Source organism: Maritimibacter alkaliphilus HTCC2654, assembly GCF_000152805.1.
Lineage (GTDB): Bacteria > Pseudomonadota > Alphaproteobacteria > Rhodobacterales > Rhodobacteraceae > Maritimibacter > Maritimibacter alkaliphilus.
Window position 1 is genome coordinate 1543064 of record NZ_CH902578.1, and the last position, 53791, is coordinate 1596854.

Annotated in this window: 61 protein-coding genes, 1 other RNA gene and 1 pseudogene (2 of these 63 cut by a window edge); 34 read left to right on the forward strand and 29 right to left on the reverse strand. The window is 65.9% G+C overall.

Annotated elements, in window-relative coordinates; genetic code table 11:
- From RB2654_RS08500 to RB2654_RS08520, 5 genes are all read right to left on the reverse strand, one after another.
- Positions 1–144, reverse strand: partial view of an aminotransferase class V-fold PLP-dependent enzyme gene (locus RB2654_RS08500; protein WP_187432386.1) — the 5' portion only. The gene continues 981 nt to the left of window position 1, outside the view; the window shows 144 of its 1125 coding nt (coding positions 1–144); its start codon is at positions 142–144; the stop codon falls past the left edge of the window.
- Between the two features lie 64 nt (positions 145–208).
- The gene (locus RB2654_RS22355; RefSeq protein WP_008330472.1) at positions 209–1078 is read right to left on the reverse strand and encodes an extensin-like domain-containing protein; all 870 of its coding nucleotides are present in this window, start codon (positions 1076–1078) and stop codon (positions 209–211) included.
- A 20-nt stretch (positions 1079–1098) separates the two neighbouring features.
- The gene (locus RB2654_RS08510; protein ID WP_008330473.1) at positions 1099–2025 is read right to left on the reverse strand and encodes a prephenate/arogenate dehydrogenase family protein; all 927 of its coding nucleotides are present in this window, start codon (positions 2023–2025) and stop codon (positions 1099–1101) included.
- Positions 2015–3112 (reverse strand): histidinol-phosphate transaminase, encoded by a 1098-nt coding sequence (hisC, locus tag RB2654_RS08515; RefSeq protein WP_040885572.1) that lies wholly within the window; start codon positions 3110–3112, stop codon positions 2015–2017. Before hisC ends, RB2654_RS08510 begins: the two co-directional genes overlap by 11 nt.
- Positions 3113–3220: 108 nt before the next feature.
- Positions 3221–3598 carry a rhodanese-like domain-containing protein gene (locus tag RB2654_RS08520; RefSeq protein ID WP_008330477.1) on the reverse strand — a complete coding sequence of 126 codons (378 nt, stop codon included), beginning with the start codon at positions 3596–3598 and terminating at the stop codon, positions 3221–3223.
- 112 nt (positions 3599–3710) lie between these two features.
- On the opposite strand from RB2654_RS08520, the gene RB2654_RS08525 reads away from it, so the two are divergent.
- Positions 3711–4034: a YnfA family protein gene (locus RB2654_RS08525; protein WP_008330478.1), complete on the forward strand. Its 324-nt coding sequence runs from the start codon at positions 3711–3713 to the stop codon at positions 4032–4034.
- Between the two features lie 21 nt (positions 4035–4055).
- On the opposite strand, the gene RB2654_RS08530 is transcribed toward RB2654_RS08525, so the two are convergent.
- Positions 4056–5480, reverse strand: coding sequence for a homospermidine synthase (locus RB2654_RS08530; protein ID WP_008330479.1), 1425 nt, complete (start codon positions 5478–5480; stop codon positions 4056–4058).
- Between the two features lie 147 nt (positions 5481–5627).
- A complete protein-coding gene (rpsD, locus tag RB2654_RS08535) occupies positions 5628–6248 on the reverse strand; it encodes a 30S ribosomal protein S4 (RefSeq protein WP_008330480.1) in 621 nt (206 codons plus the stop codon).
- Between the two features lie 474 nt (positions 6249–6722).
- On the opposite strand from rpsD, the gene rsgA reads away from it, so the two are divergent.
- Positions 6723–7799, forward strand: a complete 1077-nt coding sequence (gene rsgA, locus RB2654_RS08540) for a ribosome small subunit-dependent GTPase A (protein ID WP_008330481.1) — start codon at positions 6723–6725, stop codon at positions 7797–7799.
- Between the two features lies 1 nt (position 7800).
- On the opposite strand, the gene RB2654_RS08545 is transcribed toward rsgA, so the two are convergent.
- Both RB2654_RS08545 and RB2654_RS08550 read right to left on the reverse strand, forming a co-directional pair.
- Positions 7801–8730: a Hint domain-containing protein gene (locus RB2654_RS08545; RefSeq protein WP_008330482.1), complete on the reverse strand. Its 930-nt coding sequence runs from the start codon at positions 8728–8730 to the stop codon at positions 7801–7803.
- Between the two features lie 258 nt (positions 8731–8988).
- On the reverse strand, positions 8989–9915 hold the full coding sequence (locus RB2654_RS08550) for a lipid A-modifier LpxR family protein (RefSeq protein ID WP_008330483.1): 927 nt from the start codon (positions 9913–9915) through the stop codon (positions 8989–8991).
- Positions 9916–10075: 160 nt separating this feature from the next.
- Here RB2654_RS08550 and RB2654_RS08555 point away from each other — a divergent pair, with 160 nt between their 5' ends.
- From RB2654_RS08555 to RB2654_RS08590, 8 genes are all read left to right on the forward strand, one after another.
- Complete coding sequence (locus RB2654_RS08555) at positions 10076–10957, forward strand: LysR family transcriptional regulator (protein WP_008330484.1); 882 nt, start codon at positions 10076–10078, stop codon at positions 10955–10957.
- An 84-nt stretch (positions 10958–11041) separates the two neighbouring features.
- The gene (locus RB2654_RS08560; protein WP_008330485.1) at positions 11042–11524 is read left to right on the forward strand and encodes a formate dehydrogenase subunit gamma; all 483 of its coding nucleotides are present in this window, start codon (positions 11042–11044) and stop codon (positions 11522–11524) included.
- The gene (locus RB2654_RS08565; RefSeq protein ID WP_008330486.1) at positions 11521–13020 is read left to right on the forward strand and encodes a formate dehydrogenase beta subunit; all 1500 of its coding nucleotides are present in this window, start codon (positions 11521–11523) and stop codon (positions 13018–13020) included. The genes RB2654_RS08560 and RB2654_RS08565 overlap by 4 nt, the downstream gene beginning before the upstream one ends.
- Before the next feature lie 94 nt (positions 13021–13114).
- Positions 13115–13321, forward strand: a complete 207-nt coding sequence (locus tag RB2654_RS08570) for a DUF4287 domain-containing protein (RefSeq protein ID WP_008330487.1) — start codon at positions 13115–13117, stop codon at positions 13319–13321.
- 4 nt (positions 13322–13325) lie between these two features.
- The gene (gene fdhF / locus RB2654_RS08575; RefSeq protein ID WP_008330488.1) at positions 13326–16241 is read left to right on the forward strand and encodes a formate dehydrogenase subunit alpha; all 2916 of its coding nucleotides are present in this window, start codon (positions 13326–13328) and stop codon (positions 16239–16241) included.
- A gap of 2 nt (positions 16242–16243) precedes the next feature.
- On the forward strand, positions 16244–17059 hold the full coding sequence (fdhD, locus tag RB2654_RS08580) for a formate dehydrogenase accessory sulfurtransferase FdhD (protein WP_008330489.1): 816 nt from the start codon (positions 16244–16246) through the stop codon (positions 17057–17059).
- On the forward strand, positions 17049–17267 hold the full coding sequence (locus RB2654_RS08585) for a formate dehydrogenase subunit delta (protein WP_008330490.1): 219 nt from the start codon (positions 17049–17051) through the stop codon (positions 17265–17267). Before fdhD ends, RB2654_RS08585 begins: the two co-directional genes overlap by 11 nt.
- 54 nt (positions 17268–17321) lie before the next feature.
- Positions 17322–18209 carry an alpha/beta hydrolase gene (locus RB2654_RS08590; protein WP_008330491.1) on the forward strand — a complete coding sequence of 296 codons (888 nt, stop codon included), beginning with the start codon at positions 17322–17324 and terminating at the stop codon, positions 18207–18209.
- A 3-nt stretch (positions 18210–18212) separates the two neighbouring features.
- Here the strand turns inward: RB2654_RS08590 and RB2654_RS08595 are convergent, their stop codons facing one another.
- The gene (locus RB2654_RS08595; RefSeq protein ID WP_008330492.1) at positions 18213–18647 is read right to left on the reverse strand and encodes an RrF2 family transcriptional regulator; all 435 of its coding nucleotides are present in this window, start codon (positions 18645–18647) and stop codon (positions 18213–18215) included.
- Positions 18648–18753: 106 nt separating this feature from the next.
- On the opposite strand from RB2654_RS08595, the gene RB2654_RS08600 reads away from it, so the two are divergent.
- From RB2654_RS08600 to RB2654_RS08610, 3 genes are all read left to right on the forward strand, one after another.
- Positions 18754–19386 (forward strand): SAM-dependent methyltransferase, encoded by a 633-nt coding sequence (locus RB2654_RS08600; RefSeq protein WP_008330493.1) that lies wholly within the window; start codon positions 18754–18756, stop codon positions 19384–19386.
- A gap of 105 nt (positions 19387–19491) precedes the next feature.
- A complete protein-coding gene (locus RB2654_RS08605; RefSeq protein ID WP_008330494.1) occupies positions 19492–19992 on the forward strand; it encodes a fasciclin domain-containing protein in 501 nt (166 codons plus the stop codon).
- Between the two features lie 196 nt (positions 19993–20188).
- Positions 20189–20572: an ester cyclase gene (locus RB2654_RS08610; RefSeq protein ID WP_008330495.1), complete on the forward strand. Its 384-nt coding sequence runs from the start codon at positions 20189–20191 to the stop codon at positions 20570–20572.
- A 337-nt stretch (positions 20573–20909) separates the two neighbouring features.
- On the opposite strand, the gene RB2654_RS08615 is transcribed toward RB2654_RS08610, so the two are convergent.
- Positions 20910–21773, reverse strand: coding sequence for an asparaginase domain-containing protein (locus RB2654_RS08615; RefSeq protein WP_008330496.1), 864 nt, complete (start codon positions 21771–21773; stop codon positions 20910–20912).
- Positions 21774–21877: 104 nt separating this feature from the next.
- Between RB2654_RS08615 and RB2654_RS08620 the strand changes: the two genes are divergently transcribed.
- The 5 genes from RB2654_RS08620 (at position 21878) to RB2654_RS08640 (ending at position 28447) form a co-directional block, all read left to right on the forward strand.
- Entirely contained in the window at positions 21878–22966 is a 1089-nt protein-coding gene (locus RB2654_RS08620; RefSeq protein WP_008330497.1) for an AI-2E family transporter, read from the forward strand.
- Between the two features lies 1 nt (position 22967).
- A complete protein-coding gene (locus tag RB2654_RS08625) occupies positions 22968–23651 on the forward strand; it encodes a P-loop NTPase family protein (RefSeq protein ID WP_008330498.1) in 684 nt (227 codons plus the stop codon).
- Positions 23652–23690: 39 nt separating this feature from the next.
- Positions 23691–25877, forward strand: coding sequence for an RNA degradosome polyphosphate kinase (locus tag RB2654_RS08630; RefSeq protein ID WP_008330499.1), 2187 nt, complete (start codon positions 23691–23693; stop codon positions 25875–25877).
- A gap of 97 nt (positions 25878–25974) precedes the next feature.
- The gene (locus tag RB2654_RS08635; protein WP_148912471.1) at positions 25975–26805 is read left to right on the forward strand and encodes a hypothetical protein; all 831 of its coding nucleotides are present in this window, start codon (positions 25975–25977) and stop codon (positions 26803–26805) included.
- Positions 26806–26911: 106 nt separating this feature from the next.
- Positions 26912–28447: a Ppx/GppA family phosphatase gene (locus tag RB2654_RS08640; protein WP_008330501.1), complete on the forward strand. Its 1536-nt coding sequence runs from the start codon at positions 26912–26914 to the stop codon at positions 28445–28447.
- A gap of 6 nt (positions 28448–28453) precedes the next feature.
- Here RB2654_RS08640 and RB2654_RS08645 read toward each other — a convergent pair whose 3' ends face one another.
- The 7 genes from RB2654_RS08645 to RB2654_RS08675 form a co-directional block, all read right to left on the reverse strand.
- The gene (locus RB2654_RS08645) at positions 28454–28753 is read right to left on the reverse strand and encodes a hypothetical protein (RefSeq protein ID WP_008330502.1); all 300 of its coding nucleotides are present in this window, start codon (positions 28751–28753) and stop codon (positions 28454–28456) included.
- 39 nt (positions 28754–28792) lie between these two features.
- A complete protein-coding gene (locus tag RB2654_RS08650; RefSeq protein ID WP_008330503.1) occupies positions 28793–29824 on the reverse strand; it encodes an endonuclease/exonuclease/phosphatase family protein in 1032 nt (343 codons plus the stop codon).
- On the reverse strand, positions 29824–30504 hold the full coding sequence (locus tag RB2654_RS08655; RefSeq protein ID WP_008330504.1) for a molecular chaperone DjiA: 681 nt from the start codon (positions 30502–30504) through the stop codon (positions 29824–29826). The genes RB2654_RS08650 and RB2654_RS08655 overlap by 1 nt, the downstream gene beginning before the upstream one ends.
- Positions 30505–30547: 43 nt before the next feature.
- A complete protein-coding gene (locus RB2654_RS08660; protein ID WP_008330505.1) occupies positions 30548–31165 on the reverse strand; it encodes a VOC family protein in 618 nt (205 codons plus the stop codon).
- A 78-nt stretch (positions 31166–31243) separates the two neighbouring features.
- Positions 31244–32578, reverse strand: coding sequence for an 8-oxoguanine deaminase (locus RB2654_RS08665; protein WP_008330506.1), 1335 nt, complete (start codon positions 32576–32578; stop codon positions 31244–31246).
- A complete protein-coding gene (hisN, locus tag RB2654_RS08670; protein ID WP_040884617.1) occupies positions 32578–33378 on the reverse strand; it encodes a histidinol-phosphatase in 801 nt (266 codons plus the stop codon). The genes RB2654_RS08665 and hisN overlap by 1 nt, the downstream gene beginning before the upstream one ends.
- A gap of 63 nt (positions 33379–33441) precedes the next feature.
- A complete protein-coding gene (locus tag RB2654_RS08675) occupies positions 33442–33810 on the reverse strand; it encodes a helix-turn-helix domain-containing protein (protein WP_040884619.1) in 369 nt (122 codons plus the stop codon).
- A 384-nt stretch (positions 33811–34194) separates the two neighbouring features.
- Between RB2654_RS08675 and RB2654_RS08680 the strand changes: the two genes are divergently transcribed.
- Positions 34195–35163, forward strand: a complete 969-nt coding sequence (locus RB2654_RS08680; RefSeq protein ID WP_040884621.1) for an NADPH:quinone oxidoreductase family protein — start codon at positions 34195–34197, stop codon at positions 35161–35163.
- Here the strand turns inward: RB2654_RS08680 and RB2654_RS08685 are convergent.
- A complete protein-coding gene (locus tag RB2654_RS08685) occupies positions 35100–36017 on the reverse strand; it encodes a LysR family transcriptional regulator (RefSeq protein WP_008330510.1) in 918 nt (305 codons plus the stop codon). The genes RB2654_RS08680 and RB2654_RS08685 overlap by 64 nt on opposite strands.
- Before the next feature lie 122 nt (positions 36018–36139).
- On the opposite strand from RB2654_RS08685, the gene RB2654_RS08690 reads away from it, so the two are divergent.
- The 3 genes from RB2654_RS08690 (at position 36140) to RB2654_RS24020 (ending at position 37506) form a co-directional block, all read left to right on the forward strand.
- Entirely contained in the window at positions 36140–36352 is a 213-nt protein-coding gene (locus RB2654_RS08690) for a DUF1127 domain-containing protein (protein ID WP_040884623.1), read from the forward strand.
- Between the two features lie 134 nt (positions 36353–36486).
- The gene (locus RB2654_RS08695) at positions 36487–37224 is read left to right on the forward strand and encodes a Bax inhibitor-1/YccA family protein (protein ID WP_008330530.1); all 738 of its coding nucleotides are present in this window, start codon (positions 36487–36489) and stop codon (positions 37222–37224) included.
- A 159-nt stretch (positions 37225–37383) separates the two neighbouring features.
- Positions 37384–37506: a hypothetical protein gene (locus RB2654_RS24020; RefSeq protein ID WP_008330532.1), complete on the forward strand. Its 123-nt coding sequence runs from the start codon at positions 37384–37386 to the stop codon at positions 37504–37506.
- A 55-nt stretch (positions 37507–37561) separates the two neighbouring features.
- Here the strand turns inward: RB2654_RS24020 and RB2654_RS08700 are convergent, their stop codons facing one another.
- From RB2654_RS08700 to RB2654_RS08730, 8 genes are all read right to left on the reverse strand, one after another.
- On the reverse strand, positions 37562–38113 hold the full coding sequence (locus tag RB2654_RS08700) for a GNAT family N-acetyltransferase (RefSeq protein WP_008330534.1): 552 nt from the start codon (positions 38111–38113) through the stop codon (positions 37562–37564).
- 119 nt (positions 38114–38232) lie between these two features.
- Entirely contained in the window at positions 38233–38400 is a 168-nt protein-coding gene (gene rpmG / locus RB2654_RS08705; protein WP_008330537.1) for a 50S ribosomal protein L33, read from the reverse strand.
- Between the two features lie 386 nt (positions 38401–38786).
- An RNA gene (gene rnpB, locus RB2654_RS22670) (RNase P RNA component class A) lies at positions 38787–39190 on the reverse strand.
- Between the two features lie 11 nt (positions 39191–39201).
- Entirely contained in the window at positions 39202–39807 is a 606-nt protein-coding gene (locus RB2654_RS08710) for an N-acetylmuramoyl-L-alanine amidase (RefSeq protein ID WP_008330539.1), read from the reverse strand.
- A gap of 82 nt (positions 39808–39889) precedes the next feature.
- The gene (locus tag RB2654_RS08715) at positions 39890–40663 is read right to left on the reverse strand and encodes a RodZ family helix-turn-helix domain-containing protein (RefSeq protein WP_008330540.1); all 774 of its coding nucleotides are present in this window, start codon (positions 40661–40663) and stop codon (positions 39890–39892) included.
- Between the two features lie 33 nt (positions 40664–40696).
- Positions 40697–42181, reverse strand: coding sequence for an Asp-tRNA(Asn)/Glu-tRNA(Gln) amidotransferase subunit GatA (gatA, locus tag RB2654_RS08720; RefSeq protein WP_008330542.1), 1485 nt, complete (start codon positions 42179–42181; stop codon positions 40697–40699).
- A complete protein-coding gene (gatC, locus tag RB2654_RS08725; RefSeq protein WP_008330544.1) occupies positions 42181–42468 on the reverse strand; it encodes an Asp-tRNA(Asn)/Glu-tRNA(Gln) amidotransferase subunit GatC in 288 nt (95 codons plus the stop codon). Before gatC ends, gatA begins: the two co-directional genes overlap by 1 nt.
- A 28-nt stretch (positions 42469–42496) precedes the next feature.
- Complete coding sequence (locus RB2654_RS08730; RefSeq protein WP_008330545.1) at positions 42497–43156, reverse strand: ceramidase domain-containing protein; 660 nt, start codon at positions 43154–43156, stop codon at positions 42497–42499.
- Positions 43157–43202: 46 nt separating this feature from the next.
- Between RB2654_RS08730 and RB2654_RS08735 the strand changes: the two genes are divergently transcribed.
- Positions 43203–43895, forward strand: coding sequence for a metal-dependent hydrolase (locus RB2654_RS08735; protein WP_008330547.1), 693 nt, complete (start codon positions 43203–43205; stop codon positions 43893–43895).
- Between the two features lie 90 nt (positions 43896–43985).
- Here RB2654_RS08735 and RB2654_RS08740 read toward each other — a convergent pair whose 3' ends face one another.
- Positions 43986–44438 (reverse strand): nucleoside deaminase, encoded by a 453-nt coding sequence (locus RB2654_RS08740; RefSeq protein WP_008330549.1) that lies wholly within the window; start codon positions 44436–44438, stop codon positions 43986–43988.
- 62 nt (positions 44439–44500) lie between these two features.
- On the opposite strand from RB2654_RS08740, the gene RB2654_RS08745 reads away from it, so the two are divergent.
- From RB2654_RS08745 to RB2654_RS08770, 6 genes are all read left to right on the forward strand, one after another.
- Complete coding sequence (locus RB2654_RS08745; RefSeq protein WP_040885577.1) at positions 44501–45301, forward strand: pseudouridine synthase; 801 nt, start codon at positions 44501–44503, stop codon at positions 45299–45301.
- Between the two features lie 141 nt (positions 45302–45442).
- Positions 45443–45643, forward strand: coding sequence for a hypothetical protein (locus tag RB2654_RS23825; RefSeq protein WP_040884625.1), 201 nt, complete (start codon positions 45443–45445; stop codon positions 45641–45643).
- Positions 45643–46524 carry a 5-bromo-4-chloroindolyl phosphate hydrolysis family protein gene (locus tag RB2654_RS08755; RefSeq protein WP_008330557.1) on the forward strand — a complete coding sequence of 294 codons (882 nt, stop codon included), beginning with the start codon at positions 45643–45645 and terminating at the stop codon, positions 46522–46524. Before RB2654_RS23825 ends, RB2654_RS08755 begins: the two co-directional genes overlap by 1 nt.
- 15 nt (positions 46525–46539) lie before the next feature.
- Positions 46540–47730: a toxic anion resistance protein gene (locus RB2654_RS08760; protein WP_008330560.1), complete on the forward strand. Its 1191-nt coding sequence runs from the start codon at positions 46540–46542 to the stop codon at positions 47728–47730.
- Positions 47727–48671 (forward strand): DUF2927 domain-containing protein, encoded by a 945-nt coding sequence (locus tag RB2654_RS08765; protein ID WP_008330562.1) that lies wholly within the window; start codon positions 47727–47729, stop codon positions 48669–48671. The genes RB2654_RS08760 and RB2654_RS08765 overlap by 4 nt, the downstream gene beginning before the upstream one ends.
- A gap of 12 nt (positions 48672–48683) precedes the next feature.
- Positions 48684–49802 (forward strand): SPFH domain-containing protein, encoded by a 1119-nt coding sequence (locus tag RB2654_RS08770; RefSeq protein WP_008330564.1) that lies wholly within the window; start codon positions 48684–48686, stop codon positions 49800–49802.
- 31 nt (positions 49803–49833) lie between these two features.
- Here RB2654_RS08770 and RB2654_RS08775 read toward each other — a convergent pair whose 3' ends face one another.
- Positions 49834–50409, reverse strand: coding sequence for a hypothetical protein (locus RB2654_RS08775; RefSeq protein WP_008330566.1), 576 nt, complete (start codon positions 50407–50409; stop codon positions 49834–49836).
- A gap of 169 nt (positions 50410–50578) precedes the next feature.
- Here RB2654_RS08775 and RB2654_RS08780 point away from each other — a divergent pair, with 169 nt between their 5' ends.
- The 5 genes and pseudogenes from RB2654_RS08780 to dtd all read left to right on the forward strand — a co-directional run.
- Positions 50579–50944 carry a hypothetical protein gene (locus RB2654_RS08780; protein WP_008330567.1) on the forward strand — a complete coding sequence of 122 codons (366 nt, stop codon included), beginning with the start codon at positions 50579–50581 and terminating at the stop codon, positions 50942–50944.
- Positions 50934–52055 (forward strand): TFIIB-type zinc finger domain-containing protein, encoded by a 1122-nt coding sequence (locus tag RB2654_RS08785; protein ID WP_008330569.1) that lies wholly within the window; start codon positions 50934–50936, stop codon positions 52053–52055. Before RB2654_RS08780 ends, RB2654_RS08785 begins: the two co-directional genes overlap by 11 nt.
- 34 nt (positions 52056–52089) lie before the next feature.
- Positions 52090–52761 carry a nitroreductase gene (locus RB2654_RS08790; RefSeq protein ID WP_008330570.1) on the forward strand — a complete coding sequence of 224 codons (672 nt, stop codon included), beginning with the start codon at positions 52090–52092 and terminating at the stop codon, positions 52759–52761.
- A 62-nt stretch (positions 52762–52823) separates the two neighbouring features.
- Positions 52824–53724, forward strand: a pseudogene (locus RB2654_RS08795) (carbohydrate kinase family protein).
- Positions 53721–53791: the start of a D-aminoacyl-tRNA deacylase gene (gene dtd / locus RB2654_RS08800; RefSeq protein WP_008330575.1), read on the forward strand. The gene runs 367 nt beyond the window's last position; the window shows 71 of its 438 coding nt (coding positions 1–71); it begins with the start codon at positions 53721–53723; its stop codon lies off the right edge, out of view. Before RB2654_RS08795 ends, dtd begins: the two are co-directional and overlap by 4 nt.

A 53791-nucleotide genomic window follows, 5' to 3' on the forward strand; every position in this document is an offset into this window, starting at 1 on the left:
GGCGTTGTAGACCTCGCACAGCCCCGTCGAGATGTCGCGCATCACCTGCTGGAAAGCCGCGGACATGTGGTTGAGCGAGCGGTCGGTGAAGACCACGGAAAATTCGAGCAGACCGTCGGGGTCGATATCGTTGCGCAGCGCCATCTGTGCCTCCGTCATATGTGTCGGGGGTGAGATACCGCGTTTCACGGGGCACATGCGAGCGGTTTTACCGGCAGTAGGAGCCGGAGCGATACCGCGCGGTGTCGAAATGGAAGTGGTTCTGGTGGAAACGGTCGGATTTCGGGCCGAGCACGGTGCCGAAGGGGCCACAGGCGACGCGGTGCAACTGCTTCATCAAGTCGCCGTGCTGGCTGTGGTTCCAGTGGTCGAGGACGGTGAGTTTGACCCCGTTGGCGAGGGTGAAGCCGCCGACGTCGACGGCATGACCCTTGCCGTGTTCGCTGATCTTCGCGCCGCGCTGGTTGTTCCGGCTGCGGCAGGCGTAGCTCGCCATGATGTTCACCTCGCGCACACCGCCGCCCAGATTCTTGGTCAGCGGCACGAGCGCCTGACCGACCCAGGCGTTGAAGACCACGGCGGTCTGGCAATCGACCGTGATCGGGGTCGAGAGCGCGACGCCGGAGACCGAGGTGACCTTGACCGGCTCCTCGATCCCGCAGCCGTTGACGCGACCGGGGATCGACTGAAGCTTGACGCCCTTGATCTCGGGGCGTCCGCAGACCGACCCGGCGGCCGAGGTGACGGCGCGGGCGTGATCGCCGGATTGGGCCATGCCGGTGCGCTGAACGGTGTTGCGCCGAACGAGGTTGTCGGGGCGGCGCGGCGGGATCAGCGATTGGGCGACGGCGAGGCGGGTGTAGCTTTGCGACTGGGCCGCGGTCATCTGCTGAACGCGGGTGTTCTGGCCGGGGCGCGCGCGGGGCTTGAACACCTCGTTCACGAAATTCGCGATCGGGTCGTTCGGGGTCTGCGCCGGGGTCGGCGTGGCCGTGCCGGGGCGCGGTGGCGGCAGGGGCGAGCGCGTGGGGGCTTCGGCGGCGAGGCTGGTCGCGAAGAGCGCGGCGGTGAGCGCCACGGTTATCCCCCCGCCCCACCTCATGTCGTCGGTTCGCGTCCGAAGTTGGGGGCGGCGGTGTCCTGACCGGCCTCGATGATGCCGCGCCGGATCGCCCGCGTATGCGTGAAATAGTCGAACAGAAGCTCGCCATCCCCGGTGCGGATCGCCCGTTGCAGCGCGAAAAGCTCTTCCGTGAAGCGGCCGAGGATTTCCAGCGTCGCCTCTTTGTTGCTCAGAAACACGTCGCGCCACATGGTCGGGTCCGATGCCGCGATCCGGGTGAAGTCGCGAAAACCGGCGGCGGAATACTTGATGACCTCGCTGTCGGTCACGCGGCGCAGATCGTCGGCCACGCCCACCATCGTATAGGCGATGAGGTGCGGGGTGTGGCTGGTCACGGCAAGGACGAGGTCGTGGTGATCGGCGTCCATCTCTTCCGTGTTGGCGCCCATGCCGCGCCAGAGGGCGTCGAGCCGCGCCACCGCATCCCGGTCCGACCCTTCGGCGGGCACGATCAGCGTGAAGCGGTTGTCGAAGAGCGACGCGAAGCCCGAGCGTGGCCCGGAATGTTCGGTGCCCGCCAGCGGGTGAGCCGGGACGAAATGCACGCCTTCGGGAATGTACGGGCCGACGGCCTCGATCACCGCGCCCTTGACCGAACCGACGTCGGTCACCGTGGCGCCGGGGGCCAGATGCGGCGCGATCTCTTCCGCGACCGCGCCCATCGCGCCGACCGGCACGGCGAGGACGATCAGATCGGCCCCCGCGACCGCTTCGGCGGCGGTGTCGACGACGCGGTCCACAAGGCCGATCTCGCGCGCCACGTCGCGGGTTTCGGCAGATCGCGCCGTTCCGACGATCTCGCCCACCAGACCGCCCCGCCGCATGGCATGGGCCATCGACCCGGCGATCAGGCCAAGGCCGATCAGCGCGACCCGGTCATAGATCGGCGCGTCAGCCGGCATCGGCCACGCTCCCTTTGAACTCGCCGATCAGATGCGCGACACGGCGGCAGGACGGCTCGTCCCCCACGGTGATGCGAAGGCAATGGGGCAGTTTGTATCCCGCCACCTTGCGCACGATGATTCCGTTCGCTTTCAGATAGTTGTCGACCGCGTCGGCCTCTTTCTCATCGGTGAACCGCGCCAGCACGAAATTCGCGCAGGAGGTGTCCGAGGGCACGCCATGTTCCGCCAGTGCCTCGGCCATCCAGGCCCGCAGGCGGGCGTTTTCGGCGCGGCATTTGTCCACATGCGCGCGGTCGCGCACGGCGGCTTCGGCCACCGCAAGCTGGGTCGAGGACAGGTTGAAGGGGCCGCGGATGCGGTTCAGCACGTCGATGACCTCTTTCTGGGCATAACCCCAGCCGATGCGCAGGCCGCCCAGCCCGTAGATCTTCGAAAAGGTGCGCGTCATCACCACGTTCGGGTGACGTTCGACCAGCGAGGCACCGCCATCGAAACCCTCGACATATTCGGCATAGGCCCCGTCGAGCACCAGCACCACGTTGCCGGGCAGTTCACGCGCAAGACGGGCGAGTTCCTTTTGCCCGACCATCGTGCCGGTCGGGTTCGCGGGGTTCGCGATGAACACGATCCGGGTCTTGGCGGTCACCGCGCGCAGGATCTGGTCCACGTCCACCACGCGCTCGCGCTCGGGCACCTCGACAGGCTTCGCCCCCGCCGCGCGGGCCGAAATCTTGTACATCGAAAAGCCGTGCTCGGTGTAGATCACCTCGTCGCGCGGACCCGCATAGGCCTGACAGAGGAAGGTGATGATCTCGTCCGAGCCGACGCCGCAGATGATCCGCTCGGGGTCGAGTCCATGCACCTCGCCGATGGCGAAACGCAGGCTGGCGTGGTCCGTGTTCGGATAGCGGTGGAGGTAGTGACCCGAACGCCCATAGGCTTCGATGGCTTTCTCGGACGGACCCAGCGGGTTCTCGTTCGACGAAAGCTTCACGACGTTGTCGACGCCATCGACTTTGGACGCGCCGCTTTCGTAAAGCTTGATGTCCATGATGCCGGGCTGCGGCTTGGGTGTCTTGGTCATTTCCATCCCCGGGGTTGAGGCCCCTGTCTTAGCGACCATCCGGGCGCGGGGCCAGACTATTCGGGGGGGCGGCGGGCCAGACGACCCGCCGACTGTGCGCTTGGAGCCTCAGGAGGTCTTCACCTGCGGCGCGCCCGTGGACATATCGGTCCCGAGATAGGGCTGGCCTGCCTGTTTCCAGTTGGCGAACCCACCTTCGAGATGCGCGATCTTCTCGAATTTCTTGCTCAGACAGATTTCGGCGGCCTTGCGCGAGCGCATACCGGAGCCGCAATACAGCACGACATGCTTGCCAAGGCCCGCAGGCAGCGCCTTTTTCGAGATATGGCTCATGGGCGCGAGAAGCGCGTCCTCGATGCTTTCGAACATGTATTCGGCCGGGGTGCGCACGTCGATCAGCACGATGGTCTCGTCCGCAAGTCCCTGCGCCACCTCCTGCGGGGTCCATGTTTCCAGCGTCTTGCCATTCACGTCTTCGGTTTTCATCGGGTTTCTCCTGTGATCTGTTTCACGGCACCTAAGCACGCGGGCGCCGCCGGAAAAGACCCAATCAGTTTTTTGAATGTTTTAGGACGCCTCACCGGATCGGGACAAAGACATGACACTTGCCGTTTATCTTGCCGCTGCCCTCGCCGAAATCGCCGGATGCTTCGCGATCTGGGCCTGGGCACGGTCCGGGGCGCCGGTCTGGTGGCTGGCGCCGGGCATCCTGTCGCTGGCCCTCTTCGCTTGGCTCCTGACCCTGTCGCCCGCTGGTTTCGCCGGGCGGGCCTATGCGGCCTATGGCGGGGTCTACATCCTCGCCTCGCTGGGCTGGCTGTGGCTCGTCGAACGTCAGGCCCCGGATCGGTGGGATGTCCTTGGTGCCGCCCTATGCCTCGTCGGTGCGGGCGTCATCCTGTTCGCGCCGCGCGGGGCCTGAGCCCCGGCACCGCGCGCACGCTCAGGCGCCCATCCGTTCCAGCACGTTTGCAAACGCCCAAGGTTCGCTTTCGACAAGTTCTTCGGGGAAATGGCTCTGCCGATCGGTCAGCGGAGTCCAATCCGTGTAATGCGCCTCGACCGGGCCGAGATAGGGCATCTGCACCTCAAGGCACCGGCGATGGTCCATCTCGTCGGTCTCGACGATCCCCGCCTCGGGGTTCTCGAGCGCCCAGACCATCCCCGCGAGCACGGCGGAGGAAACCTGAAGCCCGGTCGCGTTCTGCTTGGGGGCAAGCCCCTTGGTCTCTTCGTTGGACAGGCGCGAGCCGAACCACATGGCGTTCTTGGCGTGCCCGTAGAGCAGCACGCCCAGCTCGTCGATCCCGCCCGGCTCGATCTCGTCCACGTCGAGAATGTGATGCACGTCCTGCACCTGACCCGAGCCGAACATCTCGTGCAGCGACAGCACGGCGTCGTCGCAGGGGTGGTACGCATAGTGGACGGTGGGGCGGAACTCCGGGTCGTCGCCCGCGCCCACGGTGTAATAATCCGCGATCGACACGGCCTCGTTATGGGTGACGAGAAAGCCGAACTGCGGGCCGGGGGTGGGGCACCATGTGCGGATGCGGGTGTTCGCGCCGGGCTGTTCCAGCCAGATCGCGGATTTGCACCCGGTCTTCTGGCGGTGTCCGTTCGGGGGGAACCACGGCTCGAACGTGCCCCAGCCCAGTTCGGCGGGCTGGAACCCTTCCGCGATAAAGCCCTCGACCGACCATGTGTTGACGAAATGGCCCGGCTGGCGCGGCTCGGTGCGCACCTGCGTGTCGCGCTCGGCGATATGCACGCCCTTGACGCCAAGCGTCTGCATCAGCGCCGCCCATTCGCCGCGCGACTTGGGGTCGGCTTCTGCCCCGAGGTCTTCGGCCAGACGCAGAAGCGCGGCTTTGACGAACCAGCTCACCATGCCGGGGTTCGCCCCGCAGCAGGACACGGCGGTCGTCCCGCCGGGATTGGCCGCCTTTTCGTCCCGCACCTTCTGGCGTAGGGCATAGTTGGTGCGCGCCGCGTTATCCTCGGTATCGAAGTAGAAGCCCGCCCACGGCTCGACCACGGTGTCGATGTAGAGCACGCCATGTTCGCGGCAGAACTTCATCAGGTCGAGCGACGAGGTATCGACCGACAGGTTCACCACGAACCCCTTGCCGTCCTCGAACAGCCCGCCCAGCACGTCCTTGTAATTGTCCGGCGTCAGCGTTTCCGCGACATGGGCATAGCCCGTCTCCCGCGCCGCCGCCCCGTTCGCCTCTCCCGGTTCGATGATCGTGAGCTTCGATGTGTCGAAGTCGAAATGACGCTCGATCAGGGGCAAGGTTCCCTGCCCGATGGAGCCGAAACCGATCATGATGACGGGGCCGTCGATGCGGGCGTAGATGGGGTGGGACATGGGCACTCCTTCGATCACGGGTTGGTCCCCCGTATGGCAAATGCGGGCCGCGGGGGGAAGGGCCGGACCCGATGACGCACAGGACCAGCCGCCACGAAAAAGGGCCGCCCCAACCGGGCGGCCCTTTCGCATTCGGGTCGGCTCAGATCAGTTCTGAGCGTAGAATTCGATGACGAGGTTCGGTTCCATCATGACCGGGTACGGCACGTCCGAGAGGCCCGGAGTGCGCACGAAGGTCGCCTTCATCTTGGAGTGGTCGACTTCGAGGTAGTCGGGCACGTCACGCTCGGGCAGCTGCGAGGCTTCCAGAACGATGGCGAGCTGCTTGGACTTCTCGCGGACCTCGATCACGTCGCCTTCCTTCACGCGGTAGGACGGGATGTTGACGCGCTGGCCGTTCACCATCACATGCGCGTGGTTCACGAACTGGCGGGCGGCGAAGATGGTCGGCACGAACTTGGCGCGGTAGACGACGGCGTCGAGGCGGCGCTCGAGCAGGCCGATCAGGTTCTCACCGGTGTCGCCCTTCAGACGCTCGGCTTCCGCGAAGATGCGGCGGAACTGCTTTTCGGTCATGTCGCCATAGTAGCCCTTGAGCTTCTGCTTGGCGCGAAGCTGAAGGCCGAAGTCGGACATTTTGCCCTTGCGGCGCTGGCCGTGCTGGCCGGGGCCGTATTCGCGGCGGTTCACCGGGGATTTCGGACGGCCCCAGATGTTTTCGCCCATGCGGCGGTCGATCTTGTACTTGGCAGACGTGCGTTTGGTCACGGCTGATCTCCTTTATAGGTGGCATTTCGACCTGATCCGAAAACCGGTTCCCACTTTTCGGGTCGAAATCGCGAAGCGGTTTCAACCGTGGGGCGCGGTGGCCGGGGGCCTCGTGCCGTTGTAAAGGGCGTTGTCCTCTCCCCGGACTGGGCCTTGCGGGTCCAGCGATCCGGGTTGACAGGTTTCCCCTTGCGGGGTCCACCAACACCAATGAAATACGGCCCCCGAAAGGGCCGAATGGCGGGCTTATAGCCGTGTTTGGGCAGGAGTCAACGCCTTCGCGCCACGCTTTACCTTTTGCGCGGATCGGCTATCCTCACCCCGGATACGATGGAGCTTTGATGATTTGATCCGGCAGGGAGGCAAAGGGCCTCCCGGTGCACAGACCGCCGAAGATCAAGCCGCCGGTGATCGGTGGCCCGGTGGGGGTGCGCGAAACCTTCCCTTCTTTTCGTATCGAAAGACCCCAAGACAATGACACGGGACTATTCAAAGTTCTCTCTCGGTGGCGCCCCTGCGCCCCGCCCTGCCCTGTCGCCGCTTCAGGCGCTGGGCTGGCAGCCGTTCTTTTCCGCACAGATCGACGCCGATGACATGCAGGCGCATCCGCCCGTCCGCGTCACCGCCGTTCATCGCAGCGGGCTTGCCGTGCGCGGCGACGGGATCGAGGCCGTTCTACCCCCCGATGCCGAGGTGACGGTGGGCGACTGGCTGCTCTATGACGCCGAACGACCGGGGGCGAGCCGGCTTCTGGACCGTAAGAGCCTGATCCAGCGCCGCGCGGCGGGGCATGAGGTGCGCCAGCAGTTGATCGCCGCCAACATCGAAACGGCCTTCATCGTCACCTCGTGCAATGCCGACTTCAACGTCGCGCGGCTGGAACGGTATCTGGCCCTCGCCTTCGAGGCCGGGATCGACCCGGTGATCCTGCTCACCAAAGCCGACATGGCCGAGGATGTGGCGGATTACGTCGATCAGGCCACCGCCATTTCCGACCGCGTGCCGGTGGTGGCGCTGGATGCACGGGGCGATGCGCCGCGCAAAAAGCTCGCCCCCTGGACCAAGCCGGGGCGCACCGTCGCCTTTCTGGGGTCGTCGGGCGTGGGCAAATCCACCCTGACCAACGCGCTGGCGGGCGGCGATCTGATCGAGACGCAGGGCATCCGCGAAGACGACGCGAAGGGGCGCCACACTACCACGCACCGGGAACTGCACGTCATCGCGGGCGGCCCGGTGGTGCTGGACACGCCGGGCATGCGGGAAATCCAGCTTTCGGACGCGGCCGACGGGATCGCGGCGGTCTTTGCGGATATCGAGGCGCTGACGACCCGCTGCCGGTTCCGCGATTGCGCGCATGAGACCGAGCCGGGCTGCGCGGTGAAAGCCGCCATCGAGGCGGGCGACCTCGATCCCGACAGGCTCACCCGCTGGCGCAAGCTCGCCGCCGAGGAACTGCACAACAGCGAAAGCATCGCCGAACGGCGGGCACGGGAGAAAGGCTTCGCCCGGCACGTGAAGCGCGTGGTGAACGAAAAGCCGAACCGCCGCTAGGTCAGACCCCGGCGCCCATGATCGCCGCCTCGGCCTGCGAAAGAAGACGCCGCGCCGGGGCGGAATAGCCCTCGGGCCGCGTTTCAAGCGACGGGATCGCACCGAACAGGCGCTCGCGCTGAACCTGCTCGACCGCCTCCAGCGCCTCGCCCTCGGGCAGGAAACTTTCGGTCTCGAGCCCGTTGGCAAAGACGACTTCATGGTTCGCGAGAAGCAGGTGGATATAGGTCACCTGCGTCACCGTGTGATCGCGCGTCACCATCCGGTCGTCGATCAGGTCGCGGGCCGCCACCAGCACCTCGTTCGTGCCAAACAGCGCCTGCGCCTTGCGGCCCTTGAGAAGCATACGGTGGGCGGGCGACACCATCAGGTCGCCGTCCGGGCGGTCGACGCCCAGCGCACCCCGGCGCACGCGGATCGGGCGGAATTCCGGCATGGCGTAAAGCCGCGCGCCGGAGATACGCTTTTCACCGACCCAAAGCACCTCCTGCAACCCGTTGTCCTTGGTCTGGATGCGGGCGCCTTCGCGAATGTCCTCGACCGCCACGTCGCCCTCGCCGGTGCGGATGCGGGTGCCGGGGGTGAAACAGATGACGCCGGTCGGCTGGTCGGTCAACCGGTTCGTCTCGGCCGCCTCCATCGTCGCCTGCACGACCCAAAGATCGCAGTCCGACGGCGGAAGCCCATCCAGAAACATCAGAAGCGTCTCATGGGCCGACGCGCCATCGACCAGCATCACCGGCCAACTCTCGAACCCGTCCGTGACCACGAAGCCCAGATCGAAGAGCGTGTCGTCCTTGGGCGTCTCCGCTTCGGGAACGTCACAGGAATTCAGAAACCGACGCACCTTGCGCGCCGCCCGTTTACGTAGGTCCGCCTCTCTCCCACCGAGGTCCAGCCGGATGACGTCCTGCGGTCCATCGACCCGCATCGCCCGTCCGCTCCACCGCCAGCTTGCCCCAACGCCCAGCGCGTCTCGCGGTGCCTGTGCGAGACCGTCTACTTCCGTCTGAGACCAGGAGATGACGAACGAGCCCAATATGCCCGTTCTCATGCCTGTATGCCTGCCTTCTGCTCATGTGCCACGGTCTCTGAACGAACCGTTTGTTACACATGCGCCGGGATAGCACGGATGCCGGGAATTGTTAACTATTTTGTGCAATCCCGATCTGCGCCAGCCTGTCGCGCCTTAAAACTTGAGGCGGATTTGCACGGATCCAACAAATTGCCCCTCGGGCTGGGCGGTGAATTCCGGCGACAGATAGGTCAGCCCATAGAACACGCTGCCCACCTCGCCATCGACCAGAAGGCCGCCGCGCACCCGCGCGCGCGCAGGCGTGAGCGTATAGGCGGGGTCGGGCAGCAGGGCGGATGAGAACACCCGCGCCAGATCGGCGCCGAACAGGAAGGACACGCCGGGTTCGTTCACGTCCTTCAGGATCTGATAGGGCTGGCCGCTCACGTAATCGCGGGCGATCACCCCGCTTCTGTAGCCGGGGCCGACCAGCAGATCGAAACCGACGCGGGCATAGGCCTCGAGCCCCACATGCGCTTCGGCGAAGGGGCGGAACGTCATCTCGTCCCCGATGGCGATGGCATAGGCCGCTTCGGCGTGACCCATCGGGCGCACGGCGTTGCCGATCTGCCCGGCGAGGACAGCGGGCGCCAGACGGTCGAAGCCCGCGACACTGTGGAACCGGTCCTGTAGCGCCAGAACCTGCGTCGACGGGCCGACCGCCTCGGCCCCGGCGCCGAGCCCGAAATCCCATCCGCCCCGCGCGAAATGCGTGAACAGACCGGCCCGCAACGCCCCCGCCGCGCGACGGTCGCCGGGCGCAGGCGTCAGAGTGTTGGCGGGCGTCACGATCTGGGTGCCCAGCCGAACCTCGATCAGGTCACCGAACGCATAAGGCAGCTCCCGCGTGCCCTCGGGCCCGAACAGAAAGGATGTCGAGGTCGAAAAGCTCTGCCAGCGGTCCTGAAAATCACCCGTGCCGTCGTTCGTGGTGATGTTCGCCCAGCCCAGATAGGTCCACGACCGATCCTGCGCCGAAACGGCGCTGGCGGCGAGGGACAGGATGAGCGCGGCCAGAAGGCGCGCGGGCGATACAGACATACGTTTCTCTCCCAGCCCCCAAGCCGGACTTGCACCATAGCGGCGGATCATGATTCGTCCCTATCCTTATCTACGCAGCCGGACGCGCGACAGATCAGGAAACCCGCACCCGATAGCCAATGCCTATGGATATCGCCCAGTTCCATGCTACTTTTCCAACATGCTGAACAAGCTCGAAATGTTCATCGCGCTCGCCAAGGAGCAGCATTTCGGACGTGCCGCCGACAGTCTGGGCATTACGCAGCCCACGTTGTCGGCAGGGATCAAGCAACTCGAAGCCGAACTGGGCGTGAAGCTGGTGCAGCGCGGGTCACGTTATGGCGGCCTGACACCCGAAGGCGCGCGCGCGCTCGACTGGGCGCGCCAGATCGTCGGGGATGCGCGGCGGCTGCGCGACGAGATGCGGTTCTCGCGCGAAGGGCTGACCGGACACCTGCGCCTCGCCGTGATTCCCACCGCGCTCACCTGGGCCTCGCGCCTGTCGGCCCGGTTCTCGGCGGCGCATCCCAACGTGACCTTCACCATCCTGTCACGCACCTCGATCCAGATCCTGAACATGCTCGAAAACCTCGAGGCGGACGTGGGCCTGAGCTACCTCGACAACGAACCCCTGGGCCGGGTGCAGGTGCAGGAGCTTTACCGCGAGGATTACGCGCTGGTCTGCGCGCCGGACGATCCGGCAGCGGGGCGCACGGACATCGGGTGGACCGACATCGGCACGCGGACGCTGTGCCTGCTCACCCCCGACATGCAGAACCGCCGGATCATCAACCGCGCCTTCATGGAGGCCGGGCAGACCCCCAACGTGCGCATGGAATCGAACTCCACCGTGGTGCTGGTCAGCCATGTCGAACAGGGTGGCTGGTCCACTGTCCTGCCGGGCGACATGGCCGCCTCGCTGTCGCTGGGCCGCGACGTGGCCGTCGTTCCGATCCGGTCCGACCGTCCGGGGCCGAGCGTCGGATTGGTCGCCCCCTATCAGGAACCGCAGACCCCGGTGCTTCAGGCCCTGCTGGACGAGGCGCGGGCGCTGTCCGATTGATAGAAAATCCCTATCGACCGACGGAACTGCGATATTGATTCACCGCGCATTCGGTGAGATGGCTTCGCCAACTTCGGAGGACCAATGCAAGCCAACTCGCCAGCATCCGCGCCCGATCTCGGTGCGATTCAAGAGGTCATCGAGGCCTATACCCATCTCGAAGGGCCGCTCCTGCCGATCCTGCACGCGATGATGGAGGCTTTCGATCACGTCCCCGAGGATGCGGTGCAGCCCATCGCTGACGCACTGAACATCGGGCGGGCCGAGGTGCATGGTGTCATCAGCTTCTACCACGATTTCCGCACCCTGCCCGCAGGCAGGCATATCGTGAAAATCTGCCGGGCCGAGGCCTGTCAGGCGCTGGGCGCGAACGGGTTGGCGGACGCGGTCCTGACCCGTCTGGGCACCTCATGGCATGGCACCACGCCCAACGGCGCGGTGACGATCGAGCCGGTCTATTGCCTTGGCCTGTGCGCCAACGGCCCCGCCGCGATGATCGGTGACAAGGTCGTGGGCGCGCTGGACGAAGCCAAGCTGGAACGCGTGATTTCGGAGGCGGGCGCATGAAGATCTATCTGTCACAGGATGCGGTCGCCCGCGCACTGGGCGCCGACGAGGTCGCCGCCGAACTCGCCCGACATGACGTGGAATTGATCCGCGTCGGCTCGCGCGGGATGACATGGCTGGAACCGCTGGCCGAGGTCGAGATCGACGGGGTGCGCCATGCCTTCGGGCCGGTCACGGTTTCGGACGTGCCCGCGCTGCTGGCCGGCACGCTGGACGGCCACGGCCCGACCGAGGAGATCCCGTTCTTCGCGAACCAGACCCGCCTCACCTTCCAGCGCTGCGGCGTGATCGACCCACTCGATCTGGACGCCTACCGGGCGCACGGCGGATTGACGGGTCTTGAACGCGCGCTGGATATGGACGGTCTGGGCGTGGTCGAGGAAGCCAAGGCCAGCGGTCTGCGCGGTCGCGGCGGCGCGGGCTTCCCGACGGGGATCAAGTGGGAGACGGTGGCGAAAGCCGAAGCCGATCAGAAATACATCGTTTGCAACGCCGACGAAGGCGACAGCGGCACCTTCGCCGACCGGATGATCATGGAGGGCGACCCCTTCTCGCTCATCGAAGGCATGGCCATCGCCGGGGTCGGGGTGGGCGCGACCAAGGGCTATGTCTATTTGCGCTCGGAATATCCCGACGCGATCCGGGTGATGAAGGCCGCAGTCGAGGTCGCCCGCGCGAACGGCCTGCTCGGCGCGAGCCTGTTGGGCAAAGGCCCGGCCTTCGACATGGAAATCCGGGTCGGTGCCGGGGCTTACGTCTGCGGCGAAGAGACCTCGCTTTTGAACAGCCTCGAAGGCAAGCGCGGTGTCGTGCGGGCGAAGCCGCCGCTCCCCGCGCTCGAAGGGTTTCTGGGCAAGCCCACGGTCGTGAACAACGTCATCTCGCTCGCCACCATTCCGGTGATCTTCGAGAAGGGCGCGGCGCATTACGCGAATTTCGGTCTGGGCCGGTCGAAAGGAACCATCCCGCTCCAGATCGCGGGGAACGTAAAATACGGCGGGCTTTACGAGATCGCCTTTGGTCTTCCGCTAGGCGAGATCGTGAACGACATCGCGGGCGGCACCCGCTCGGGCCAGCCTGTGAAGGCGGTGCAGGTCGGCGGGCCGCTGGGGGCCTACTTCGCGCCGCACCAGTTCGACACGCCCTTCGGCTATGAAGAATTCGACGGCGCCGGAGGCCTCATCGGTCACGCGGGCCTCACGGTGTTCGACGACACCGCCGACATGCTCGGCATGGCGCGCTTCGCGATGGAGTTCTGCGCGGTGGAAAGCTGCGGCAAATGCACGCCCTGCCGGATCGGCGCGGTGCGCGGGGTCGAAACCATCGACCGGATCGCGGCGGGCGACATGGCGGCGAAGGAACTGCTGACAGACCTGTGCGAGACCATGACCGACGGATCGCTCTGCGCCTTGGGCGGGTTTACCCCCTACCCCGTGATGTCCGCGATGACGCTGTTTCCCGAGGATTTCGCGGGTGCGCGCGAGGCGGCGGAATGATCCGGTTTCGTCTGCTGACGCAGCCGACCCGCGCGGGGGCGCTGCCCCCGCACCCCCGGGATATTTTCGGACCGGAAAGACGGGAGCGCGGCGCATGAGCGAGACCGTGAAGGGGCCCGCGTCCTACTTTCCGTCGATCGAAAAGACATACGGCCAGCCGATCGGGCATTGGCTGGGGATGGTCGCCGAAAAGGGCGACATGAAACATATGGAGATCGTGAACTGGCTGAAGGCCGAGCACGGTCTGGGGCACGGGCATGCGAACGCCATCGTCGCCTATGCGCTTGCGAAGAAAGGATGAGACCATGAAGGACTTCATCATTCCGTGGAACGACGCCGACATGGGCACGCCCGCCAAGACCGGCGCGCCCGTCACGCTGACCATCGACGGGGCCGCCGTGACGGTGCCCGAGGGGACGAGCGTGATGCGCGCCGCCTATGAAGCCGGGATCACCGTGCCGAAGCTGTGCGCGACAGACAGTGTGGAGGCGTTCGGGTCGTGCCGGCTCTGCGTGGTCGAGATCGAGGGGCGGCGCGGAACGCCTGCGAGTTGCACGACACCGGTGGCCGAGGGGATGGTGGTGCACACCCAATCCTCCAAGGTTCAGAAGATCCGCAAGGGGGTGATGGAGCTTTACATCTCGGACCACCCGCTCGACTGCCTGACCTGTTCGGCGAACGGCGATTGCGAGTTGCAGGATATGGCGGGTGCCGTGGGTCTGCGCGATGTGCGCTATGAGCCGGGCGACAACCATTTCGACCCCACCGGGACCGGGGCGCTGTCGATGGCCGATGCCAAGCGGCGCGAGGGGGACGGGAATTTCCGCTATATTCCGAAGGACGAGTCCAACCCCTATTTCACCTATGACCCGGCCAAATGCATCGTCTGCTCGCGCTGCGTGCGGGCCTGCGAAGAGGTGCAGGGCACCTTCGCGCTGACCATCGAGGGTCGTGGTTTCGACAGCCGTGTGTCGGCGGGCGGCGCGATGGATGACTTCCTGTCGTCGGACTGCGTATCCTGCGGCGCCTGCGTGCAGGCCTGCCCGACCGCGACCTTGCAGGAGAAATCGGTGGCCGAACTGGGCACGCCGACGCGGTCGGTGGTCACGACCTGCGCCTATTGCGGGGTCGGGTGTTCGTTCAAGGCCGAGCTCAACGGCGATCAGCTTGTCCGGATGGTGCCTTACAAGAACGGCAAGGCGAACCGGGGGCATAGCTGCGTGAAGGGGCGTTTCGCCTATGGCTATACCGAGCACAAGGACCGCATCCTGAGCCCGATGATCCGCGAGTCGATCGACGAACCGTGGCAGGAAGTGTCGTGGGAGGAGGCCATCGGTTTCGCCGCGAAACGTCTGAAATCGTTACAGAAAACTTACGGGCGGCGTTCGGTGGGGGTCATCACTTCTTCACGGTGCACGAACGAAGAGACCTATCTGGTTCAAAAGCTCGCCCGTGGCGTGTTCATGAACAACAACACCGACACCTGCGCGCGGGTCTGCCACTCGCCCACCGGCTATGGCCTGGGCCAGACCTTCGGGACGAGCGCCGGGACGCAGGATTTCGACTCGGTCGAACATACCGACGTGGTGATCGTGATCGGGGCCAACCCGACCGACGGGCACCCGGTCTTCGCCAGCCGCCTGAAGAAGCGTCTGCGTCAGGGCGCCAAGCTGATCGTCATCGACCCGCGTCGCATCGACCTTGTGAAATCCGCGCATATCAAGGCGGCGCATCACCTGCCGCTCAGGCCCGGCACCAACGTGGCCGTGGTCACGGCGCTGGCCCATGTGATCGTCACCGAGGGCCTGATGGACGAGGCGTTCATCCGCGAGCGCTGCGACTGGAACGAGTTCCTTGAATATGCGGAATTCGTGAGCGCGGAGCGGCATTCGCCCGAAGCCACCGAGATGCTGACCGGCGTTCCGGCCGAAACGCTGCGCGAAGCGGCCCGCACATTCGCCCGTGGCGGCAATGGCGCGATCTACTACGGCCTTGGTGTGACCGAGCACAGTCAGGGGTCCACGACCGTCATGGGGATCGCGAACCTCGCCATGCTCACGGGCAACATCGGGCGCCCCGGTGTGGGCGTGAACCCGCTGCGTGGTCAGAACAACGTGCAGGGGTCGTGCGACATGGGGTCGTTCCCGCACGAGCTTCCGGGGTATCGGCATGTGAAGCTGCCCGAGGTGCGCGAAACCTTCGAGGCCGCCTGGGGCGTGACCATCGACCCGGAGCCGGGTCTGCGCATCCCCAACATGCTGGACGCCGCCGTGGATGGCACCTTCAAGGGGCTTTACTGTCAGGGTGAGGACATCCTGCAATCGGACCCCGACACGAAACACGTCGCCGCCGGTCTGGCCGCGATGGAATGCGTGATCGTCCATGACCTGTTCCTCAACGAGACGGCGAACTACGCGCATGTGTTCCTGCCGGGTTCGTCCTTCCTCGAGAAGGACGGCACCTTCACCAATGCCGAGCGGCGCATCAACATGGTGCGCCGTGTGATGGCGCCCAAGGCGGGGTATGCCGACTGGGAGGTCACGCAGCTTCTGGCGCAGGCGATGGGCGCGGATTGGGATTACGCCCATCCGCGTGAGATCATGGCCGAGATCGCGTCGACGACGCCCAGCTTCGCCGGCGTGACCTATGAGCGGATCAACGAGCTGGGGTCGATCCAGTGGCCCTGCAACGACAGCGCGCCCGAGGGCACGCCGCTGATGCATGTCGGCGGCTTCGTGCGCGGCAAGGGGCGGCTGATGGTCACGGAATACGTCGCGACGGACGAAAAGACCGGGCCGCGCTTCCCACTGCTTCTGACCACCGGGCGTATCCTGAGCCAATACAACGTGGGCGCGCAGACGCGGCGCACGGCGAATTCGACCTGGCATGAGGAGGACGTGCTGGAGATCCATCCGCATGACGCCGAGGTGCGTGGCGTGAAGGAGGGCGATTTCGTCAAGCTCGCCAGCCGCTCCGGGGAGACGACGCTGCGCGCGACGCTGACCGACCGGGTGTCGACCGGCGTGGTCTATACCACGTTCCACCACCCCGACACGCAGGCCAACGTCATCACCACCGATTTCTCGGATTGGGCCACGAACTGCCCGGAATACAAGGTGACGGCGGTGCAGGTCAGCCCGTCCAACGGGCCGACCGACTGGCAGGAGCGGTATAACGAGCAGGCCGAGCAATCGCGGCGCATTCTGCCCGCAGCGGAGTGACCATGGGGGGCGCGGCGAAATCCCGTCCGGGTCTTGCGGTCTCGTCCACCGGGGCGCGGACCGTGACCCGGACCCTGCCGGAGGAAACGCCCGTGGCGATGACTTTCGACGGGACGACGCTGGCCGTCATGATGGCCTCGCCCGCCGATCTTGAGGATTTCGCGGTGGGGTTCGCTCTGACTGAGCGCGTGATCGAACGGCCCGGCGATATCGAGGAGTTGGAGGTTCTGACCTTCGATCGGGGCATCGAAGCGCGGATGCTTCTGCGCGACGACCGGTCCGAGCAGTTGCGTAGTCGTCAGCGAGCCTTGATGGGGCCGGTGGGCTGCGGGCTGTGCGGCATCGACTCGCTGGAGGGGGCGCTGCCGCCCCTGCCCGCCGTGGATGCGGACCCGCGTTTTGCGCGCGACGAGGTGGCGCGGGCCACGGATGACCTGCGTCGCTATCAGCCGCTGCACGATCTGACGCGGGCGGTCCATGCCGCGGGCTTCATGGTCCCCGGCCAGGGCATCGTCATGGCGCGGGAGGATGTGGGGCGGCACAATGCGCTCGACAAACTCATCGGCGCGCTGGCGCGGGCGGGGATCGACCCGGCCACGGGGGCGATGGTGCTGACCAGCCGCATCTCGGTCGAGATGGTGCAGAAGACCGCCCAAGCCGGGTGTGCCGTCATCGTCGCGGCCTCGGCCCCGACCGCGCACGCCCTGCGTCTGGCCGATGACGCGCAGATCACCCTTGCCGCCTTTGCGCGCGGCGAGAGCTTCGACCTTTATTCCCATCCGCACCGGATCACAGCGGGAGCCACCCATGTCGCCTGAGAAAATGGTCACCATGGCCAACCAGATCGCCACATTCTTCAAGACCCAGCCGGGCGACGACCAGCTCGATCGGTTCGCGGCCCATATCAACGATTTCTGGGAACCCCGGATGCGGCGCCAATTGCTCGACCATATCGCGGCGGGCGGTGCCGGGCTGGAGCCGCTGGTGATCGAGGCGGCCGGTCGGATTTCCGAGCCGGTGGAGTGACACCGGCTTGCGCCGGGACGCCGCGCGCGGTTTGATCGGCGCGGGAGGCGGCGCATGAGCGGGTTTCATCCGGATTTCGGCAATGTGGATCGGCTGACGAAACAGGCGGTGCGGCCCGGCACGTTGCGCGTCTATCGTCTGTTGCTGGCGCTCGGCGGCTGGCTTGTCGGGCGGCGGGTCGAACAGGCCGTGTCGTCGCGCGGGCGGCGGATCTGGGTCTACCGGCCCGAGGGCGACGGGCCGCACCCTGCCCTTCTGTGGCTGCATGGCGGCGGGCTGATCTTCGGCAACCCGGTGACCGAGCACGATTTCGCGCGGCAGGTCGCGGCGGAGATCGGGGCGGTGGTCGCGCTTCCGACCTATGGCTTCGCGCCGGAGCGGCCCTACCCGGCCGGGATCGAAGATGCCTATGCCGCGTTGGAGTGGCTGGCCGCCGCGCCGGGGGTCGATCCGGCCCGGATCGCCGTGGGCGGCGACAGCGCGGGCGGCGGGCTGGCCGCGGCCCTTGCGATCTTGGCGCGGGATCGGGGCGGGCCTGCGGTCCGCTTTCAGATGCTCCACGAACCGATGCTGGACGAGGCGACGCGGACACGGCCCGCACCGGACCCCGAGACGATGCGCATGTGGAACCCCGCGATCAACACATGGGCCTGGGACGGATATCTGCGCAACGTGGACGGCCCGGTGCCCGCCACCGCGTCGCCCTCGCGGCTCGCGGACCCGGCGGGGCTGCCGCCTGCGTGGATCGGGGTGGGCACGCGGGATCTGTTTCACGCCGAGGTGCGGGACTATGCCGGGCGGCTCGCCGCCGCCGGGATTCCCGTCGATTTTCACGAGGTCGAGGGCGCGTTCCATGGCTTCGCGGCGGTGCGCAAGGATGCGCCGGTGTCCAAGGACTATGTGGCGCGGATGAAAGCCGCGCTGGCGGCCGCGCTGAACTGAACCTCAGGACGGGAAGCGAAAGTCGGGCGGCCCCGCCTCGTCCCTGAGGTCGGCGACCGTCACCCGCTCCAACTCCTTGCGAAACCGCCGCCGCGCACCGTCGAGGGCCTTGCCGAGCGCGGTGTTGGCCGCCTGCTCCAGTCGGCAGCCGGGCGCGTCCTGCGCCTGTCCCAGTGCGAAGAGCGACGGCTCGCCCAGCGCGTCGTAGATGGTCAGCATGGTAATCTGGTCGAGCGGGCGCGCCAGTGTCCAGCCGCCGCCGTGCCCCTTGACCGATCCGACGATGCCCGCGTCGCGCAGACCGCCCATCGTGCGGCGCACCACCGTGGCGTTCGTGTTCAGCATCCGGCCGATCTCGTCCGAGGTGGCCGGACCGTCGTGCCGTTCGAGGTGAAGGAGCGCGTGGAGCACGCGGGACAGGCGGTTGTCGGTTCGCATGGCACCACCTTACCGCGCCCGCTTTCGCAACAAAAGAGGTTGCGTGATATTGACGGGACGGATTTCACGTTACATATGAAGTCACGAGAAGCGAAAAGGAGCCGACATGACCGAGACGCAAGACCTGAGAACCTTCTGGGAAGATCGCTATGGCGCGATGACCGACCCGACGAACGGCAAGCCTTCGGGGGTGCTGGAACGGCTCGCCACCGGGCGGGTGCCCGGCCGCGCGCTCGACATCGGCTGCGCGCGGGGCGACGATGCGCTTTGGCTGGCGGCGACGGGCTGGACCGTCACCGGCGTCGACGTGTCCCAGACCGCGCTGGACATCGCGGCGGACCGCGCGAGGACAGCCGGGCTTGCCGACCGCATCACGTTCGAGCGTCACACGCTGCCCGAGACGTTTCCCGACGGCAGCTTCGATCTAGTCTCGGCGCTGTTCTTCCAAAGCCCGATGGCCTTCGACCGGGCGCGGGTGCTGGAACTGGCGGCGCGGGCGACCGCACCGGGCGGGCTGCTTGTCATCGCCGCGCACAACACCGCGCCCAGATGGCGGATGGCCGATCACGACCATCGGCCCGCCTTTCCGACCCCCGAGGAGGACCGCGCCGCGACGGCCAAAAGCGGCCACGTCTGGCGCGAAATCGAGGTCGGCCTGTCGGCCCGCGAGGTCACCGGACCGGACGGCGAGACCGACACCGTGAAGGACAGCCATGTCATTCTGGAGCGCGTGTCCTGACAGGTTCATCACGTCCGGTGACAGAGCCGTGACTGCCATGATCCCGCCGTTCTGACGGGCCGTAAGCCTCGCATAGACGACAGACAAACATGGAGGTTACCTGTCATGAAGACCCTCGCCACTGCTGCAGCCCTTGCCGTTCTAACCGCTGGTGCGGCCAATGCCGACACCATCGCCGCGATCGCATCGGGCAATGACGACTTTTCGACCCTCGTGGCCGCGGCCGATGCCGCCGGTCTGGTCGAAACGCTCGCCAGCGACGGGCCGTTCACCGTGTTCGCCCCGACCAACGCCGCCTTCGACGCGCTGCCGGACGGCACCGTCGAAAGCCTGCTGGAGCCGGACATGAAGGACGATCTGACCAACATCCTGCTCTACCATGTCGTGCCCGCCGAAGTGATGTCGGGCGACATCGCGATGGGCACCACGGCGGTCGAGACCGTGGCCGGTGCGACGCTGTGCGTGACCGCTTCGGACAGCGGCGTGACCCTGACCGACGGCATGGGCAACACCGCCACGGTGGTGAGCGCGGACATCGACGCCGACAACGGTGTGATCCACGTCATCGACACGGTCATCATGCCGGGCGAAGGCGCGTCCTGCTGACGAGAACTGGGACTCGAAAACTTTTTTCCTGCACGAGGGAACCAACTTTGCCCCCCGTGCGTAGTGTAGATGTCCCATGACTGTCCCAGCCGGGGCACCCTAACCCCGGCGTCGGAGCGGATCTCCCCCGAGATCCGCTCCTTTTTCTTGGGCGGGTCCGGTTTCCTTCCGCGCAACCGCGCGCCACAGTCGGGCCATGACCGAGACCACCGAACCGCTTTATCGTGGCTATATCGATTGCCTGAACACCCGCGACTGGGCACGGCTCGGCGCGTTCATCGACAGGGATGTGGATTACAACGGCACCCGGATCGGGCTTGAGGGCTATCGCGCCATGCTGGAGCGGGATGTGGCGGCGATCCCCGATCTGCGGTTCGTGATCGCGCTTCTGGTCTGCGATGCGCGCAAGGTGGCGGCGCGGCTTGTCTTCGACGTCACGCCCACTGGTCTTTTGTTCGATCTGCCCGTGAACGGCAGGCGCGTGCGGTTCACGGAGAACGTGTTTTACGAGGTCGAGGCGGGGAAAATCCGCCGCGTCTGGTCGCTGATCGACACCGACGCCATCGCGGCGCAGCTTTGACGACCGGCGGATTTCGGCCGTTTTCGGCGGGGCGGCGGACAGATGGGCCGGAGGACGGGAACCAATGGCGGGGTCCGTGCGTCGTGGATATGTCCCATGACTGTCCCAGCCGGGGCACCCTAACCCCGGCACCGGAGCGGATCTCACCCGAGATCCGCTCCTTTTTTTCTGGGCCGTATCGGGGTTTCGTCCGGGCGGTGAGCGGAATTTCGGGAATCCGAACGGGCACCGGGAACCATTCCGGGTTTCGCGCGTCTGATAAACAGTCCCATGACTGTCCCAGCCGGGGTCCCCGCCCCGGCATTGGAGCGGGCCTCTTCCCAGAGGTCCGCTCCTTTTAGCTTCGCCCGCCAGCCAGCCAGAGTTTCACGAGCGCCGCCTCGGGCGTTTCGCGTCCGCCGTTTTCGACACCGGCGGCCCAGAGCGCGGCGCCGGCTGCGTAGTGGCCGGGGGCCAGTCCGCCGCCCTCGCACTGGCTGACGGCGCGGATGCGTTTGCCTTGGGAGACGGCACCTGCGAGGGCCGCGTGAACCTCGGCGTCATGCATCACGGTGCCCGCGCCGAAGACGCGCAGGACCGCGCCATCCAGCGCCGCCAGCGCGCCCGAAAGCGCGGAAGCCGGAAGGCCGGGCGTCAGGGCGAGCACCGCCAGCCTGCGGTCCGGGTCGAAGCGGCGGGTTTCGGGCGGCCCCACCGGATCCTGTGGCACCGACCGGAAGGCATCGTCGCCGCGCGTGTCGTGTTTGATGAGCCCGCCCGCCTCCATGATCTTCTGCGCGAAGGCGCATTTCACGCCGGTCCAGCCGGGGGCGATGAGCGTGGCCACGGCGAGCGTCAGGTTGGCGCGCGCGCCCTCGCCCGCGCCGAGGGGCGCCATCGCCCCGCACAGGATCACGCGCACGTCGCGACCGGCAAGCGCCTGAGCCAGCGCCGCCCCGGTGAAGGACATGGTGTCGGTGCCGTGGGTGACGAGGATCGAGGCGCCGGGGTGGGCGTCGATCAGGTCGAGCATCCGGTTCCAGTCGTCGGGGCCGACGTCGGCACTGTCCAGAAGCGGGTCGAACAGGTGGGTGGTGAGCCGCGCGCCGGTGGGCATCAGCGCCTCGACCGCGCGTTCGACGCGGCCGCGTTCCGGCACCAGCCCGTCGGGCGACGGCACCATGCCGATGGTCCCGCCTGTGTGTATGAGCACGATCTCCATACCGTCACATAGCCTTGGCGGCGGGCGGGCGGCAAGCCGACCTCGGTGCTTGATCCTCAGGGCCAAACCCGCCAAGACTGTGGCCAACGAACAAGGGACCACACATGGCATTGCCGGTCGGCACGCAATTTCGGTACTGGGCCATCGCCGCGGTGGTCTTTTTCGTGCTGCTCTGGTTCCTGGGCGACGTCATCATGCCGTTCCTGATCGGCGGGGCGATCGCGTATTTCCTCGACCCGGTGGCGGACAAGCTGGAGGCCTGGGGGTTCAAGCGGATCTGGGCGACGATCACGATCTCGATCCTCGCCCTGATCGTCTTCGTGATCCTGATCCTGCTGATCGTGCCGTCGTTGGTCAATCAGGCCGGGCAGCTCATCAACCTCGCCCCGCAGATCGCGCAGAACCTGCGCGACTTTCTGATCGAGCGGTTCCCCGACGTGGTGGATCAGGACAGCGTGCTGCGCCAGTCGCTCGACCAGATCGGCAAGACCATTCAGGACCGGGGCGCCGAGCTTGTGGATGCCGTGCTGTCGTCGGCGATGGGGATCGTGAACATCGCGCTTCTGTTCGTGATCGTGCCGGTCGTGACCTTCTATCTGCTGTGGGACTGGGACCGGATGGTCGCGGCCATCGACGACCTGCTGCCGCGCGACCATGCGCCGGTGATCCGCGATCTCGCGAGCCAGATCGACCGGACGCTGGCGGGGTTCATACGGGGGCAAGGCACCGTCTGCCTGATCCTCGGCACCTTCTACGCGGTCGCCCTGATGCTCGCCGGGCTTCAGTTCGGCCTGATCGTGGGGGCGGTCGCGGGGGCGCTGACCTTCATCCCCTACATCGGCGCACTGGTGGGCGGGGCACTGGCCATCGGGCTCGCCCTGTTTCAATTCTGGGGCGAGTGGTGGCACATCGCCATCGTCGCGGGCATCTTCATGGTCGGCCAGTTCTTCGAGGGCAACATCCTGACCCCGAACCTCGTCGGCACCTCGGTCGGGCTGCACCCGGTCTGGCTGATCTTCGCGCTCTCCGCCTTCGGCACGGTCTTCGGTTTCGTGGGCATGCTGGTCGCCGTGCCCGTGGCCGCGGCCCTTGGCGTGGTCACCCGCTATCTGATCCAGCGCTACAAGGAGGGGCGGCTCTACAAGGGCCTGTCCGAAGGGGCGCTGCTGCCGGAAGATCAGGACGACGCCTGACATGGCCCACCAGTTGACGTTCGACCTGCCCGTGCGGACTTCGCGGGACCGCGGGGATTTCTTCATCGCCGACTCCAATGCCGTGGCGCTGGCCGCCGTCGAGCGGTGGAAGGACTGGCCCTCTGCGAAAATGGTGCTGACCGGGCCGGACGGCTCGGGCAAGAGCCATCTGGTCGAGGTCTGGGCGACCCTGACCGGGGCCGAGATCGTGCCCGCCGGAACGCTCGCCACGCTGGACACGGCCGCACTCGCCGGGCGCTCGGTCGCGGTCGAGGACGCCGACCGCGTCGCGGGCCAGCCGGAGGCCGAAGCGGCGCTGTTCCACCTCCACAACCTCGTGCTGGCCGAGGGCGGATCGCTGCTTTTGACCTCGCGCGCGGCGCCGACACGCTGGGGGCTGGACCTGCCCGACCTTGCCAGCCGGATGGAGGGGACAAGCATGGTGGCGCTCGAAACCCCCGACGAGGCGCTCATTTCGGCGGTTCTGGTCAAGCTGTTCGACGACCGCCAGATCGCCGTCTCGCCCAATCTGGTCGCCTATCTGGCCCCGCGCCTGCCCCGATCCCTTGCCGCTGCCCGAGATTTCGTCGCCCGGCTCGACGATGTGGCGCTGGCGGAAAAACGCGACGTGACGCGGGCACTGGCCGCCCGTCTGCTGGACAAGGATGCGGGCGCGGGCGCATAACGTCACAGAAAGGTTACGAAAGTGCCCGATACCGCGCATATGACAGACCAACCGATCTTGGCCGACTTTCTGGAGTCGGACTTCCCCGAACCCGTGACGATGGACCCGGTCGACATCGACGGCCCGAAACGCTTTTTCAACCGGGAACTGAGCTGGCTCGGCTTCAACTGGCGCGTGCTGGAAGAGGCCGAGAACCTGCGGGTTCCGCTGCTCGAACGCCTGCGGTTCCTGTCGATTTCCGCCTCGAACCTCGACGAGTTCTACACCGTGCGGGTCGCGGGTCTGCGCGAACTGGCCAACACCGGGCACACGACACCGGGCGCCGACGGGCTGCCGCCTGCCGAACAACTCGTGCTCATCAACGCGGATGCGCGCAACCTGATGGCACGCCAGCAGGAGGTGTTCGAGACGATCGCGTCGGAAATGGCGTCGACCGGGATGCACATCTGCACGCGCGACGCGCTGGACGAAGACGATTTCGCCTTTCTCGACGACGTGTTCCTGCGGCAGGTGTTTCCGGTGCTGTCGCCGCTGGCCATCGACCCGGCGCACCCGTTCCCGTTCATCCCGAACCTAGGCTTCGCGCTGGCGCTGCAACTCGAACGCAAGGGCGACAAGCGCAAGCTTCAGGCGCTCTTGCCGATCCCGCACCAGATCGACCGCTTCATCCGCTTGCCCAACCGCGACGGCGCGCTCCGGTTCCTGCCGCTCGAAGACCTGCTGCTTTTGCATCTGACGAGCCTGTTTCCCGGCTACGCGGCCAAGGGGCACTGTGCCTTCCGCGTGCTGCGCGACAGCGATCTGGAGGTCGAGGAAGAGGCCGAAGACCTGGTTCGCGAATTCGAGACGGCGCTGAAACGCCGCCGCCGGGGCGAGGTCGTTCGGATGAAGATCTCGGCCGATGCGCCGTCGGAGCTTCTGACGCTCATCAAGCGGGAACTGCATGTCACCGATGACGAGGTCGTCGAGGTCGACGGGCTGATCGGCATTTCGGACCTGTCCGAACTGGTGGTCGACGACCGGCCCGACCTGCTGTGGCCGTCGTTCACGCCGCGCATCCCCGAACGGGTGCAGGATCACGACGGCGATATGTTCGCGGCGATCCGGCAGAAGGACATGCTGCTGCATCACCCCTACGAGACGTTCGACACCGTGGTGCGGTTTCTGAACCAAGCCGCGCTCGACCCGAATGTGGTGGCGATCAAGCAGACGCTTTACCGCACCAGCCGCGACAGCCCGATCGTGTCGGCGCTGTGCGAGGCGGCGGAAAACGGCAAATCGGTCACCGCGCTTGTCGAACTCAAGGCCCGGTTCGACGAGGCCGCCAACATCCGCCAGTCGCGCAGGCTGGAGCGTGCGGGCGCGCATGTCGTCTACGGCTTCATGAACTACAAGACCCATGCCAAGATTTCGGCCGTGGTGCGGCGCGAGGGCAGCGATCTGGTCACCTACACGCATTATGGCACCGGGAACTATCACCCGATCACCGCGCGCATCTATACCGACCTGAGCCTTTTCACCTGTGACGAGGCGCTGGGGCGCGATGCGACGCGGGTGTTCAACTACCTGTCGGGCTATGCCCAGCCCGAAAAGCTGGAAAAACTCGCCATCTCGCCCCTGACGCTCAAAGCCAAGCTGATCGAGTTGATCGAGGCCGAGGCGGACCATGCCGAAGCCGGGCGTCCGGCGGAAATCTGGGCCAAGATGAACTCGCTCGTCGAAGAGGACGTGATAGACGCGCTTTATGCGGCGAGCCGGAAGGGCGTGAAGATCAGCCTCGTCATCCGGGGCATCTGCGGTCTGCGCCCCGGCATCAAGGGGCTGTCCGAGAATATCCGGGTGAAATCCATCGTGGGCCGGTTCCTCGAACACAGCCGGATCGTCTGCTACGGCAATGGCCACGGCCTGCCCTCGAAGAAGGCAAGGGTGTTCATGTCCTCCGCCGACTGGATGGGCCGCAACCTGAACCGCCGCGTGGAAACGCTGGTCGAGACGACGAACCCCACGGTGAAGGCGCAGATCGTCAGTCAGATCATGGCGGCCAACATGCACGACGTGGCGCAAAGCTGGGTGATGCAGCCGGACGGCAGCTTCGCGCGGGCCGACCTTGCCGGCAACGAAACCCCGTTCAACTGTCACCGCTTCTTCATGGAATACCCGTCGCTGTCGGGTCGCGGATCGGCGGGGGCGTCGGACGTGCCGGAACTGGCCCACAGCCACGACTGAGATCACGTCGGGCCGCTCGTCAAATGGCCCGTTGCGACCCCCAAGACCCTTTTCTATGGTGGGCGCCGGCCCCGTGCGGCACGATTTGGAGCGCCAGATGTTTCTTCACGAGGATTTCCTTTACGTCGATCTGAACAAGACAGGCACGGTGGCCGTCGAAAAGGCGCTTGGGACGCTCGGGTTCAAGCCGCAGAAATACAAACACCACGGCAAGCCGACCAAGGCCGATGTGCAGTCGCGCAAGGTCTTCGCGACGATCCGCGATCCGTGGTCGTTCTATCTTTCGCTCTGGGCTTATGGCGTGACGCACGCCACCTTGTCGGGGCCCTACACGCGGTTGACCAAGTTCAACCCGCTCGGCGGGCGGGGCGGGTCGATCAACCGGAGCGCCGCCGCACTGTCGATCCCGACCTATCTTGCGCAAAGCCTGTCCTACGACTGGAAGACCGCGCACGACAGGCTCTATGGCGCGATGGAGGTCGAGAGGTTCCGAAACTGGCTTCTTATCATTCTGGACCCGAAGCGGGCGACCTTCATCTCGGGCGTGTTCAGCCAAAGCGGGATGGTCCGCCATTCCGGCCTGCTGACCTATCGCTACTGCAAACTTCTGTGTTTCGATTCCGCCACCCTGCATTCGCGTAAGCTCGCCACGCTGGACGCGCTCAAGGCTTGGGAAGAGGAACAGTGCTACGTCGATCATTTCGTGCAGACCGCCAACCTGATGCCCGATCTGGTCGACACGCTGGCGCGGATCGGTGCGATCGGGGACGCCGAGGCCGCGCTGACGCAGGTCGGCGCGACCCGGAGCAATTCGACGCTGTCGAGCGAAAGCAAGCTTGCCACCTATTACACCCCGGAGCTTGTGGCCGCGGTGGCCGAGCGCGAGCGTTTCCTCATCGACAAGTTCCACTATCCCGCTCCAATGTGACCGGGCGACCGGAACCCCGATGGACCCGGGTCGTTCAGGTCAGAGAGGGGTTGCGGCGAGCGGACCCCTGAGGCCATAACCGGACAGAGCCACACGGGAGCGTGAGATGGACGGCAGCGAAGAACGGAACTGGGGCCCCTTCGGACGCCCGCTGTTCGAGGATGCAGCCGCCCGCAGCCTGAGCCGTGTGGGCGTGGTCGACATCGGGTCGAACTCGGTCCGGCTGGTTGTGTTCGACGGGGCCGCGCGTTCGCCTGCCTATTTCTACAACGAAAAGATCATGTGCGGGCTTGGGGCCGGCATCAACCAGACCGGGCGGCTGAACCCCGAAGGCCGGGTGCGCGCGCTGAAAGCGATCCTCAGGTTTCAGTTGCTGGCCAAGGGCATGAACCTGCCGCCGTTGACCGCCGTGGCCACCGCCGCCGTGCGCGACGCCGAGGACGGGCCGGACTTTCGCGAGGAACTGCTGCGCGAAACCGGGCTGCACATCCACGTCATCGACGGGCGCGAAGAGGCGCGGTTGTCGGCGCAGGGCGTTCTGCTCGGCTGGCCGGATGCGAACGGGCTGATGTGCGACATCGGGGGGTCGTCGATGGAGCTTGCCGTGATCGAAAACGGCGAGGTCGGGCGGCGGGTGTCGTCGGGCCTTGGCCCGCTCAAGCTCGAGGGCATGAAGGGCGGCAAGAAGGCCATGCGCCAGCACATCAACGACGTGCTGGCCGAACTCGCCGAAGAAATCGGGACGGGCCACAAGCGGCTCTACCTCGTCGGCGGCTCGTGGCGGGCGATTGCGCGGCTCGATATGTATCGGCGCGACTATCCGCTGACGGTTCTGCACGAATACCGCATGGCGCCCAAGACGCTGGCCACCACGCTCAAATGGATCGGCAAGGTCGATCTGGACGAGGTGCGCAGCCACACCGGCACGTCATCCACCCGCATGGCGCTGGTGCCGACGGCGTCGGAGGTGCTCAAACGGCTGGTGACGACCTTCCGCCCCAAGGAAATCGCGGTGTCGTCCTATGGCATTCGCGAGGGGCTGCTTTACGAACAGATGCCCGACCGGCTGCGCCAGCGCGACCCGCTGATCGAAGCCTGCCGGTTCTCCGAGAAAAAAGACGCGCGGATGCCGGGTTTCGGCAAATCGCTTTATGCCTTCATCCGCCCGCTGGTCGCGCATGAGCCGGACGCGCGGCGGCGGCTGGTCAAGGCGGCCTGCCTGCTTCACGACGTGACATGGCGCGCGCACCCGGATTACCGGCACGAGGTGTGCTTCGACAACGTCACCCGCGCCAACCTTGGCGGGCTGACCCATCAGGAGCGCGTGTTCCTCGGCCTCGCACTCTTGCACCGTTACAAGAACAGCCGCGAGGATTGCCGGTTCGAAGAAACGTTTTCGATCCTCACCGAGCGCGACATTCAGCGCGCCGAAACCATCGGCAAGGCCATGCGGTTCGGCGCGATGTTCGCGGTGAACGAGCCGCACAAGGTGGCCTCGCTCAACCTGCGCCCGAAGCGCAAGGAGTTGCACCTGACGATCAAGTCCGAGGCGGCCGGGTTGTTCGGAGAGGTCGCGGAAGCGCGGTTCCAGAGCCTCGCGCTGTCGCTTGGCGCGAACCCGTTCGTCACGATCAAGGATTGAGGCGGATCAGAGCGGCGTGCCTTCGGGTTCTTCCGGCTCGGGCGTCTTGCGGCGGATGATGATATCGCCGTTGGGCAGCTTTTCGGGCGCTTCGTAGTTGCGCAGATCCCCAAGCTCTTCCATGAACTCGCGCCACTCTTCGGCCAGCGGCTCCATCTCTTTCGACAGGCCGTCGAGCAGAAGCTTGAAGGCCTCCGACATCATCTCGGCCCCTTCACGAAGCTCGCGGTTTTCCGTGTCGTCCTGAGCGGCGACCGGGGCGGCCGCGACAAGCGCGGCGAGGACGAGGGGCGTGATCCGTTTCATGCCCAAGGATATGGGCGCGGCACGCCCGCCTGCCAAGGGTCACAGGTCGATGTCGATCGAAACCGGGAAGTGGTCGGAGGCGGTCAGAAGGGCTTCGCGCAATTCGATCGTGCGGTAGCACACCGGGTCGTCGAACGGGTGCCAGATGCGCCAGTCGGGCTTCGAGGCCAGCAGGTCGGGCGACACCATGATATAGTCGAGCAACGCCTGAAGGTAGCGTTTTTCCGAGTGAATCCAGAACCTTGCTGTGACAGGCATCGCGCCCACACGGCGCGACACGGCAAGGCGGGCGTGGGGGTCGTAAAGCTCGGTCTGCCCGGCTTCGCCCAACACGATCTCGATCCCCGAACGGCCGAAGAGCTTTTCGTATTCGTCCAGCCCCGGACCGTCGTTGAAATCGCCCATCACGATCAGGCTGTCGCCCGCGTCGAGGTGGTCGTTCACCCGCTGGCGCAGCCAGATGCACTGGGCCATCTGCTTGCGCCGGTTCTCGATGGCGAGGCGCATGACCTCGTCCGGGGCGGAGGCACCGTGCGGGGCCTTGGATTTGGCATGGACGCCGATCAGGCGCAGCACGCGCCCGTTTTCGCGGTTCGTCAGCGCGACTTCGAGCGGCGGCTTGGACCAGCGGATCAGGTCGGGGGTCGCGTCGATGTCGAGGTCGAAACGAAACACGCCGTCGAACCGGGGGGCATCGCGCGTGCCCTTCTTGCCGGTCTCGTCGCCCTGCGGATCATGGCGGGCCTCGAACACGTCGGGATTGTAGAGCAGCGCGATTTCCTGCTGCGTGGCGTTGCGGAAGCCCAACAGCGCCTTGCGCGCCCGCAGGCCATAGGCATGGGCGAAGGTTTCCAGCGCGCGCACGGTCGAGCGGGTGCGGTTGTCGTCCGGGGCTTCGATAATCATCACCGCATCCGCATCCATCGCGGTGAAGACGATGCCGAGCGCGGTCAGCTGATCGGCCCGCGTCACATCATGGCGCCCAGACCAGCCGCTATCCTCCAACATCCCGCCCGCATCGTCGAACAACCCGTCGAACCATTCGACGTTATAGGTCGCGATGCGGACCATCAGGCGCGGCCCGCGTTGATTTCTTCCCAGGCGCGGTTGACCGCGATCAATTGCTTTTCCGCCAGCTTCAGCGCCTCTTCCGGCACGCCGCGCGCGATCAGCTGGTCGGGGTGCGAGGCCCGGACCTCGGCGCGCCATGCCTTGCGGATTTCGGGCAAGGGCGTGTCGGGGGTGACGCCCAGCACCTCATACGGATCGGGGGCGGCGTCGGGCACGAAGCGGGCGCGCAGGGATTTGAACCGTCGCTCGTCGATGCCGAAGATGCCCGCCACCTGTTCGAGAAACGCGTCTTCGTTCGGGTGATACTGACCGTCGGCCATGGCGATGTGGAACAGCCCCTCCATCAGGTCGCACAGTGCCGGATCGGCACGCCCGAACATGCCCGCGATCCGTTCCGCGTATTGTTCGAACCCCGCCACGTCCTGCCGGGCGAGGTTGAAGACGCGCGCCGCGTTCGTCTCTTCCTCCGGCGGGATCGTGAACACCTCGCGAAAAGCCGATACTTCGTTCCGGGTCACGAGGCCGTCCGCCTTGGCCATCTTGGCCCCGAGCGCGATGACGGCAATGGCGAAGCCGGCCGAGCGTTCCGGTGGGGTGCGCAGGCGCGAGAACACCTCCGACAGGCTTTCGCCGGAGGTGAGGGCCGAGAGCGCGTCGGTGATGCGGGTCCAAAGCGACATGGGGGCAGTTAATCAGAGATAACACCGGCAAGACAGGCGAAACTCAGGTCAGAACGACCTCGTTTTCGCCTGTGCGGATACGGGCCGCCATGCCCACCGGACCTTCGACCACCTCGACGCGGGTATCGTCCAGAAACGGCGCGAGGGCGGCGCGCAGGGCCGCTGCGTCGGGATGGGACAGGGTGAGCGCGACAAGGCGCGCGCCACCGTCGGGAATGGCCGGGGCGGGATGCGGGCTGTCCCACTGGATCAGGCTGGGAAACATCCCGTCGAAGGGGAGTTTTCCGTCCGCCGGGATCGCCATGCGCCAGGAATAGGGGCCACGCGCCAGCGCGGTCCCCTCGCCCGTGCCCTTGGGCGCCATGGCCAGACCTTCAGCCAGATTGTCGACCCGCATGACCCAGTTGGTCAGACGCGGAGGCCCGGTGCGGTTGTCGAGATCGAAGAACCTAGGCCGACCGGGCGAGGTCGCGTCGGGGTTCGCGGCGATCACCTCGAGATAGTCGGCGGGGCCGAGCGAGAGCAGGCGGTTGTGCGTGCCCATCGAGGCATGGTCGCCGCCGCCGTCCATGGGCTGACCCAGCGTCCGCTCCACATGGTCCACACCGCTGGCCAACGTGGTCGTCGTGACCACGAGGTGATCCAAAGTCGCGTAGCTCATCCCGTTCCCCTTGCGCGCGCACTATGGCACGATGGCAAGGGAAACCAAAATGTTATCTGCGGAAACTAACTTTACCGGCTACCGCGCCAACGCGGTGGCGAGCCGGTTCTGCGTCTCGATCACGCGGGGCAGATCGATGGTCGTGACATACCCGTCGCGCACCACCTGACGCCCCTCGACGAACAGGTGTTTCACCCGTGTCGGCCCGGCGAGGAGGAGCGCCGCCGGATCCCAGCTTCCGGCGGATTCCACGCCCGAAACGTCCCAGACCGCGATGTCGGCGCGCTTGCCGACCGCGATCTGCCCGCAGTCGTCCCGTCCCAGCACCTCGGCCCCGCCCCGTGTCGCGATCCAGAGGGCTTCGCGTGCCGACATCTTGTCGGCCCCTTGCGCGACCCGTTGCAGGAGCATCGCCTGCCGCGCCTCGGCCACGAGGTTTCCGGCGTCGTTGGAGGCCGATCCGTCGACGCCCAGACCCACGTGAACGCCCGCGTCGCGCATCGCACGCACCGGCGCGATGCCCGAGCCGAGGCGGCAGTTGGAACAGGGGCAATGGGCAACGCCGGTCCGGCTGCGGGCGAACAGGTCGATCTCGGCCCCGTCCAGTTTCACGCAATGGGCGTGCCAGACGTCGTCCCCGGTCCAGCCCAGATCCTCGGCATACTGCCCCGGACGGCAGCCGAACATCTCTTCGGAATAAGCGATGTCCTCGTCGTTTTCGGCCAGATGAGTGTGCAGCATCACGCCCTTGTCGCGGGCAAGGAGGGCCGCGTCGCGCATCAGCTCCCGGCTCACCGAAAAGGGCGAACAGGGCGCGACGCCGACGCGGATCATCGACCCTTCGGAGGCGTCGTGATGCGCGTCGATCACGCGGATGCAGTCGTTCAGGATATCCTCTTCGCGCTCGACCACGCTGTCGGGCGGCAACCCGCCTGCGCTTTCCCCGATGGACATGGAGCCGCGCGTGGGGTGGAACCGCATCCCGATCTCGCGCGCCGCGTCGATCGTGTCGTCAAGACGCGCGCCGTTCGGGAAGAGGTAGAGGTGATCCGAGGTCAGCGTGCAGCCCGACAGCGCGAGTTCGGCAAGTCCCGTGAGGGCCGAAATCCGCATCTCGTCGGGCCCGAACCGTGCCCAGATCGGGTAGAGCGTCTTGAGCCAGCCGAAGAGCAGCGCGTCCTGCCCGCCCGGCACGGCACGGGTCAGGGTCTGGTAGAGGTGGTGGTGCGTGTTCACGAGACCGGGGGTGACGAGGCAGCCCCTCGCGTCCACCACTTCGCCCATCGGGTCGAGGTCGGGACCGACCGCGGCGATCATCCCGTCGGTGATGCGAATGTCGCAATCGGTCAATTCGGACTGGCCATCGTCCATGGTCAGAACGGTGGTGATGTTGCGGATCGTCAAGTCCGCCATCAATCGGTATCCGACAGGATCGCAAGGGCGGCGGCATGGATCGCGGGGTTCGCGGCGGCAAGGGCGCGGCCGCCTTCGTGAGCCGGCCCGCCTTTCCAGTCGGTGACGATCCCGCCTGCGGCACGGACCACGGCGATGGGTGCCTGAATGTCGTAGGCGTTCAGCCCCGCTTCGACCACGAGGTCGATGTGTCCGGCGGCCAGCAGCGCATAAGCATAGCAATCGGCCCCGTAGCGGGTGAGTTTGCAATGGCTAGCGAGCCGGTGGAACCCGGTGCGCTCGGCCTTGTTGCCGACCTCGGGAAACGTGGTGAAAATCGTCGCCTCTTCCAGACCCTCGGTGGCACGGGTGGAAAGCGGGCGGGTGCCCAGCGGTCCGGTCATCTCGCCCAGACCGAAGCCGCCGACGAACCGTTCGCCGATGTAAGGCTGGTCGATGATGCCGAGGTCCGGCCCCCCCGCGCCGCCGACGGCAATCAGAACGCCCCATGTCGGAGAGCCGGAAATGAAGGCGCGCGTGCCGTCGATGGGGTCGAGAACCCATGTCAGACCGCTGGTGCCGGGTTGGCGCCCGAATTCTTCGCCATGAATGCCGTCGTCGGGACGCCGATCCGCCAGCACCGCCCGCATCGCGGTTTCGGCGGCCCGGTCGGCTTCCGTCACCGGGTCGAACCCGTCGTCCAGCTTGTTGTCGGAGACCAGCGCGGTGCTGCGAAACCACGGCAGGATGGCGGCCCGCGCGGCATCCGCCATCGCGTGAGCCGTGGCAATCAGATCGGATTGTTCTTCGGAAAAAGTCACGGCACCCGCACCGAAAGGTTCACCCTTCGGCGGTAGAACGTCACCCCAAGCGCGTCAAGGCTTTCAGGCCGCGTCGGACAGCACGCGCGCGAGTTCGAACAGCCGACGCCGCTGGTTTTCGGGGATCGCGTAATAGCTGCGCACGAGTTCGAGCGCCTCTTTGTCGGCAAGGATGTCGTCGGGCAAGGCATGTTCCGCCTCCCGCTCGGCCCCGCCTTCCAGACCCTCGAAAAAGAAGCTCACCGGCACCGAAAGCGCGTCCGAGATATCCCAGAGTCGGGACGCGGACACACGGTTCATGCCGGTCTCATACTTCTGGATCTGCTGGAACTTGATCCCGACCTTTTCGGCAAGCTGTTGCTGCGTCATACCGACCATCCAGCGGCGATGACGTATTCTCTTTCCCACATGGACATCCACTGGATGCTTCATCGATGACGTCTCCCAACAAACACGCTCCGCAACCCCATTAGAAAGCTACAGTTTCCATTCAACCACAACCTGTCTTTTTGGCCACACCCGAGGATGCCTAAAAACTGGTTTTATTCCAGATACTTAAAGAAATTTCAGCTCGTCACGTGCTAACCCTATGGTTAACCCTTTACCCTCAATTTTTCGCCTTATACGTGTATTGCAAATTGCAAACACCGGCTTAAGTCGCTTTTGGAACCCGTCGTCGACCGATTCCCTCTCAAAAACCATCCCCGTTCCGGCCGCCAACACAGGCCCCGACAACTCGTCATGCGATATCACGCAGCGTCGCCCTCGCCTTGCAAAGCAGCCGCCGTTAGCGTGAGCGACAAACAGGAGGGCGGCATGCGCGCGTATCAAGTTGTATCTTACGACAAAAACCCTGAGTTAGTGGAAACAAATTCGCCAACTCCCGTAAATGGCGAAATCTTGCTTGAGATTTCAGCCTGTGGGTTGAACTTCGGCGACCTGTTGATGGCCAAGGGGCAGTATCAGGAGAAACCCGACCTTCCCTTCACTCTGGGCATGGAGGTGGCCGGCACCATCCGCGAGGTCGGTGAAGGGGTCGAGGGATTCGAGCCGGGGATGCGTGTGCTTGTGGGCGGCGGGTCCGGCGGGCTTGCGGACTTCGGCACCTTCCCGGCGACCAAGGCGATCCGCATCCCCGATTCGATGTCCTTCACCGATGCGGCGGCGTTTCAGGTGGCCTATGGCACATCGCATGTCGGGCTGGACTACCGCGCGCGGTTGCAGCCGGGCGAGAACCTTCTGGTGCTCGGCGCGGCCGGCGGCGTCGGCATGACGGCCATCGAGATCGGCAAGCTCATGGGTGCCAAGGTCATCGCCTGCGCCCGCGGCAAGGAAAAGCTCGAGGTCTGCAAGAGCGCCGGGGCCGACGTGCTGATCGACAGCGAAACCGACGATCTGCGCGAGGCGGTCAAGGCCGCCGGGGGCGCCGATGTGATTTATGACCCGGTCGGGGGCGATCAGTTCCGCGCCGCCATGCGGGCCACGAACCCCGAGGCGCGGATTCTGGTCGTCGGCTTCGCCTCGGGCGACATTCCGCAGATCCCGGCCAATCACCTGTTGGTCAAGAACCTCAACATCATGGGGTATTACTGGGGTGGCTATAACCGCTTCAAACCCGAGGTGCTGACGAACAGCATGGCGACGCTCATCCGCTGGTATGACGAGGGCAAGCTGAAGCCGCACGTCGGGGCCACCCTGCCGCTCGAACAGGCGGGGGACGCCTATGAGCTCATGCGTTCGCGCAAGTCCACCGGCAAGGTCGTCGTCACCACGGGTCGCGGCTGAGCCATCGTCGAATAGGCCTGCCGGAGCATGTGCAGAAGCGCCTGATGCGCCTCGCCCCGGCAGCTTTCGGCGACATAGAGATTGACGTTGTTGATCGGCAGGTCGGGCAGCGCGCCGCCGTGGTCGATGGGCTCGAGCGGGTCCATCTGAGTGCCCGCGAGCCGGGCATGAACGGCGAGGTCGGCCACCACGCTTGCGTCGATGGTGCGGCTCATCTCGCTCGTCACCGCCATTTCCCAAGGGATGCCCGCAGCGTCCAGGGCCGATTGCACGCCGGCGCGGAATTTGCACCGCTCTTCGAAGGCGAGGCGCAGGGGGCGCTGTTTCCACGCCCGGCCACCGGGGGCCCCGACCCATGTGAGCGGCAGGTGGCACAGCGTTTCGCCGTTGCCCTCGCCACGCTCCTCGGTCGTCAGGATGACATCGCAGGCCCCGCGCACGAATTCCTGCTTCAGCGCCCGCGTGAAGGACGAGATGAGCGTGACCTTCATCCGGGGAAACTCGGCATGGAAGCGTTGCAGCACCGGCGGTAGGGCGGGCATCACGATGTCATGGGGCACCCCCAGCGTGATCTCGCCCTCGAGCGCGTTGTCGGTGAGCTTGCCCCAGACCTGATCGTTCAGTTCCAGCATCCGGCGGGCATATGAAAGCAGCTGCTCCCCCTCGCCCGTCAGTTCGATGGATCGCCCGGACCGGTCGAACAGCGGCTGACCGATCGACTCCTCCAACCGCTTGAGCTGCATCGACACGGCGGATTGGCTGAGATGCAGGAGCCCGGCGGCGCGGGTCACGCCGCCCACGTCGGCCACGGTGACGAAGGCGCGCAGCGCGGTGAGGTCGAGGTTTCGGGCCATATCACGATCCTTGATGGATACCGTCAAAATCATTCGCTTCCATAATTCACGAAAGCGGTGCAGATATCAAGCATCGTAATGAAACGACCAGAAAGCATTACATTTCGAGAAGGAAACACGCCATGTCCATCGCCCGCCGCCGTATCGGCTTTGCCCCCCTGCGCAGGGTTTCGATCCTAAATGTCCTCTTCGCCATGCACGCGACGCGCCGCCAGCGCCGGGCACTGGGCAAGCTCGACTCGCATCTGCTGGACGACATCGGCGTGACGCACAAACAGGCGTGGTCGGAAACAAACCGGCCGTTCTGGGAGCTTCCGTCCCGCCACCACTGGTAACTTCACCGACTTGTCAGCCCGGGGGTCGATTTGACCCCCGGAAATGCTTGAAAACCTTGCCATGCTTGCCAATATTCATCTGGAGTTCGGGTTTACGTCGCCCGACTGGGATTTTGGTTTCATGGAGGCAGCTAATGGCTGAACAAAGAACGGTCCGCGCCGGTGTTGGTGCCCGCGCGGCACAGATCGACGAGGGCCTTCGCGCCCATATGAACAAGATCTACGGGCTGATGTCCGTGGGTCTTCTGGTCACCGCAGGGGTGGCATGGGCGTTCGGCACGGCTGAACCGCTTCAGGCGCTGCTGCGCGACCCGGTGACGCTGTCGCCGAACATCCTCGGCTGGATCGTGATGTTCCTGCCGTTGGTCATGGTCTTCGCCTTCGGCGCCGCGATCAACCGGCTGTCGGCGGCCGGCGCACAGCTGTTCTTCTACGTCTTCGCCGCCGTCATGGGCATGTCGATCTCGTGGATCTTCATGGCCTTCACGGGGGTCTCGATCGCGCAGACCTTCCTCATCACGGCGATCGCCTTCGCGGGCCTGTCGCTTTGGGGCTACACCACGAAGAAGGACATCTCCGGCTGGGGGTCGTTCCTTATCATGGGTCTGATCGGCCTGATCCTGGCCTCGATCGTGAACATCTTCCTGGGCTCGCCCGCGATCCACTTCGCGATCTCGGCGCTCGGTGTGCTGATCTTCGCGGGTCTCACGGCCTATGACACCCAGAAGCTGAAGAACGACTACATCCAGCACGCCCATGCGATGGACAGCGAATGGCTGGCGAAGTCGGCGATCATGGGGGCGCTGAACCTCTACCTCGACTTCATCAACCTGTTCATGTTCCTGCTCCAGTTCCTCGGCAATCGCGAGTAACCGCAGGCGGAGAACACCCCGAAGGGCCGGTCCAAGCGACCGGCCCTTTTTGCATGGATTGGCATCAATCGACGTGATGACACCCTTTTGGCGACCAATTCCCGCCACATTTACCAACTACGCAACCCTGAGGGGCAACTTGGTAAACGAGGGATTACTATGACCACCATCACTCTTGTCGGCGTCGGCGCATTCTTTTCCGGCGTCGCGCTCATGTATCTTGTCATGAGCCGCACCGCGAACAAACGCCGTCTGGAAGAGATGCAGGGCTCGGAAGCCTGATCTCACCCGGACACGAACGAAAGGCCGCGCGGACCCCGCGCGGCCTTTCGCCGTTCTACAACACCCGGCGCATCTGAACCGCCGGAAAGCTGAGACCCGGTCCCAGCGCCAGATCGACCTCGCCCTGGTCGCTGAACCCCATGCGCGCGTAAAAGCCCCGCGCGGTGAGGGTCGACAGGCAGGAAAGCACCCGGACGCCCGCGTCACGGGCGTCTTCGATCACCGTCTCCAGAAGGATGGCCCCGACCCCTGACCCCGCGTGATCGGGATGCACCGCGACATGGCGCACATGGCCCCAGTCGAGCGGCGCGGCCCCGCCCGCCGGTCCGCGCCAGGTCCAGCCCCCTGCCCCGATCAAATCGCCGCCCCCGGTCTCGGCCACCAGATACCCCGGCGCCATCAGCAGGTCCGGCTGCGCCCGGCCGATCTTGGGAACCGCCTGCGCCAACACGGACGGCCGGTAATCGGGGGCGAGCAGGACGCGGTAGCTTTCGGTCAGAAGCCGCGTGAGCGCGGCCTCGTCGTCCGGCTGCGCCCGGCGCAGCGTGAAGGGGGGAAGCGTCGGGGAATGGCGTTGCCCCGCTTCGGGTTCGCAATGGTGGATCATCCTGTCGGTCCTCTCGTTCGTGTCGTTGGAACGGGGTCCGGGCGGATGTCGTCTGCACAAAGAAAAACCGCGCGTCCCCGGTGGGTCGCGCGGCTTTTACGTCTTGGCTCAAGAAGGGCTTACTTGATCTTGCCTTCTTTGTACTCGACGTGCTTGCGCGCGACCGGATCGTATTTGCGTACGGTCATCTTCTCGGTCATCGTGCGTGCGTTCTTCTTGGTCACATAGAAGTGGCCCGTGTCCGCGGTCGAGTTCAGGCGGATCTTGATCGTCGTCGGTTTCGCCATGTTTCCAGCTCCTCATCGGTCGCAGCAAAGCCGCCCGGGTAAATCCTTGAAGCCCGCCTTCTATAGAAACGCGGGCCTGAGTCAACCACCCTTCCACCACTTTTCGCACCCCGCACCCGCGAGTCTTCTGTGGGTCAAGGATCGCGCCAGCGACCACGGCCCTGGCCGTGGCTCGTCCTTGACCCGCAGACGACTCGCACCATGCTTGAACAGGCGCTCTGAGGGGGCAGTCCTGCCCCTCAGACGCCTCCCCAGCAAAGGCCGCAGGGATCACGCCACGACCGACGCGCGGCAAGGGCGGCCACCGCGGCGTCCCGGCGCAGCCGGGGCGGCGCACATCCTGTGCGGGCGTGCGCCCGCGCCTTTCGATCGCGGAAAACGTGGATATGCGCGGACGGCCTGTAAGCCGGATTCTGTGACGCCGGGTCGCCCCGGTGCCGACGATCATTCCTCTAGGCGATCCGTTACCGAACCGCTCGAGCTGCCAACCCGGACCTCCGGGCCAAGGCGGCCCTGCCCTCGCGGGGCGCGAGGTCCCTATTCGGCATTGCTCCCGGTGGGGCTTGCCGTGCCGGTCCGGTTGCCCGTCCCGCGGTGGGCTCTTACCCCACCGTTTCAGCCTTACCCGGGGTTCATCGCGTCAGCGATTGACCCGGGCGGTTTGTTCTCTGTGGCGCTTTCCCTCGGGTTGCCCCGGCCGGGCGTTACCCGGCACCGTTGCCTTGTGGAGTCCGGACTTTCCTCCCGCAGCGGAGTTGCCCCCGCCACCGGCGACCGTCCGGCCATCCGCGCGAGGGTCATCTAGGCGGCGGGCGCGCCCCGGTCAACGGGGAAGCGGTCGGCCAGATCGCGAATGATGGCCATGTCGCGCCCGTCGAACGGCCCCCGCGCCCAGGGCCGAAAGCGTTGGCGCATCGCGTCCAGCACCGCACCGAAGCCCTCGCCCACCGGATATCCGAAGATCCGGGCCGCGCCGAGAAACGCCTCTTCGCGGGGCTGCGCCCCCTCATCGTTCGGGTCGGGCCAGACCGCCTGCCCTTCGCGTGCGAGACGACGCCAGTCGAACCGGCGGCCTGGATCGGATTTGCGCAGGGGCGCGAAATCGGAATGGCCGATCACGCCGTGGAGCGGGATGGACCAGCGGCCCCGGATGTCGGAAATCAACGTGGTGAGCGCCGCCATCTGCGGTTCGGTGAACGGAACGAGGCCGGAATTGTCCAATTCGATGCCGATGGAGCGCGAGTTCACGTCACCGCGCCCGCCCCAGTCGCCCTGACCCGCGTGCCATGCGCGTCGGTCTTCCTCGACCATCTGCCACAGCGCCCCGTCCTGCGCGATGAGGTAGTGGCACGATACCTCGTGCTCCGGGCTGCACAGCCGGTCCAACGCGGCCTCGGCGCTGGCCATGGCGGTGTAATGGATGACGATGAGTTCGGGGACCAGCCCGTCGCGGCGATCCCCGAAATTGGGCGATGGACGCCAGATCGCGTTACTGCGGGGTATCGCCCAGCGTCTCCCGGTCGGTGTATTCGGTCACGACTTCGGGCGCACCCTGACGGGCGGCGCGGAACGGGGCCGGATCCCAGTAACAGGCGAAGCCGTCGCCATCGGGGTCGAGCCCCTGCGGATCGCGGTTCGGGCCACCGGCGTTCAGGAACGCCTCCTGCGCCAGATCGCTGTGGGAATATTTGGCGCAGTTCCGCTCGAACCGGGCCTGCGCGTTGAAGCCCGAACGGCTGTAAAGCTGCTGGCCGCGTGCATTGTTCGTCGCGAGGGCGAACTTCACGACCGATGCGCCGTTGCCGCCTTCGCGCTGCGGCACCTCGGTGGGATGGATCACCACGTATTGCGCGCGGTTCTCGGCCAGACGCTCGGCGTCGGACTGGATCGATTCCCGTTCCGACACGGCCTGAAAGTTGTTCTCGTCCGAGATCACGGCCGTGTTCGCCACGGCCCCGTCTTCGACCGCCGCGCCGGAGGTGACGGGCGGCACCGTGGCGGTGCCCGCATTCACCGTCGCACTGGACGACATCGCGCTGAGGGGCGCGCCTGTAGTGGTCGTCGTCGTCGCCGGGCCGCTCAGGCCCAGAACCTGCGAGGTTTCCGCCGCGATTGCCGCGCCTTCGCTGTCGATCGGCTGGCTCGACACCGTGGCCGCGCCGGGGAGCGTCGCCTCGTTCGCGCTCTGCGCCCCGCTGTCGGGGATCGGTCCGGCGCAGGCGGCCAGTGCCAGAACGGATGTAAGGAGTGCGGCGTTACGCATGTTTTCAGGGTCTCCGGAGGGATTTCCGGCCGTTTACCACCATTTTTCCGGCTTGGAAACAAAACCGGCCGCGCCTTCGAGGGCGTAGGCGACATTCAGCAGGTCACCCTCTTCCCACGGACGCCCGATGAGTTGCAGCCCAAGCGGAAGCCCTTGTTTGTCGAGCCCGGCGGGAACCGAGATGCCCGGCAGTCCGGCAAGGTTCACGGTGACGGTGAACACGTCTTGCAGATACATTTCGACCGGATCGGCCTCGGACATCTCACCCAGACCGAAGGCCGGACCGGGGGTCGCGGGGGTCAGGATCGCGTCGACGCCCTGATCGAACGCCTCGTCGAAGTCGCGCTTGATGAGCGCACGCACGCGGCGGGCGCGGTTGTAATAGGCGTCGTAGAAGCCTGCCGACAGCACGTAGGTGCCGACCATGACGCGGCGCTGCACCTCATGCCCGAAGCCCTCGGCGCGGGTCTTTTCGTACATGTCGACGATGCCTTCGCCCTTGGCGAGCGATGCACGGTGGCCGTAGCGCACGCCGTCATAGCGGGCGAGGTTCGAGGACGCCTCGGCGGGCGCGATCACGTAATAGGCTGGCAGCGCGTATTTCGTGTGGGGGAGCGAGATGTCGATGATCCGGGCGCCGGCGTCCTTCAGCATCGCGGTGCCGTCGGCCCAGAGCTTTTCGACCTCTTCCGGCATCCCGTCCATCCGGTATTCCTTGGGAATACCGATCACCTTGCCCTTGATGTCGCCCGTCAGCATCGCCTCGAAGTTCGGCACCGGAATGTCCGCCGAGGTCGAATCCTTCGGGTCATGCGAACACATGGCTTCCAGCATGATCGCGGCGTCGCGCACGTTCTTGGTCATCGGCCCGGCCTGATCCAGCGACGAGGCGAAGGCGATGATGCCCCAGCGCGAGCAGCGCCCGTAGGTCGGTTTGATGCCGGTGATCCCGGTCAGTGCGGCGGGCTGGCGGATCGAGCCGCCGGTGTCGGTGCCGGTGGCGGCAAGGCACAGATCGGCGGCGACGGCCGAAGCCGAGCCACCCGACGAGCCGCCGGGCGTGAGCTGGCGGTCGTCCACTTTCCACGGGTTCACGGCATTGCCGTAGACGCTGGTTTCATTGGACGAGCCCATGGCGAATTCGTCCATGTTGAGCTTGCCCAGCATGACCGCGCCCGCGTCGATCAGGTTCTGGCTGACAGTCGATTCATACTCCGGCTTGAACCCTTCGAGGATGCCCGACGCCGCCTGGCTTTCGACGCCCTGCGTGCAGAACAGGTCCTTGATCCCGACCGGGATACCGCACATGGCGGGGGCCTCTTCGCCGCTTTTCAGGCGCGCATCGGCGGCCTTGGCGCGCTCCAGCGCGATGTCAGGCGTCTTGTGCACGAAGGCATTGAGCGCGCCCGCGGCGTCGATGGCGCCGATGCAGGCCTCGGTCAGTTCCACGCTCGTCACGTCGCCCTTCTTCAGCGCGTCGCGCGCTTCGGCGATGGTCAGCTTGTTCAGATCGGACATTATTCAACCACCTTCGGCACGGCGAAAAAGCCCTCGCGGGCATCGGGGGCGTTTCGCAGGATCTTGTCGGCCTGATCGCCTTCGGTCACCACGTCCTCACGCCGTTTGAGGCGCTGGGGGGTCACCGAGGTCATCGGTTCGATCCCGTCCACGTTCACCTCGTTCAACTCTTCGATGAAGCCCAGGATGGTGTTGAATTCGTCCGCCAGCGCGGGGAGCGCGTCATCCTCGACCCGGATGCGGGCGAGATGCGCCACCTTGCGCGCGGTGTCCTTGTCGATCGACATATCTGCCTCCGTAAACGTCCGTGGCGGTTTAGCCTTGGCGGGCCTTAGCTGCAAGCATGTGCCGGATGTAGAAACTGGCGAACCAGCCGAGAAGGAAAGCGTTCAGCAGATGCCACAGGAAATGGGTGCCGATCGGAAGCTGGCCGCAGACCCGTTCGTCGAGGCTGCGGAAGGTGATCGAGAGCGCGAGGAGCGCGAAGCCTGTCCAGAAATCCCACGCGAGCTGGCCCGAGGCCATGATCGCGAACAGGCCGATCCAGAGAAGCACGGGGATATAGCCGGCCGACGAGCCGAGCCACGGCGCGATATTGCCGATGGGATAGGCGACGGCCATGAACGGGAAGAACAGAAGCGTGATGATCGCGGCCATCGGCAGCGACTGTCTGAACAGATCCCAGGTGGCCGCGAAGGTGAAAAGCAGGACGAAGATCAGGATCGGCGCCGTGTCCATCGCCCCCGCCCAGCGTGTCGCGAAGGTGTGGAACAGGAACGACCCGATTCCGATGGCGAAAAGCACGATCGCCATCGCCTCGGCCAGCGGCAGCCCGCGCCCCTGCGCCTTGCGCCAGATGACGAACCCCGAAACCAGGAAGGCGATGTTGGTCAGGGCATTGATCGGCTCGGCCCAGAACCCGAACCCCATCCGTTCGCAATAGGCGTCGATCTGCGCGGTCCAGTCCATCGACATCCCCTCCCATCCTGTTACGCTCCCGTCCAAAACAGGAGGTATCCCCATGAAGATCATCTGGCACGGACACGCAAGCTTCCGCATCGAAATCGAGGATCAGGTTCTCTTGATCGACCCGTGGCTCGAAGGCAACCCGATGCTGCCCGAAGACCAGTGGGCGGCCGCGACCGAGGGCGCGACCCATGTGCTCGTCACCCACGGGCATTTCGACCACGCCAATTCGGCGGTCGGAATCTGCGGCGACAAGGGCATCCCCTGCGTCGGCATTTTCGACCTGATGGGGTTCTGGGAGAAAAAGCACGGGCTGGAGGTCATAGGCTTCAACAAGGGCGGCACGGTGAAGCTGGGCAAGGTGGCGGTCACGATGGTGAACGCGACCCATTCCTCGTCCGAGCAGACCGCGGACGGCCCGCGCTACCTCGGCAACGAATCGGGCTACATGATCTCGGGCGAGGGTCACACGATCTATGTCTCGGGCGACACCGACATCATGGCCGACATGGAGTGGATGGGCGACATCCACAAACCGGACATCGGCATCCTGTGTGCGGGCGGTCATTTCACGATGGATATGGCGCGCGCGTCCTACGCGGCGAAGCGGTATTTCGACTTCAAGACCGTGATCCCGTGCCATTACCGCACCTTCCCGCTGCTCGAGCAGTCGGCCGAGGTGATGAAGGGCGAGTTGAAGGGCGTCGAGGTGATCGAGCCCGAGGTGATGCAAGCCATCGAGATCTGAGGCTTCGCGGCGGGCAAGCCCGCCACGACCCGCTGGGGGAGGCCAGCCTCCCCCAGACCCCCTCCGGGATATTTCGGACCGGAAAGGTGTTTAGCGTTTTTTGCCGAAGAAGGTCTTGAGGAGCGTCTCGGCCTCGGCGGCGGCGATTCCGTCGTAGACGTCGGGCGCGTGATGGCATTGCGGGTGGCTGAAGACGCGCGCGCCGTGGGCGGTGCCGCCGGATTTGGGGTCGGAGGCGCCGTAATACAGGCGGCGGATGCGTGCGAAGGAAATGACGGCGGCGCACATCGGGCAGGGTTCGAGCGTGACATAGAGGTCGTGATCCGGGAGGCGCTCAGATCCTGCGGCGGCGCAGGCCGCGCGGATCACCAGCGTTTCGGCATGGGCCGTGGGGTCGGACAATTCGCGCGTCCGGTTGCCTGCCTGCGCGACGATGGTGCCGTCCGGGCCGACCAGCACCGCGCCCACGGGCACTTCGCCGCGGTCGGCGGCGGCGCGCGCCTCGTCCAGGGCCGCATCCATGTATGAGCGAAAGCCGGTCATGCCCCTTCATCGCGCGCCGCGCGCCGCTGGACAAGGGGTGGCCCGCGCCCTATCCGGGGACCATGACCGACAAGACCCCTCCCGGCGACAGGATCGCCAAGGTGCTTTCGCGTGCCGGCGTCGCCTCGCGCCGCGAGGCCGAGCGCATGATCGAGGCCGGGCGCGTGAGTGTGAACGGCAAGGTGATCGACAGCCCGGCGCTGAACGTCACGCCGCGCGACAAGATCACTGTGGACGGCACGCTGGTCGAGAAACCCGAAGCGCCGCGCCTGTGGCTTTACCACAAGCCCACCGGGCTCGTGACCACCGAGCGCGACGAGAAGGGCCGCGAGACGGTGTTCGACAAGCTGCCGGAGGACATGCCACGGGTGATGAGCGTCGGGCGGCTCGACCTCAATTCCGAAGGGCTTTTGCTCCTCACCAATGATGGCGGCATCAAGCGCAAGCTGGAGCTGCCCTCGACCGGCTGGGTGCGCAAGTACCGCGTGCGGGTGAACGGCAAGCCCGAAGAGGCGGTGCTCGAGAAACTGCGCAAGGGTATCACCGTGGACGGGGAGGCGTTTCAGGGCATGTCCGTAACGCTGGACCGCCAGCAGGGCGCGAACGCCTGGCTCACCATCGGGCTGCGCGAGGGCAAGAACCGCGAGATCCGCCGCGCGATGGAAGCCGTGGGGCTGACCGTGAACCGGCTAATCCGCATCTCCTATGGTCCGTTCCGTCTGGGCGAGCTCAAGGCGGGCGCGGTCGAGGAGGTCAAGGGGCGCGTGTTGCGCGACCAGCTTGGGCTTGAGGCGCCGAAAGACCCGACGGGGACCGCGAAAAAGACACCCGTGCGCCGCCGTAAGCCGACGCGCAAACGCTGATCCCTTCTCTGTTTCCAGAAACCTCGGGGGTGGGGCGCATTTGCCCTGCAAATGCGTCCAAGGGGGCTGGCCCCCTTCACCCGTGCGGTTTCGCCAGCGGCGAAAACGCGCAAAACCTGCGCGGGCGCAAGCCCGCTCCGCTTGGGAGCGTCGCGTATCGGCAAGGTTCCCCGCCTTTTCGGGATTCATCTGGCCCGCAGGCCCCGCAGCCCCTATATCTATCACAAGTCATGGGAATTTCCGGCCGAGGGGGTCGTGGTGTCCGGTTCCGGTTTGCAGAAACTGTCCTACCTGCTGTTGCTCGCGCTCATTCTGTATGTCGCGGTCACGGGGGGTGGCTGATGGCCCAACGGTACGGCGGGAAATACAGCCCGGACAGGACGGACAAGGCGTCGCCCGCGCCGAAAAACCCGTTCGACGGGCAGACCCGGTCGCGCGCGGGCGGGCGGGTGAACTTCCTTTTTCTGGCCCCCCTGCCCCTTGCGGTGTCGGCCTTCTTTCTCGACCCGGCGGGTCTGGCCCTGCGCCTTGTCGCCTTCGGCCTGCTGATCCTCGCGGCCTGGCTCACGCGCGAAGGGGTGCTGGCACACGAGGCCTATGACGCGCGCAAGATCGCGCGCCGCCCTGCTGCGCCGCGCAAGATCCTCGGGTCGGTCACCACCGGGCTCGGTCTCGCGCTCGCGGGGTTCATGGGCGGCGGCGTGATGAACGCCGTCATCTTCGGGGTGCTGGGGGCCGCGCTTCACGTGATGGCCTTCGGTCCCGACCCGATGAAGAACAAGGGCATGGAAGGGGTGGACGAGTTCCAGACCGACCGGGTGGCGCGTGCCGTGGGCGAGGCCGAGAAACTGCTTGCCGCGATGAAGGATGCGATCCTGCGTGCCCGCGACCGCGAGCTCGAGCGCCGGGTCGACAGCTTTCAGGCCACCGCGCGCCATATGTTCCGCACAATCGAGGACGACCCGCGCGATCTGACGGCGGCCCGGAAGTATCTGACGGTCTATCTGATGGGCGCGCGCGACGCGACGGTGAAGTTCGCCGACATCTACAGCCAGTCGCGCAACAGTGCGGCGCGGGCGGATTACGTGCGGCTTCTCGACGATCTGGAGACGAATTTCACGGCGCGGACACAGAAGATGCTTACCGACGATCATGCCGATCTGAACATCGAGATCGACGTGCTGCGTGAACGGCTGGCCCGCGAAGGCGTGGTCAGTTCTTAAAACAGGGACAGGGCGATGGACGACAAGACATTCAAGGAAGCGGGCACCGAGACCAAGGCCGTCGAAGATCTGACGGCGGTGGTCCTGCGGGAACCTTCGACCGAACTGGTGCCGCTCGAGGCGGCCGATGCGGGCCAAAAGGCCGAGATCACCAAGCGGATGGGCGAGCTCGACATGGGCAACACCCAGTCGATCATCGAATTCGGTTCGTCGGCGCAGGCCGAATTGCAGACCATCAGTCAGGAAATGCTGTCGGGCGTGCGCAACAAGGATGTCGGCCCGGCAGGCGACAGCTTGCGCGATATCGTCACGACGATCCGGGGCTTTTCGGTCAGCGAGCTGGACATGCGCCGCAAGCGCACCTTCTGGGAGCGGATCATCGGCAAGGCCGCGCCCGCGGCCAAGTTCGCGGCGCGCTACGAGGACGTTCAGGGACAGATCGACCGGATCACCGACAACCTGCTCAAGCATGAGCATGTGCTGCTGAAGGACATCAAGTCTCTCGACGTGCTGTACGACAAGACGCTCGATTTCTACGACGAACTCGCGCTCTACATCGCGGCGGGCGAGGCCAAGATCAAGGAGTTGGACGAGACGACGATTCCCGCCAAGGCGGCCGAAGTCGATGCCGCGCCCGAGGAACAGGGCGTGATGAAGGCGCAGGAATTGCGCGACCTGCGCGCGGCCCGCGACGATCTGGAACGCCGGGTGCATGACCTGAAACTCACCCGTCAGGTCACGATGCAGTCGCTGCCCTCGATCCGGCTGGTGCAGGAGAACGACAAGAGCCTCGTCACGAAGATCAACTCGACGCTGGTCAACACCGTCCCGTTATGGGAGACGCAGCTTGCGCAGGCCGTGACGATCCAGCGGTCCGCCGAAGCGGCGGCCGCGGTGAAAGAGGCCAACGACCTGACGAACGAGCTGCTCACGGCGAATGCCAAGAACCTGCGCGAGTCGAACAAGGTCGTGCGGCAGGAGATGGAGCGCGGCGTGTTCGATATCGAGGCGATCAAGACCGCGAACGCCGAACTTATCGCCACGATTCAGGAAAGCCTCCAGATCGCGGACGAAGGCAAGGCGAAACGTGCCGCCGCCGAGGAAGAGTTGAAGAAGATGGAGACCGAGCTGAAAGAAACGCTCGCGTCGGCCAAGGCCCGCGACACCGCGTCGGGGCATAACATGGGCGAGTCCGTACCGAATTGAAACTGAAGTCAGCCATTCTGCCCGCCGCGCTGGTCGCGGCGGGTCTTTTGTCCGGATGCGACATGCCGGGCAGCGGGGCCGTGCGCACGGCCCCGGCCCCGGAGCCGCGCCCCGATGCCTCGAACGTGCCCGAGGCGGATGGGCTGTCGCCCGAACTCGTCTCCTACTACGCGCGGTTGCAGAACGGGCTGCTTTCGCAGGGTCTGCTGCGCACCGATGGCGGCGGGCCGGACGCGCCGTTCACCGCGCGTGACCTGACCCGGAATTTCCTGCGCATCGCGTTCTACGAGGAATATGCGGATCAGGGCGGCACGCTCGTCGCCCGCGAAAGCGCGTCGCGCCTGCATCGCTGGACCAAGCCCGTGCGCCTGACGCTGGAATTCGGCCCGTCGGTCAGCCCGGCGAAACGCACGCGCGATTCCAACGAACTCGCCGCCTTCGCCAACCGTCTGGGCCGCATCACCGGCCACCCGATCTCGGTCGGGCGGGGCGGCAATTTCCACGTCTTCATCCTGTCGGAAAGCGAACGCCGCGCGATGGAGCCGACGCTGCGGCGGATCATGCCGAACATTTCGCGCACCGCCCTGAACACCGTTCTGAACCTGCCTGAATCGACCTACTGCCTCGCCTTCGCGACCGATCCCGAACAGGACGGCACCTACGATCAGGCCGTGGCGATCATCCGGGCGGAACACCCCGACCTCTTGCGCGCGTCCTGCATTCAGGAAGAGGTGGCGCAGGGTCTGGGGCTGTCGAACGATTATCCGCTGGCCCGCCCGTCGATCTTCAACGACGACGAGGAATTCGGCCTCCTCACGACTCATGACGAAAAACTTTTGGAAATGCTCTACGATGAACGCCTGCGCCCCGGCATGTCCGAGGGGGAGGCGCGACCGATCGTCGAGCGGATCGCCTCGGACCTGATGGGCGGCAATGTATAGGGAGATGGGACAATGGGCATTCTGGATTTCCTGAGCGGGCAATTCATCGACGTCATCCACTGGACGGACGATACCCGCGACACGATGGTCTGGCGGTTCGAGCGTGAAGGCCACGAGATCAAGTACGGCGCGAAGCTGACGGTGCGCGAGGGTCAGGCGGCGGTGTTCGTGCATGAGGGGCAGCTGGCGGATGTGTTCACGCCGGGGCTTTACATGCTCGAAACCAACAACATGCCGATCATGACCTCGCTTCAGCACTGGGATCATGGGTTCAAGTCGCCGTTCAAGTCGGAAATCTATTACGTCAACACGACCCGGTTCACCGACCTCAAATGGGGCACGAAGAACCCGATCATGTGCCGCGACCCCGAGTTCGGCCCGGTGCGCCTGCGCGCCTTCGGCACCTACGCCGTGCGCGTGACCGACCCGGCCCTGTTCCTTCAGGAAATCGTCGGCACGGATGGCGAGTTCACGATGGACGAGGTCAGCTTCCAGATCCGCAACATCATCGTGCAGAGCTTTTCCCGCGTGATCGCAGGGTCGGGCATCCCGGTGCTCGACATGGCGGCGAACACGCAGGAACTGGGCAAGATGGTGGCGAACGAGATCACCAAGATCGTGGCGGATTACGGCCTCGCGATCCCCGAATTCTATATCGAGAACATCTCGCTTCCCCCGGCGGTCGAAGAGGCGCTGGACAAGCGCACCTCGCGCGGGCTGGCGGGCAATCTCGACGAGCACATGAAATGGTCGGCCGCCGAGGCGCTGCAAAAGGGCGGTGCCGCCTCCGAAGGCATGGGCGCGGCGATGGGCATGGGTCTGGGCATGGCGATGGCGCAGGGTGCCGGGACGATGCAGGGCCCGTGGGGCGCCGCCCCCGCGCCCGCCGCCGCCCGCCCAGCACCGCCGCCCCCGCCGCCGGCCGAGAAGGTCTGGCACATCGCCGAGAACGGCGAGACCAAAGGCCCGTTCAGCCGCGCCACGATGGGGCAAAAGGCCGGGGCCGGTGAGGTCACGCGCGAGACGATGGTGTGGACCGCCGGGCAGGACGGCTGGATGAAGGCCGAGGACGTGGCCGACCTCGCCACCCTGTTCACGGTCATGCCGCCGCCCCCGCCGCCTGCGGTCTGAGGCGTCGACGATCGGTGGGTTGGCACCCACCCTACGGGCGTTTGGCCTGTCGGGTGGGAGCCAACACACCACCCGGCGCGCGCTTCTCGCTCATGAGCATCGACGGGCGGCAGGCATCCGCAGGGAAATCGTAGCTCTCGACCCGTTCGGCGGGAAACGGCGTGGCGGGCGGCATCTGGCTGTCGGCGATCAGGGTTCCGTCGATGCAGATGTCCTGCGCGTAGTTGCCGATGTTGAACCCGAAGCCTTCGGGGCCGCAGTCGGTGCCGTAGCCGTCCATGTTCCAGGCCTGCGGCATCGAATCGGCGGGACCGAAGGGAACGAACCGCTCGGCTTCGGTGTCGAAGGTCAGAATCCACGTCGTTTCGGGGATCAACATGCCCAGCGCCCAACGCCCCACGGGCAGCTCGCCTTTGCGCCCTTCGATGACGAAGCATTGCACGTCGCCCTCGTATATCCGCCCGAGCGACAGTTTCGCGGCGTCGAAGGACATCGCCCCGTCGAAGCCGTAGCCCCCCGCGCCCTGCCATGTGAAGCGATAGATCGCATCCTCGGCGAAGGCACTTGCGGGCATGGCGAGCAGGGCGAGGATCAGGGCGGTGCGCATCGGGTCTCCGGTCTCGTGCTGGGCTCAGGATAGGCGGGCCTCGCCCACATGCAACAACCTCGGCAATGACGGTTTGCGCCTCGGCGCCCCCATGCTACCCCTGTCGCGAACGACACCCGCGCGCAGGTTTTCCGATGCTCTCGATCTCAGACACAGGCAGGCCGCCCAGATGACCCGGATCGCCCGCTCGCCGGATTGCGGCAACAGCCCCAAGAACCAGACGACCGAGGCGATCGCGCTTGCCCTCATGGGGGTCGGGGCGCTGGACGACGGTCTGTTGGCCGAAGGCGCGTCCTGGGACCGCTTCGGGGCCGGGATCACCGGGCGCGATGCCATACAGGCCGCGCGGGCCGAGGCGCCGGATCACGACTGGATCGAGATTTCCGAGGTGGTGAGCCACGGCAAGGCGGGGTCGGTTTCGGGCCGTCTGCAACGCGCGGGCGAGGCCCCCCGCATCTTCTGCCACGTGATCCGCTTCACCTCGGCCTCGGCCCGACAGATCGCCCAAATCGTGAGTTTCGACCATGCAGGATGACACCAACCCGCTCGACACCGTAAGCCCGATGGAGGAGCACCGCTTTCCCTGCGACCAGTGCGGGGCCGATATGCGGTTCAACGCGGCGGCGGGCGAACTGGTCTGCGACCATTGCGGCAACGTCACCAAGATCGAGGGCCACGGCGGCCATGTGAGCGCCATTCAGGAACTCGACTTCCGCGCCGCACTGGACGCCAAGCTGCCCGAGGCCGAGATCGAGGAAACCCGCGTCGCCAAATGCCCCAACTGCGGGGCGCAGGTGGAGTTCGACGAAAAGACCCACGCCAAGGAATGCCCGTTCTGTGCCACGCCGGTGGTGACGGATACGGGCGTGCATCGCCACATCAAACCCAAGGGCCTACTGCCCTTCGGGGTCGAGGAGCGCGCGGCGCATGAGGCGATGAACAAGTGGCTGGGCAAGCTTTGGTTCGCCCCCAACGGCTTGCAGCAATATGCGCGCAAGGGTCGCCGGATGTCGGGCATCTACGTGCCCTACTGGACTTTCGACGCCGATACCAAGTCGCGGTACACGGGCGAGCACGGCACGGTCTATTACGTGACCAAGACGGTCATGCGCGACGGCAAGCAGATGCAGGTGCAGGAACAGCGCGTGCGCTGGCGGCCTGCGGCGGGGACCGTTAAGCGGTTCTTCGACGACGTTCTGGTGCTCGCCTCGCGCTCGCTGCCCAAGAACTTCACCGACAACCTCGCGCCGTGGGATCTGGCCGCGCTGGAACCGTATCGCCCGGAATACCTCGCCGGATACCGGGCCGAGGGCTATTCGGTGGAACTGCCGGACGGGTATGACGAGGCGCGGCGCTATATGGATCAGGTGATCCTGCGCGACGTGAAATTCGACATCGGCGGGGATCGCCAGCGGGTGCATTCGGTGAACACCACCGTGCGCGACGTGACGTTCAAACACATTCTGCTTCCCGTCTGGCTCGCCGCCTACAAGTATCGCGGCAAGACCTATCGCTTCGTGGTGAACGGTCGGACCGGGAAGGTGCAGGGCGAACGCCCGTGGTCGTGGATCAAGATCACCATCGCGGTGGTGCTGGGTCTGATCGTAGCGGGGGTCGTGGGATATGTCGCCAGTCAGGCGCAGTAGCCCGCCCGCGCAGTCGTGCCGTTGAGAGGACCAGATGAACCGTTACGATACCCTGTTCGACATCCTGAAAAGCCGCCACTCCTGCCGCGCATTCAAGCCGGATCAGGTCGCGCGGGAAGAGATCGAGGCGATCCTTCTCGCCGCGCAGCGCGTGCCGTCCTGGTGCAATGCCCAGCCGTGGAAAGTGTCGGTCACCTCGGGCGACGAGACCGAGCGGCTGCGCGAGGCGCTTGGCGCTGCCGTAGCTCAAGGCAAGCCCGCGCCGGATATTCCTTTTCCCGAAGGCTATTCGGGCGATCACCGGGAACGGCGGCGCACCTGCGGCTGGCAGCTTTACGAGGCGGTGGGCGTCGAAAAGGGCGACCGGGCGGGATCCGCGCGCGAGATGATGAAGAATTACAGTTTCTTCGGCGCGCCGCATGTCGCGATGATCTCATCTGGCCGCGAGTTGGGCAGCTACGGCGCGTTGGATACGGGCGGGTTTATCACCGCCTTCACCCTCGCGGCCGAGGCGCGGGGGATCGCCACGATCGCACAGGCGGCCCCGGCGGCATTCTCGCCTGCCCTGCATGACTTTTTCGGGCTGGGCGAGGATCGGCTGGCGCTGTGCGTGATCTCGTTCGGCTACAGCGACACCGCGCACCCGGCGAACGGGTTCCGCACCGCGCGCGCGCCACTGGACGACTGGGTCGACTGGCGCGGGTGATTGCGCAATCCGCGCGGGGCCGCTAGGACTGATACCGCTAACAACCGACCCGGAGTTCTGCCATGATCCTGTGCTGTGGAGAGGCGCTGATCGACATGCTGCCGCGTGAGAGCACGGGCGGCGAACCCGCCTTCGCGCCCTACCCCGGCGGCGCCGTGTTCAACACCGCCATCGCGCTGGGGCGGCTCGGGGTCGAGACCTCATTCTTCTCCGGCCTGTCGCGGGATCTGTTCGGCGAGATGCTGGAAACGGCGCTGGGGGCCTCGCATGTCGATGCGAGCGTCGCGGTGCGCTCGGACCGGCCGACAACACTGGCCTTCGTCAAGCTGGTGGACGGTCAGGCGCGGTATGCGTTCTATGACGAGAACACGGCGGGGCGGATGCTCACCCCCGCCGACCTGCCCGATGTCACCGAGGCCCGAAGCCCTGTTTTTCGGGGGAATTTCACTGGTCGTGGACCCCTGCGGCGCAGCCTATGAGGCGCTGATGCTGCGCGAGGCGGGCAAGCGCGTGACGATGATCGACCCCAATATCCGGCCCGGTTTCATCACCGACGAACGCGCTTATCGGGCGCGGATCGAACGGATGCTGGCGGTCGCCGATATCGTGAAGATCTCGGACGAGGATATGGACTGGCTCGGCACCGATGCGGATGAAATTCTGGCGAACGGCGCGGCGCTGGTCTGCGTGACCGAAGGGGCCAAAGGGGTCGTCGGCCATTGGCGCGGCGGCTCGGTGCGGGCCGAGGCGCAGCGGGTTCAGGTGGTCGATACCGTCGGGGCGGGCGACACGTTCAACGCGGGGCTTCTGGCGGGCCTGTCGCAGGCCGGGCTGCTCGACAAGACGGCGCTGGCCCAACTGGACGAGACCAAGGTGAAGCCCGCGCTGGACCTCGGCAACCGCGCGGCGGCGATCACCGTGTCGCGGGCCGGGGCCAACCCGCCGTGGGCGAACGAGCTGTGAGGGCGCTGGTCCAACGGGTGAGCGAAGCCGCCGTTCGCGTGGATGGCGCGGTCGTGGGCGAGATCGG

Excerpts from the sequence above, each read along its gene's own strand:
- RB2654_RS08510 (WP_008330473.1), bottom strand. The coding sequence starts at position 2,025 with ATGCCGGCTGACGCGCCGATCTATGACCGGGTCGCGCTGATCGGCCTT.
- hisC (WP_040885572.1), bottom strand. The coding sequence starts at position 3,112 with ATGACCAAGACACCCAAGCCGCAGCCCGGCATCATGGACATCAAGCTT.
- RB2654_RS08520 (WP_008330477.1), bottom strand. The coding sequence starts at position 3,598 with ATGAAAACCGAAGACGTGAATGGCAAGACGCTGGAAACATGGACCCCG.
- RB2654_RS08525 (WP_008330478.1), top strand. The coding sequence starts at position 3,711 with ATGACACTTGCCGTTTATCTTGCCGCTGCCCTCGCCGAAATCGCCGGA.
- RB2654_RS08530 (WP_008330479.1), bottom strand. The coding sequence starts at position 5,480 with ATGTCCCACCCCATCTACGCCCGCATCGACGGCCCCGTCATCATGATC.
- rsgA (WP_008330481.1), top strand. The coding sequence starts at position 6,723 with ATGACACGGGACTATTCAAAGTTCTCTCTCGGTGGCGCCCCTGCGCCC.
- RB2654_RS08545 (WP_008330482.1), bottom strand. The coding sequence starts at position 8,730 with ATGCGGGTCGATGGACCGCAGGACGTCATCCGGCTGGACCTCGGTGGG.
- RB2654_RS08550 (WP_008330483.1), bottom strand. The coding sequence starts at position 9,915 with ATGTCTGTATCGCCCGCGCGCCTTCTGGCCGCGCTCATCCTGTCCCTC.
- RB2654_RS08555 (WP_008330484.1), top strand. The coding sequence starts at position 10,076 with ATGCTGAACAAGCTCGAAATGTTCATCGCGCTCGCCAAGGAGCAGCAT.
- RB2654_RS08560 (WP_008330485.1), top strand. The coding sequence starts at position 11,042 with ATGCAAGCCAACTCGCCAGCATCCGCGCCCGATCTCGGTGCGATTCAA.
- RB2654_RS08565 (WP_008330486.1), top strand. The coding sequence starts at position 11,521 with ATGAAGATCTATCTGTCACAGGATGCGGTCGCCCGCGCACTGGGCGCC.
- RB2654_RS08570 (WP_008330487.1), top strand. The coding sequence starts at position 13,115 with ATGAGCGAGACCGTGAAGGGGCCCGCGTCCTACTTTCCGTCGATCGAA.
- fdhF (WP_008330488.1), top strand. The coding sequence starts at position 13,326 with ATGAAGGACTTCATCATTCCGTGGAACGACGCCGACATGGGCACGCCC.
- fdhD (WP_008330489.1), top strand. The coding sequence starts at position 16,244 with ATGGGGGGCGCGGCGAAATCCCGTCCGGGTCTTGCGGTCTCGTCCACC.
- RB2654_RS08585 (WP_008330490.1), top strand. The coding sequence starts at position 17,049 with ATGTCGCCTGAGAAAATGGTCACCATGGCCAACCAGATCGCCACATTC.
- RB2654_RS08590 (WP_008330491.1), top strand. The coding sequence starts at position 17,322 with ATGAGCGGGTTTCATCCGGATTTCGGCAATGTGGATCGGCTGACGAAA.
- RB2654_RS08595 (WP_008330492.1), bottom strand. The coding sequence starts at position 18,647 with ATGCGAACCGACAACCGCCTGTCCCGCGTGCTCCACGCGCTCCTTCAC.
- RB2654_RS08600 (WP_008330493.1), top strand. The coding sequence starts at position 18,754 with ATGACCGAGACGCAAGACCTGAGAACCTTCTGGGAAGATCGCTATGGC.
- RB2654_RS08605 (WP_008330494.1), top strand. The coding sequence starts at position 19,492 with ATGAAGACCCTCGCCACTGCTGCAGCCCTTGCCGTTCTAACCGCTGGT.
- RB2654_RS08610 (WP_008330495.1), top strand. The coding sequence starts at position 20,189 with ATGACCGAGACCACCGAACCGCTTTATCGTGGCTATATCGATTGCCTG.
- RB2654_RS08615 (WP_008330496.1), bottom strand. The coding sequence starts at position 21,773 with ATGGAGATCGTGCTCATACACACAGGCGGGACCATCGGCATGGTGCCG.
- RB2654_RS08620 (WP_008330497.1), top strand. The coding sequence starts at position 21,878 with ATGGCATTGCCGGTCGGCACGCAATTTCGGTACTGGGCCATCGCCGCG.
- RB2654_RS08625 (WP_008330498.1), top strand. The coding sequence starts at position 22,968 with ATGGCCCACCAGTTGACGTTCGACCTGCCCGTGCGGACTTCGCGGGAC.
- RB2654_RS08630 (WP_008330499.1), top strand. The coding sequence starts at position 23,691 with ATGACAGACCAACCGATCTTGGCCGACTTTCTGGAGTCGGACTTCCCC.
- RB2654_RS08635 (WP_148912471.1), top strand. The coding sequence starts at position 25,975 with ATGTTTCTTCACGAGGATTTCCTTTACGTCGATCTGAACAAGACAGGC.
- RB2654_RS08640 (WP_008330501.1), top strand. The coding sequence starts at position 26,912 with ATGGACGGCAGCGAAGAACGGAACTGGGGCCCCTTCGGACGCCCGCTG.
- RB2654_RS08645 (WP_008330502.1), bottom strand. The coding sequence starts at position 28,753 with ATGAAACGGATCACGCCCCTCGTCCTCGCCGCGCTTGTCGCGGCCGCC.
- RB2654_RS08650 (WP_008330503.1), bottom strand. The coding sequence starts at position 29,824 with ATGGTCCGCATCGCGACCTATAACGTCGAATGGTTCGACGGGTTGTTC.
- RB2654_RS08655 (WP_008330504.1), bottom strand. The coding sequence starts at position 30,504 with ATGTCGCTTTGGACCCGCATCACCGACGCGCTCTCGGCCCTCACCTCC.
- RB2654_RS08660 (WP_008330505.1), bottom strand. The coding sequence starts at position 31,165 with ATGAGCTACGCGACTTTGGATCACCTCGTGGTCACGACGACCACGTTG.
- RB2654_RS08665 (WP_008330506.1), bottom strand. The coding sequence starts at position 32,578 with ATGGCGGACTTGACGATCCGCAACATCACCACCGTTCTGACCATGGAC.
- RB2654_RS08675 (WP_040884619.1), bottom strand. The coding sequence starts at position 33,810 with ATGAAGCATCCAGTGGATGTCCATGTGGGAAAGAGAATACGTCATCGC.
- RB2654_RS08680 (WP_040884621.1), top strand. The coding sequence starts at position 34,195 with ATGCGCGCGTATCAAGTTGTATCTTACGACAAAAACCCTGAGTTAGTG.
- RB2654_RS08685 (WP_008330510.1), bottom strand. The coding sequence starts at position 36,017 with ATGGCCCGAAACCTCGACCTCACCGCGCTGCGCGCCTTCGTCACCGTG.
- RB2654_RS08690 (WP_040884623.1), top strand. The coding sequence starts at position 36,140 with ATGTCCATCGCCCGCCGCCGTATCGGCTTTGCCCCCCTGCGCAGGGTT.
- RB2654_RS08695 (WP_008330530.1), top strand. The coding sequence starts at position 36,487 with ATGGCTGAACAAAGAACGGTCCGCGCCGGTGTTGGTGCCCGCGCGGCA.
- RB2654_RS24020 (WP_008330532.1), top strand. The coding sequence starts at position 37,384 with ATGACCACCATCACTCTTGTCGGCGTCGGCGCATTCTTTTCCGGCGTC.
- RB2654_RS08700 (WP_008330534.1), bottom strand. The coding sequence starts at position 38,113 with ATGATCCACCATTGCGAACCCGAAGCGGGGCAACGCCATTCCCCGACG.
- rpmG (WP_008330537.1), bottom strand. The coding sequence starts at position 38,400 with ATGGCGAAACCGACGACGATCAAGATCCGCCTGAACTCGACCGCGGAC.
- RB2654_RS08710 (WP_008330539.1), bottom strand. The coding sequence starts at position 39,807 with ATGGCCAGCGCCGAGGCCGCGTTGGACCGGCTGTGCAGCCCGGAGCAC.
- RB2654_RS08715 (WP_008330540.1), bottom strand. The coding sequence starts at position 40,663 with ATGCGTAACGCCGCACTCCTTACATCCGTTCTGGCACTGGCCGCCTGC.
- gatA (WP_008330542.1), bottom strand. The coding sequence starts at position 42,181 with ATGTCCGATCTGAACAAGCTGACCATCGCCGAAGCGCGCGACGCGCTG.
- gatC (WP_008330544.1), bottom strand. The coding sequence starts at position 42,468 with ATGTCGATCGACAAGGACACCGCGCGCAAGGTGGCGCATCTCGCCCGC.
- RB2654_RS08730 (WP_008330545.1), bottom strand. The coding sequence starts at position 43,156 with ATGTCGATGGACTGGACCGCGCAGATCGACGCCTATTGCGAACGGATG.
- RB2654_RS08735 (WP_008330547.1), top strand. The coding sequence starts at position 43,203 with ATGAAGATCATCTGGCACGGACACGCAAGCTTCCGCATCGAAATCGAG.
- RB2654_RS08740 (WP_008330549.1), bottom strand. The coding sequence starts at position 44,438 with ATGACCGGCTTTCGCTCATACATGGATGCGGCCCTGGACGAGGCGCGC.
- RB2654_RS08745 (WP_040885577.1), top strand. The coding sequence starts at position 44,501 with ATGACCGACAAGACCCCTCCCGGCGACAGGATCGCCAAGGTGCTTTCG.
- RB2654_RS08755 (WP_008330557.1), top strand. The coding sequence starts at position 45,643 with ATGGCCCAACGGTACGGCGGGAAATACAGCCCGGACAGGACGGACAAG.
- RB2654_RS08760 (WP_008330560.1), top strand. The coding sequence starts at position 46,540 with ATGGACGACAAGACATTCAAGGAAGCGGGCACCGAGACCAAGGCCGTC.
- RB2654_RS08770 (WP_008330564.1), top strand. The coding sequence starts at position 48,684 with ATGGGCATTCTGGATTTCCTGAGCGGGCAATTCATCGACGTCATCCAC.
- RB2654_RS08775 (WP_008330566.1), bottom strand. The coding sequence starts at position 50,409 with ATGCGCACCGCCCTGATCCTCGCCCTGCTCGCCATGCCCGCAAGTGCC.
- RB2654_RS08780 (WP_008330567.1), top strand. The coding sequence starts at position 50,579 with ATGACCCGGATCGCCCGCTCGCCGGATTGCGGCAACAGCCCCAAGAAC.
- RB2654_RS08785 (WP_008330569.1), top strand. The coding sequence starts at position 50,934 with ATGCAGGATGACACCAACCCGCTCGACACCGTAAGCCCGATGGAGGAG.
- RB2654_RS08790 (WP_008330570.1), top strand. The coding sequence starts at position 52,090 with ATGAACCGTTACGATACCCTGTTCGACATCCTGAAAAGCCGCCACTCC.